36 protein-coding genes, 4 tRNA genes and 1 pseudogene (1 of these 41 running past the window's edge) are annotated in these 57,671 nt (G+C 67.0%); 24 read left to right on the plus strand and 17 right to left on the minus strand.

What is annotated here, in order from left to right; all coding sequences use genetic code 11:
• A partial coding sequence (locus NL2_RS14420; RefSeq protein WP_157083181.1) for an ABC transporter permease occupies positions 1-495 on the plus strand: 495 nt, incomplete at its 5' end.
• 34 nt (positions 496-529) lie between these two features.
• Here the strand turns inward: NL2_RS14420 and hspQ are convergent.
• Positions 530-910: a heat shock protein HspQ gene (hspQ, locus tag NL2_RS14425; RefSeq protein ID WP_068076403.1), complete on the minus strand. Its 381-nt coding sequence runs from the start codon at positions 908-910 to the stop codon at positions 530-532.
• Between the two features lie 147 nt (positions 911-1,057).
• Here hspQ and NL2_RS14430 point away from each other — a divergent pair.
• A tRNA-Ser gene (locus NL2_RS14430) sits at positions 1,058-1,147 on the plus strand.
• Between the two features lie 33 nt (positions 1,148-1,180).
• Here NL2_RS14430 and NL2_RS14435 read toward each other — a convergent pair.
• Entirely contained in the window at positions 1,181-1,531 is a 351-nt protein-coding gene (locus tag NL2_RS14435) for a DUF3147 family protein (RefSeq protein WP_068076404.1), read from the minus strand.
• A gap of 31 nt (positions 1,532-1,562) precedes the next feature.
• The gene (locus NL2_RS14440; protein ID WP_068076405.1) at positions 1,563-2,042 is read right to left on the minus strand and encodes a peroxiredoxin; all 480 of its coding nucleotides are present in this window, start codon (positions 2,040-2,042) and stop codon (positions 1,563-1,565) included.
• 210 nt (positions 2,043-2,252) lie between these two features.
• On the opposite strand from NL2_RS14440, the gene NL2_RS14445 reads away from it, so the two are divergent.
• The 9 genes and pseudogenes from NL2_RS14445 (at position 2,253) to trxA (ending at position 15,772) form a co-directional block, all read left to right on the plus strand.
• On the plus strand, positions 2,253-2,735 hold the full coding sequence (locus NL2_RS14445; protein WP_157083182.1) for a hypothetical protein: 483 nt from the start codon (positions 2,253-2,255) through the stop codon (positions 2,733-2,735).
• 136 nt (positions 2,736-2,871) lie between these two features.
• Positions 2,872-4,290, plus strand: a complete 1,419-nt coding sequence (gene ahcY, locus NL2_RS14450) for an adenosylhomocysteinase (RefSeq protein WP_068076407.1) — start codon at positions 2,872-2,874, stop codon at positions 4,288-4,290.
• 113 nt (positions 4,291-4,403) lie between these two features.
• A pseudogene (locus NL2_RS14455) lies at positions 4,404-6,646 on the plus strand (sensor histidine kinase).
• Positions 6,647-6,676: 30 nt separating this feature from the next.
• Positions 6,677-7,126: a tRNA (adenosine(37)-N6)-threonylcarbamoyltransferase complex ATPase subunit type 1 TsaE gene (gene tsaE, locus NL2_RS14460; RefSeq protein ID WP_068076408.1), complete on the plus strand. Its 450-nt coding sequence runs from the start codon at positions 6,677-6,679 to the stop codon at positions 7,124-7,126.
• Positions 7,117-8,109, plus strand: a complete 993-nt coding sequence (locus NL2_RS14465) for an aminoglycoside phosphotransferase family protein (protein WP_068076409.1) — start codon at positions 7,117-7,119, stop codon at positions 8,107-8,109. Before tsaE ends, NL2_RS14465 begins: the two co-directional genes overlap by 10 nt.
• Entirely contained in the window at positions 8,106-8,831 is a 726-nt protein-coding gene (locus NL2_RS14470) for a nucleotidyltransferase family protein (protein ID WP_068076410.1), read from the plus strand. The genes NL2_RS14465 and NL2_RS14470 overlap by 4 nt, the downstream gene beginning before the upstream one ends.
• A gap of 3 nt (positions 8,832-8,834) precedes the next feature.
• Positions 8,835-11,870, plus strand: coding sequence for a double-strand break repair protein AddB (gene addB, locus NL2_RS14475; RefSeq protein WP_068076411.1), 3,036 nt, complete (start codon positions 8,835-8,837; stop codon positions 11,868-11,870).
• Entirely contained in the window at positions 11,819-15,388 is a 3,570-nt protein-coding gene (gene addA, locus NL2_RS14480; protein ID WP_084356104.1) for a double-strand break repair helicase AddA, read from the plus strand. The genes addB and addA overlap by 52 nt, the downstream gene beginning before the upstream one ends.
• 63 nt (positions 15,389-15,451) lie before the next feature.
• On the plus strand, positions 15,452-15,772 hold the full coding sequence (trxA, locus tag NL2_RS14485; RefSeq protein ID WP_068076412.1) for a thioredoxin: 321 nt from the start codon (positions 15,452-15,454) through the stop codon (positions 15,770-15,772).
• Between the two features lie 143 nt (positions 15,773-15,915).
• Here trxA and NL2_RS14490 read toward each other — a convergent pair whose 3' ends face one another.
• Both NL2_RS14490 and argJ read right to left on the minus strand, forming a co-directional pair.
• Entirely contained in the window at positions 15,916-16,719 is an 804-nt protein-coding gene (locus NL2_RS14490) for an inositol monophosphatase family protein (RefSeq protein WP_439646902.1), read from the minus strand.
• Positions 16,716-17,942, minus strand: coding sequence for a bifunctional glutamate N-acetyltransferase/amino-acid acetyltransferase ArgJ (argJ, locus tag NL2_RS14495; RefSeq protein ID WP_068076413.1), 1,227 nt, complete (start codon positions 17,940-17,942; stop codon positions 16,716-16,718). The genes NL2_RS14490 and argJ overlap by 4 nt, the downstream gene beginning before the upstream one ends.
• 143 nt (positions 17,943-18,085) lie before the next feature.
• On the opposite strand from argJ, the gene NL2_RS14500 reads away from it, so the two are divergent.
• From NL2_RS14500 to NL2_RS14520, 5 genes are all read left to right on the plus strand, one after another.
• On the plus strand, positions 18,086-18,352 hold the full coding sequence (locus tag NL2_RS14500; RefSeq protein WP_068076414.1) for a hypothetical protein: 267 nt from the start codon (positions 18,086-18,088) through the stop codon (positions 18,350-18,352).
• A 110-nt stretch (positions 18,353-18,462) separates the two neighbouring features.
• Positions 18,463-21,207: a preprotein translocase subunit SecA gene (secA, locus tag NL2_RS14505; protein WP_068076415.1), complete on the plus strand. Its 2,745-nt coding sequence runs from the start codon at positions 18,463-18,465 to the stop codon at positions 21,205-21,207.
• A 175-nt stretch (positions 21,208-21,382) separates the two neighbouring features.
• Positions 21,383-23,128 carry a ShlB/FhaC/HecB family hemolysin secretion/activation protein gene (locus NL2_RS14510; RefSeq protein ID WP_068076416.1) on the plus strand — a complete coding sequence of 582 codons (1,746 nt, stop codon included), beginning with the start codon at positions 21,383-21,385 and terminating at the stop codon, positions 23,126-23,128.
• A complete protein-coding gene (locus NL2_RS14515; RefSeq protein WP_068076417.1) occupies positions 23,128-35,088 on the plus strand; it encodes a hypothetical protein in 11,961 nt (3,986 codons plus the stop codon). The genes NL2_RS14510 and NL2_RS14515 overlap by 1 nt, the downstream gene beginning before the upstream one ends.
• The gene (locus NL2_RS14520; RefSeq protein ID WP_245647699.1) at positions 35,085-38,204 is read left to right on the plus strand and encodes a CHAT domain-containing protein; all 3,120 of its coding nucleotides are present in this window, start codon (positions 35,085-35,087) and stop codon (positions 38,202-38,204) included. Before NL2_RS14515 ends, NL2_RS14520 begins: the two co-directional genes overlap by 4 nt.
• 45 nt (positions 38,205-38,249) lie before the next feature.
• On the opposite strand, the gene NL2_RS14525 is transcribed toward NL2_RS14520, so the two are convergent.
• From NL2_RS14525 to NL2_RS14535, 3 genes are all read right to left on the minus strand, one after another.
• The gene (locus NL2_RS14525; RefSeq protein ID WP_245647700.1) at positions 38,250-38,579 is read right to left on the minus strand and encodes a PilZ domain-containing protein; all 330 of its coding nucleotides are present in this window, start codon (positions 38,577-38,579) and stop codon (positions 38,250-38,252) included.
• A 154-nt stretch (positions 38,580-38,733) separates the two neighbouring features.
• Positions 38,734-38,808 (minus strand) — tRNA-Asn (locus NL2_RS14530).
• A gap of 95 nt (positions 38,809-38,903) precedes the next feature.
• Positions 38,904-39,698 (minus strand): NAD kinase, encoded by a 795-nt coding sequence (locus tag NL2_RS14535; protein WP_174522620.1) that lies wholly within the window; start codon positions 39,696-39,698, stop codon positions 38,904-38,906.
• A gap of 197 nt (positions 39,699-39,895) precedes the next feature.
• Between NL2_RS14535 and NL2_RS14540 the strand changes: the two genes are divergently transcribed.
• Positions 39,896-41,260: a bifunctional diguanylate cyclase/phosphodiesterase gene (locus NL2_RS14540; RefSeq protein ID WP_068076419.1), complete on the plus strand. Its 1,365-nt coding sequence runs from the start codon at positions 39,896-39,898 to the stop codon at positions 41,258-41,260.
• Positions 41,261-41,351: 91 nt separating this feature from the next.
• On the opposite strand, the gene mfd is transcribed toward NL2_RS14540, so the two are convergent.
• The gene (gene mfd, locus NL2_RS14545; protein ID WP_068076420.1) at positions 41,352-44,852 is read right to left on the minus strand and encodes a transcription-repair coupling factor; all 3,501 of its coding nucleotides are present in this window, start codon (positions 44,850-44,852) and stop codon (positions 41,352-41,354) included.
• A 258-nt stretch (positions 44,853-45,110) separates the two neighbouring features.
• On the minus strand, positions 45,111-45,404 hold the full coding sequence (locus NL2_RS14550; protein ID WP_068076421.1) for an FAD assembly factor SdhE: 294 nt from the start codon (positions 45,402-45,404) through the stop codon (positions 45,111-45,113).
• Between the two features lie 96 nt (positions 45,405-45,500).
• On the opposite strand from NL2_RS14550, the gene recG reads away from it, so the two are divergent.
• The gene (gene recG / locus NL2_RS14555; RefSeq protein WP_068076483.1) at positions 45,501-47,558 is read left to right on the plus strand and encodes an ATP-dependent DNA helicase RecG; all 2,058 of its coding nucleotides are present in this window, start codon (positions 45,501-45,503) and stop codon (positions 47,556-47,558) included.
• A 57-nt stretch (positions 47,559-47,615) separates the two neighbouring features.
• Here recG and NL2_RS14560 read toward each other — a convergent pair.
• From NL2_RS14560 to NL2_RS14570, 3 genes are all read right to left on the minus strand, one after another.
• Positions 47,616-47,692: transfer RNA gene (locus NL2_RS14560), tRNA-Pro, on the minus strand.
• Between the two features lie 119 nt (positions 47,693-47,811).
• Positions 47,812-49,359 carry a methyl-accepting chemotaxis protein gene (locus NL2_RS14565; RefSeq protein ID WP_068076422.1) on the minus strand — a complete coding sequence of 516 codons (1,548 nt, stop codon included), beginning with the start codon at positions 49,357-49,359 and terminating at the stop codon, positions 47,812-47,814.
• 72 nt (positions 49,360-49,431) lie between these two features.
• Entirely contained in the window at positions 49,432-49,761 is a 330-nt protein-coding gene (locus NL2_RS14570) for a hypothetical protein (protein WP_157083183.1), read from the minus strand.
• Positions 49,762-49,942: 181 nt separating this feature from the next.
• On the opposite strand from NL2_RS14570, the gene thyA reads away from it, so the two are divergent.
• The 5 genes from thyA (at position 49,943) to NL2_RS14595 (ending at position 55,419) form a co-directional block, all read left to right on the plus strand.
• Positions 49,943-50,917: a thymidylate synthase gene (gene thyA / locus NL2_RS14575; protein WP_068076424.1), complete on the plus strand. Its 975-nt coding sequence runs from the start codon at positions 49,943-49,945 to the stop codon at positions 50,915-50,917.
• 174 nt (positions 50,918-51,091) lie between these two features.
• Positions 51,092-52,390, plus strand: a complete 1,299-nt coding sequence (locus NL2_RS14580) for a 3-methyl-2-oxobutanoate dehydrogenase (2-methylpropanoyl-transferring) subunit alpha (RefSeq protein WP_068076425.1) — start codon at positions 51,092-51,094, stop codon at positions 52,388-52,390.
• A gap of 2 nt (positions 52,391-52,392) precedes the next feature.
• Positions 52,393-53,445, plus strand: a complete 1,053-nt coding sequence (locus NL2_RS14585; protein WP_068076484.1) for an alpha-ketoacid dehydrogenase subunit beta — start codon at positions 52,393-52,395, stop codon at positions 53,443-53,445.
• Positions 53,446-53,449: 4 nt separating this feature from the next.
• Entirely contained in the window at positions 53,450-54,814 is a 1,365-nt protein-coding gene (locus tag NL2_RS14590; RefSeq protein WP_068076426.1) for a dihydrolipoamide acetyltransferase family protein, read from the plus strand.
• A 17-nt stretch (positions 54,815-54,831) separates the two neighbouring features.
• Positions 54,832-55,419 (plus strand): YdeI/OmpD-associated family protein, encoded by a 588-nt coding sequence (locus NL2_RS14595; RefSeq protein ID WP_068076427.1) that lies wholly within the window; start codon positions 54,832-54,834, stop codon positions 55,417-55,419.
• A 128-nt stretch (positions 55,420-55,547) separates the two neighbouring features.
• Here NL2_RS14595 and NL2_RS14600 read toward each other — a convergent pair whose 3' ends face one another.
• Positions 55,548-56,027: a hypothetical protein gene (locus tag NL2_RS14600; RefSeq protein WP_068076428.1), complete on the minus strand. Its 480-nt coding sequence runs from the start codon at positions 56,025-56,027 to the stop codon at positions 55,548-55,550.
• Positions 56,028-56,228: 201 nt separating this feature from the next.
• Between NL2_RS14600 and NL2_RS14605 the strand changes: the two genes are divergently transcribed.
• A tRNA-Asp gene (locus NL2_RS14605) sits at positions 56,229-56,305 on the plus strand.
• Positions 56,306-56,366: 61 nt separating this feature from the next.
• On the opposite strand, the gene NL2_RS14610 is transcribed toward NL2_RS14605, so the two are convergent.
• From NL2_RS14610 to NL2_RS14620, 3 genes are all read right to left on the minus strand, one after another.
• On the minus strand, positions 56,367-56,585 hold the full coding sequence (locus NL2_RS14610) for a DUF2842 domain-containing protein (RefSeq protein WP_068076429.1): 219 nt from the start codon (positions 56,583-56,585) through the stop codon (positions 56,367-56,369).
• Positions 56,582-57,181 carry a 5-formyltetrahydrofolate cyclo-ligase gene (locus NL2_RS14615; protein WP_068076430.1) on the minus strand — a complete coding sequence of 200 codons (600 nt, stop codon included), beginning with the start codon at positions 57,179-57,181 and terminating at the stop codon, positions 56,582-56,584. The genes NL2_RS14610 and NL2_RS14615 overlap by 4 nt, the downstream gene beginning before the upstream one ends.
• 227 nt (positions 57,182-57,408) lie before the next feature.
• Positions 57,409-57,671, minus strand: partial view of a cell division protein ZapA gene (locus tag NL2_RS14620; protein ID WP_068076431.1) — the 3' portion only. 100 nt of this gene lie beyond the right edge of the window; only the last 263 of its 363 coding nucleotides appear in the window; its start codon lies off the right edge, out of view; it ends in the stop codon at positions 57,409-57,411.

Raw genomic sequence — 57,671 nt, forward strand, 5'->3', positions numbered from 1 at the left:
ATCAGCGAGGGCGAACTGCTGCTGGCGCTGACCGCCGCCGCCGTGACCCGCGCGGTGCTGGTCGGCCTGGCCGTGGCGGGCGCGATGGCGCTGTGGCCCGGCGTGGAACTGCGCGCGGTGCATCCGTGGGCGATCGTGTGGTTCGGGCTGATGGGATCGGTGCTGCTGGCGCTGATCGGTTTCCTCACCTCGCTGTGGGCGGAAAAGTTCGATCACAACGCCGCCGTCACCAATTTCGTGATCACGCCGCTGTCGATGCTGTCGGGCACTTTCTACGTCATCAGCAACCTGGCGCCGACGTTCCAGGCGATTAGCCGCGCCAACCCGATCTTCTACGTGATCTCGGGCTTCCGCTTCGGGTTCCTGGGGCAGAGCGACATCGGCGACAGCAACATGGCGGTGCTGCACGGCGCGATCGGGCTGGGCGTGCTCAACGCGGTGCTGGCAGCGGGCATCTACATGCTGCTGCGTTCGGGCTGGAAGCTGAAAAGCTGAAGGGCTGGTACAGAACCGGCGTTAGCCGGAAAAGTCAGTGCCGCAGGCTGCGCCGCAGCAGATACCGTCCGTCAAGGAAACTGTCGAACAGCTCGTCGACCGATGGATGGTCGATCGGCCCGGCCTCCGCATCGCGGGTCAGGTTCTGCTGGCTGACATAGGCAACGTAGCTGCTCTCGCCGTTTTCCGCGAACAAGTGATAGAACGGCTGTTCGCGGTTGGGGCGCGCGCTTTCGGGGATGGAATCGTACCATTCCTCGCTGTTGGCAAAGACCGGATCGACATCGAACACCACGCCGCGAAAATCGAACAGGCGATGGCGCACGACATCGCCGATCGTAAACCGGGCCTCGGCCACCGGCGGTGCCGAAATCTGGCGGCCCGCCTGAGGGGAAAAGAAGCGCGCGCGGTCCATCTCCCGCCATATAGGATCGCCCGCCGGGCATAACAAGCGACGGGTTCCGCCGGCAGGCAAGGTTTGCTCTTGGCAGATGCGAATCCATGCGCTAACCGCCCGCTTCCTCGACCGGGGGCGCAGCCGCGCCGCCTTACGACACTTCGCGGAGAGGTGGCAGAGTGGTCGAATGCACCGCACTCGAAATGCGGCGTACCCTCGCGGGTACCCAGGGTTCGAATCCCTGCCTCTCCGCCAATTACTCACCGTAAGACGACGACCGGCGTGACGTCAGACCGGCAGGCCGAACCGGCGCCCGGCCCACATCAGAACAAGGTAGCCGGCCATCGCCACGATGCAGGCGACGGTCAGCGACGGGGCGAAGCCGACGCCCTTTTTCAGCATGGCCGCCATCACCCCGAACGCGGGCAGCGCGGCGATGACGTACAGCGCGGTGCCCGCCATGAAATCGGCGGCGCGCGCCGGGTCATGCGTATCGCGCCAAAGCCAGACCACCGCCAGCAGGCTGGTCAATGGCAGCGACGCGATCAGCCCGCCCCAACCGGGGTTGCGGCGGGCTGCTTCGGAGGCAGCGGCGATGAGCACGCCCGAGACGAGCGCCTTGATCGCCAGCTGCCACATCAACGTGTGCCCCGGTGCGGGACCGGCGGAATTACAGCTGCTCCAGCATGTATTCGGCCGAGCTCACCTTGAAGTCGCCAGGCGCTTCGACGTTGAGCTGCTCGACGGTGCCGTCGTTGACGATCATCGAGAAGCGCTGGCCGCGCTTGCCCAGGCCAAAGCCCGAACCGTCCATGGTCAGGCCCAGTGCTTCGGCGAAATCGGCATTGCCATCGGCCAGCATGGTGATGTCGGACGAACCGCCCGACTTGTTCCACGCGCCCATCACGAACGCATCGTTGACCGCGGTGCCGACGATCTCGTCGATGCCCTTGGCCTTCAGGTCGGCGGCCTTGTCGACATAGCCGGGCAGGTGCTTGGCCGAGCAGGTCGGGGTGAAGGCACCCGGGACCGAGAACAGCGCCACGCGCTTGCCCTTGAAGTACTCCGACGACTGGACCGCCTCGGGCCCGCTGTCGGTGGCCTTGACCAGCTTCACGTCGGGCAGCTTGTCTCCAACCGCAATCGTCATGGGAATTCCTTTCAGGATAGGGGGTCACGGACCTGGGGTGTGCCAGGGTCCGGAAGCGAGGTCATCGCGTCCGCCGGATATAGGTCGACGGCCATCGGGCGCAACCGCTGCCGATGGTTAAAACCGATTTACCGCGCCTCTTGAACAAAGGGTAAAACCGGCAAGGCAGGATGCATCGGGGGACGAAGGGGTCCGCCGGAGACAGGGACAATGAGGAAATCCACTTTTGCGGCGCTTGGCGCTGCGTGTTCGTTGATGCTGACGCCAGCCGCCCATGCGCAGACGTGCTGGGCGGGCGAGACGCTGGCGGCGGTGAAACTGCGCCAGCTCGACGTGATGCTGATGGTCAGCGCGCTGCGTTGCCGCACCGGCGCCGACAACTTCCAGGCCGATTACGAACGCTTTCTCAACGCCAACCGCACCGCGTTGAGCGGCGCCAACAACGTGATTCTCGCCGATCTGTCGGTCAAGCTGGGCCGTGCGGGCGCGTTCAACGAACTCGACAAGATGAGCGTGTCGATCGCCAACCATTATGGGCAGGCGGGCGACATGAGCTGCCACGATTTGCGCCAGATAGCCTCCGATCTGGCCGACACCCGGCTTCCCGGGGCGTTGATCGATGCGGCGGACGCGATGGTCAGCGACGATGTGGTCGAGACGGCGTGCTCGGTGCGCGTGGCATCGCGGCGCTGAGCCCGATCGAGTTCAAACAAGGCATATAAAGTTTTCTTTATATTTGCTTCGCGGTGGATGAGACGGTAAGGGCAGCGCATCCGCGGGCAGGCCGGAAGGCCCGCGCGCTGTGCCCTTTCATCCAGGAGACTGCCTCGTGGCCACCGTCCTCGACGCCAAGAATGACTATGTGATCGCCGATATCGCGCTGGCCGAATTCGGTCGCGCCGAGATCAAGATCGCCGAAACCGAGATGCCCGGCCTGATGGCCCTGCGCGAGGAATTCGGCGCGTCGCAGCCGCTCAAGGGCGCGCGGATCACCGGTTCGCTGCACATGACGATCCAGACCGCCGTGCTCATCGAGACGCTGACCGCGCTGGGCGCCGACGTGCGTTGGGCCACCTGCAACATCTTCTCGACTCAGGACCATGCCGCCGCTGCCATCGCCGCCGCGGGTATCCCGGTGTTCGCGATCAAGGGTGAGAGCCTCGCCGATTACTGGGATTACGTCGGTCGCATCTTCGACTGGGACGCCGATGGCTCGGGCACCACGGCTAACATGATCCTCGACGATGGCGGCGACGCGACGATGTTCGCGCTGTGGGGCGCCCGGCTCGAAGCCGGCGACACCATGGGCGAGCCGACCAATGCCGAGGAAATCGAATTCCAGCGCGCGCTGAAGGCCTTCATCAAGGCCAAGCCGGGCTACCTCACGATGTCGGTCGCGCACATCAAGGGCGTGTCGGAAGAAACCACCACGGGTGTCCACCGGCTGTACCAGATCGCCAAGGACGGCAAGCTGCCGTTCCCCGCGATCAACGTGAACGATTCGGTCACCAAGTCGAAGTTCGACAACCTGTACGGCTGCAAGGAATCGCTGGTCGACGCGATCCGTCGCGCTACCGACGTGATGCTGGCCGGCAAGGTCGCCTGCGTCGCCGGGTTCGGCGATGTCGGCAAGGGTTCGGCTGCCTCGCTGCGCCAGGGCGGCGCGCGCGTCATGGTCACCGAAGTCGATCCGATCTGCGCGCTGCAGGCGGCGATGGAAGGCTATGAAGTCGTCACCATGGAAGAAGCGGTCACGCGCTGCGACATCTTCGTGACCGCGACCGGCAACGAGGACGTGATCACCGCCGAGCACATGAAGGCGATGAAGCCGATGGCGATCGTGTCCAACATCGGACACTTCGACAGCGAGATTCAGGTCGCCGCGCTCGACAACTACAAGTGGACCGAGGTCAAGCCGGGCACCGACCTGGTCGAGTTCCCCGATGGCAAGCAGATCATCATGCTGGCCAAGGGCCGCCTGGTGAACCTGGGTTGCGGCACGGGGCACCCCAGCTTCGTGATGTCGGCCAGCTTCACCAACCAGACGCTCGCGCAGATCGAGCTGTTCACCAAGAACGACCAGTACAAGAACGACGTCTACGTGCTGCCCAAGCATCTCGACGAAAAGGTGGCCGCGCTCCACCTCGAAAAGCTGGGCGTGAAGCTGACCACGATGTCGAAGAAGCAGGCCGATTACATCGGCGTGCCGCAGACCGGTCCGTTCAAGCCCGATCACTACCGTTACTGATACCAAGGAATCGTGCGCCTGTCCCATGGGGCAGGCGCACGGCCTTTGCCGCGGATGCCCCTTTCTTGCGGGCGGCATTGTAATCCGCCGCGCCCGCGCATAGCGAAGGCGCAATGATCCTTCCCCAGACGGCCCTGGTCCTGATCGGCTTGCTCGTTGCGGCGTGGACGCTCGCGGCGGGCTGGATCATGCTGTCCGCGCGCGGCCGGGTGCGCAAGGCCGAGGCGAGCCAGCGGCTTGCCCGCCGCCTGTCGCGGATGGTCGACGAATCGCCGTCGCTGCCGCTGCTGGTCCGCGCCGACGGGCGGATCGAGGGGCCGTCGCGGCTGGCCGGTTGGTTCGGGCTCGATGCCATGCCGGGCTATCTCAGCGAACTCGATGCGGGCCAGCGCGGTCTGGGCGAATCCGAGCTGCTCCAGTTGAACACCGCCGTGCGCCGCACGCAGAAAACCGGCGAGCCGTTCCGCCTGGCAATCACCCCGCGCGGCGGGCAGCGCAGCCTGGCCTTGCGCGGTCATCTGGCCGACCCGCAAGTTTCGCCGGGCTCGCCGGGCTGATCGAGGCCGCGCCGATGCCGATGTGGTTTCGCGGTCCCGACTTGGCGTTGCGGCTGGTCAACAGCGCTTATGTCGAGGCGGTCGGGGCTTCGACCGCCGATGCGGTGATTGCCGAGCAGATCGAACTGATCGAGCCGGTCGATGGATTGAACCCGGCGCAAGTCGCCGGGCAGGCGCGCAGCCGCAAGCTGCCGATCGAACGGCTGGTCACGTCCACCGTCGCCGGCCAGCGTCGCGCGCTGCGGGTGAGCGACCTTCCGCTCGGCGATGAGGGCGTGGCAGGCTATGCCGCCGATATCGAGGACGTGGAGGAGCAGGGTCGCCAGCTGCGGCGGTTCCGCGATGCGCAGCGCCAGATGCTCGACACGCTGTCCGCCGGGATCGCGCAGTTCGACGGCAAGCGCAACCTCGCCTTCGCCAACCAGCCATTCCTGCGCATGTTCGCGATTCCGCCCGGCTGGCTGCTTGATTCGCCGCCGTTCGACCGGGTGATCGACCGGATGCGCGATGGCGCGCGGCTGCCCGAAGTGCGCGATTTTCCCGACTGGCGGCGCGAGCGGCAGGGCTGGTTCCTGGCGAGCGAGCCCAAGGAGGAAGCCTGGCATCTGGGCGACGGCACGCATTTGCGCGTGGTCGGTCAGCCGATGCCCGACGGCGGGCTGCTGATGATCTTCGAGGATCGCACCGAACAGCTCCAGCTGTCCGCCACGCGCGACACGCTACTGCGCACCCGCACCGCGACGTTCGACAACCTGTTCGAATCGCTGGCGGTGTTTGCGCCCGACGGCCGGCTGCAGCTGTGGAACCGCAGGTTTGCCGCCGACTGGGGCCTGGACGATGCCTTTCTCGACGGCCATCCGCGTGCCGACATCCTGCTCGGGCGGCTGGCGCAGAAGCTCAAGCGCCCGGCGCAAGTCGGTACGATCGGGCAGGTCATCCAGGCCGCCACGCTGGAGCGCAAGCAGAAGAGCGGCCGACTCGCGCTCGCCGACGGCCGCCACCTCGAATTTGCGGGCGTGCCGCTGCCCGATGGCAACGGCATGCTGACCGTGCTCGACATCACCGATTCGCAGAAAGCCGAGGCCGCGCTGCGCGAACGCAATGCCGCGCTGGTCGAAGCGGACGAGGTCAAGACGCGCTTCATCGCCAACATGAGCTACGAATTCCGCACGCCGCTGACCTCGATCGGCGGTTTTGCCGAACTGCTGGCGAGCGGCATCGCGGGCGAGATTTCGGAACAGGGCAAGGAATACGTCGCCGCGATCCTGTCCTCGGTCGAACGGCTCGGCGAGCAGATCGAGAACGTGCTCGACCTGTCGCAAAGCGAGGCGGGAACGCTGCCGCTGGCGCGCGAACCGATCGAGCTGTTTCCCCTGCTGGCGGACGTCGCCAAGGAGCGCGCGGAGCGGCTGGCGCAGGCGGGGCTCAAGCTCGACTTGCGCGGTGACAAGTCCGTCGGGACGGTCACCGGCGATGCGCGACGGCTGCGCCGGGCGTTCGGGCACCTGCTCGACAACGCCATCGTTGCCACGCCCGAGGGTGGCCGCATTCTGGTCGAAGCGTCGCGGCGCAAGGCCGGCGCGCGCGTGGTCATCTCGGATTCGGGGCGCGGGATGGAACCGGCGGTGCTCGCGCGCGCGCTGGATGGCCTGCGCGTCAGCCCCGATGGCCGCACGGTCGAGCGCCGCCAGGGGCTGGGCCTGCCGCTGGCGCGCCAGCTGATCGATGCCCACGGCGGCTCGCTCGAGATGATGTCCGAACCGGGCGAGGGCACCAGCGCGATCGTCACGCTGCCGTGATCGATCCCCGGTCGTGATCGTTCCGTCCGCATGATGATTCCGCTGGTCGATCACGACGCCAGCGCCGCGCTGGGGCGCAGGATCGCCGATCGGCTGCGGCCCGGCGATGTCGTGGCGCTGTCCGGCGGGCTCGGCGCGGGCAAGACGACGCTGGCGCGCGCGATCATCGCCGCGCTGGGCTATGCCGATGAAGTTCCGTCGCCCAGTTTCGCGATCATCGAATGCTACGATCCGCCAGCGCTGCGGCTGCCGCTGGTCCACGCCGACTTCTACCGGCTGGAAAGTCCCGCCGAAGTCGACGAGCTTGGTCTGGACGATTATCGCGAGGGCGCCGCGCTGCTGGCGGAATGGCCCGAACACGCAGGCGGCTTCGCGCACGAACCCGGCTGCCTGTCGATCCGGCTCGAAGTTGCGGGAAACGGGCGAACGGCCATTGTGGTCCCCGGTGATGATTGGCTAGAGCGCGCTCCATGGACCTGAATATTCCTGAAGGCGTCAACGTTTTCCTGGCCGATTGCGGCTGGGGCGGCGCGGCGATCGAACCGCTGCCCGGCGATGCCTCGTTCCGGCGCTATTTCCGCATCCGCCACACGCGGGGCAGCGCGATGCTGATGCACGCGCCGCCGCCCAACGAGGATCCGCAACCGTTCCTGCGCGCGGCCCGCTGGCTCGATAGCAATGGCCTGCGCGCGCCGATCGTCATATCCGACGATCTCGATCGCGGCCTGGTGCTGCTCGAGGATTTCGGCGACGTCCGCATGCGCGAATATCTCGATGCCTGGCCGCAGGACGCCGACGAGATCTACGAAGTGGCGATCGATGCGCTGCTGGCGCTGACCAAGCTGCCGCCGGGTCCGTTCCTGAGCTACACGCTGGCGGAATACACCCGCGAAGCGCGGCTGTTCGTCGACTGGTATTGCCCGGCGCAGGGTCTCTACGTCGATGGCCGCACCTGGACCAGCGCCTGGGAGGAAGTGCTCGCGCCGCTGCTGGGGCGGCAGCGCCCGGGGGTGACCGTGCTGCGCGACTACCATGCCGAAAACATCATGCTGACCGGCGGGATCGACAAGCAGGGGCTGCTCGATTTCCAGGACGCGCTGGTCGGCCATCCGGCGTACGATCTCGTCTCGCTGCTGCAGGATGCCCGGCGCGACGTGGACCCCGAACTGGAAGCGCGGATGTTCGACTATTACGTCGCCAGCGCCAAGCCCGGCCCCGAATTCATGGGCGACTATGCGCGGCTGGGTGCGCAACGCAACGCCAAGATCATCGGCATCTTCGTCCGCCTGTGGAAGCGCGACGGCAAGCCGCGCTATCTCGATTACATCCCGCGCGTGTGGGCGCTGCTGGAACGCGACCTTGCCCACCCCGCGCTGGCCCCGGTGGCGCGGTGGTTCGATGCCAATATTCCCGCCCACCTGCGCGATCCCGCGATCGGGCTCGGCGGCGGTTTCGCGATATGACCGCTGCTGCGCTGGCCAGCGACGTGGCGATGGTGCTGGCCGCCGGGCTGGGCAAGCGGATGCGCCCGCTCACCGCCAGCCGCCCCAAGCCGCTGGTCAAAGTGGCCGGGCGCGCGCTGATCGATCACTGCCTCGACAAGCTGGACGATGCCGGGATCGCGCGCGCAGTGGTCAATGTCCACTATCTGCCCGATCCGCTGGTGGCGCATCTGGCCGCGCGCACATCGCCGACCGTGATCATTTCCGACGAACGGGACGAGCTGCTCGAGACCGGCGGCGGTCTGGTCCACGCGCAGCCGCTGATCGCCGCCGACCCGTTCTTCTGCCTCAACAGCGACAACATCTGGCTCGACGGCCCCAACAACGTGTTCCACCAGTTGAGCGTGGCGTGGGATCCCGATGCGATGGACGCGCTGCTGCTGCTCGTGCCGCACGCGCGCGCGTTCAACTATCGCGGCAAGGGCGATTTCCACATGGACGGGCTGGGGCGCATTTCGCGGCGCCGGACGGGTCGCGTGGCGCCGTTCATCTTCAGCGGGATCCAGCTGGTGTCGCAGCGGTTCATGCGAGACGCGCCGGAAGGTCCGTTCTCCACCGGCGTGTTGTGGAGCCGCGCGATCGACGCGGGACGGCTGTACGGCATCGCGCATTCGGGTCTGTGGTACGAAGTGGGCGCGCCGGAAATGATCGCACCGACCGAGGCCGCGCTGACCCGTGACTGACGCGTGAGCGACGACGGGCCTGCTGCCACGCCTGCTCGCGGACGTTCGACCCGCGTCTATTCCATCGCCGCGCATCGCGGATTTGCCGATGCGCTCGTCGCCGGGCTGATCCCGCGCTATCGCCAGCCCGGTTTCGGACTGGCGCGCCTGACCCTGCTGCTGCCCAGCCAGCGCGCGGTGCGCACCGTGACAGAAGCGTTCGTGCGCGCCAGTTCGGGGGAACGGCACGGCGGGCTGATGCTGCCGCGCATGGCGGTCGTCGGGGATCTCGATCTCGACGAGACGCTGGGGTCGCTGCTCGATCCACTCGGGGCAGGGACGGCCGTTCCGCCCGCGGCCGATCCGGTTTACCGGTTGCAGTGCGTGGCGCAGTTACTGCGCGAGGAACTGGGACGCGACGCGCCGGGCGAGGCGGGTCTGCTGCGCCAGGCGCGCAGCATCGTCCGCAGCATGGATCGGATGGCGGTGGAGGACGTGGCGCCCGACACGCTGCTTTCGGACACCGTCCTAGGGTTGGTCGGCGAGTTGTCGGATCACTGGAAAGATAGCATACGGCAGTTCGCATCGGTGCAAGCCCGCTGGCGTGCAGAACTCGACGCACGCGGTGAAGTCGATGCGCCGGAACGCCGCAACCGCCTGCTCGATCACGCCGCGCAACGCTGGTGCGATGCGCCGCCGCCGCACCCGGTCGTGGCCGCCGGCGTCACCTCGGCCTCGCCGGCGGTGGCGCGTTTGCTGCGCAGCATCGCGGACCTGGCCGATGGCGGCGTGATCCTGCCCGACCTCGATCTTGCGCTGGATGACGCGGTATGGTGTGCGCTCGGCGTCGCGGGTGCGCCCTACATCCGCACCGACCCGCCGTTCGGGCGCGACGATGCGGTGACCCATCCGCAATATCACCTCAAGCTGCTGCTGAACCGCATGGGCATCGCGCGGGGCGAGGTCATGCCGTGGCACCGCGCAGGGCTTTCTCCCGCGCCGCCAGAACGCAGCCGTGCCATCTCCAATCTGTTCCTGCCGCCCGAAGCAAGCACCGCGTGGGTCGGGTTGCCGGCGGCGGAGCGGCGGCTCGGCGGGGTGCGGATCATGGCGACCGCGCACCCCGAGGAAGAAGCGCAGGCGATCGCCATCCTGATCCGCGAGGCGCTGGCCACGCCCGAGCGGCGGGTCGCGCTGGTCTCGCCCGATCGCGGCCTCGCCAGCCGGGTCATCGCGCACCTGGCGCGCTGGAACATCGCTGCCGACGACACCGCCGGGCGGCCTTTGCCGCAGACGGCAGCCGGACGGCTCGTGCTGGCGATTGCCGACGTGATGGCGCAACGCGCCGCGCCGGTGCCCTTGCTGGCATTGCTGGGCCATCCGCTGGTGCGCGCAGGTGTCGATCGCCCGGCGTGGCTCGAATGCGTCAGGTTGCTCGACCGGGCGTTGCGCGGGCCGCGACCGGGGCCGGGGCTCGATGCGGTGCGGACGGCGATTTTGCGCAACGAGCGCGACCACCCCGGCCTTGCCGCATGGTGGAGCGACGTCGCCGCTGTGCTCGATCCGCTGTTCGGTGGCGACGAGCGCATGCCGCTGGCGGACGCGATCGATCTGCTGGCGACCATGGCCGAAACGCTGGGCGGCGAGGCGGTGTGGGGGCAGGCCGATGGCCGTTCGCTGGCCGCGTTCATCGAAAGCTGGCGCGAGGCGGCGCTGGCCTCGGGGCTGTCGGTCGACATTGCCGAACTGCCCGCGCTGCTGCGCGATGCGCTGGACGACGTGGCGGTGCGTCCGCCTTATGGCGGCCATCCGCGCCTGGCCATCTACGGCCTGCTCGAAGCGCGGATGAGCCGGGCCGATCTGGTGATCTGCGGCGGGATGACCGAGGGCAGCTGGCCCGCCGCACCCGCGCCCGACCCGTTGCTCGCGCCGCCGATCCAGCGCGCGCTGGGCATTCCCGGCGCGGATTTCCGCATCGGTCTGTCGGCGCACGATCTCGCCGCCGCGCTGGGCGCGCCCGACGTGGTGCTGAGCCACGCCGCGCGCGATGCCGGGGCGCCGGCGATCCCCTCGCGCTTCCTGCTGCGGATGGAGGCGATGCTGGGCACCGACGTGCGGCGCGAGACGGAAGCCGTGCGCCTTGCCCGCGCGATCGACGCTGCCGCGATGGCGGCGGCCTATCCGCGCCCCGCACCGATGCCCGATGCGGCGCAGCGGCAGGTCGCGATCGCGGTCACCGCGCTCGACCGGCTGCGCGGCGATCCCTACCAGTTCTATGCGCAGGCGATCCTGGGCTTGCGCAGCCTTGACCCCCTCGACGCCGATCCGACCCCGGCGTGGAAGGGCACGGCAGTCCACGAAATTCTCGAGGCATGGCACGAACAGGGCGCGATGCCCGGCGCGCTGATCCCGCTGGCCGAAGTCGCGCTGGACGAGATGAGCGCGCATCCGTTCATGCGCGGGCTGTGGCGGCCACGGCTGCTGGCGGGCCTGGCGTGGGTGGAGCGCCACACCGACGACCTGCTCGGCACCGGCCGCGAGGTCATCGCTTATGAACAGCGCGGCGAAATCCGCGTGAAGGGCATCCGCATCCACGGCCGTGCCGACCGCATCGACCGCGACGCCGAGGGCAACCTGGCGGTGCTCGACTACAAGACCGGCGCGCCGCCCACCGGCGCGATGGTGGAGAAGGGCTTCGCGCTTCAGCTCGGTCTGATCGGCCTGATCGCGCAAGGCGGTGGGTTCGAACATGTCAGCGGCACGCCGACGCGGTTCGAATACTGGTCGCTGGCGCGCGGCAAGGATGGCGAGTTCGGTTACGCGCAGGAGCCGGTGCTGGAAGGCCAGAAGCGCCACGGCCTGCCGCGCGACGAATTCCTCGACATCACCCAGGGCTATCTGATCGACGCGATCGACCGCTGGATCCTGGGCAGCGATCCCTTCACCGCGCGGCTCAATCCCGATCTCGCGGGCTATGCCGATTACGACCAGCTGATGCGGCTGGACGAATGGCAGGGGCGCAGCCGTGGCAACGGCGCGGCGGCGGGCGACGTGCCATAAGCAAGGTGTTCCCCCTGCAGGGCAACCAGCAGCCGGCGGTCGATCCCGAGCGCACGGTGTGGCTCAGCGCCTCGGCGGGCACGGGCAAGACGCAAGTGCTGTCGGCCCGCGTGTTGCGGCTGCTGTTGCAGCCTGGCGTCAGGCCCGAGCAGATCCTGTGCCTGACGTTCACCAAGGCCGGCGCGGCGGAAATGGCCACGCGCGTCAACGATGTGCTGGCGAAATGGGTGCGCCTGCCCGACACCGAACTGGCAAGCGATCTGATGGCGATCGGCGCGGCGCATGGGCCGGAAACGCTGGCACGCGCGCGCAGTCGCTTTGCCGCGGTGCTCGATTGCCCGGGCGGCGGCTTGCGCATCGGCACGATCCACGCGTTCTCGCAGTGGCTGCTGTCGGCGTTCCCGGTCGAGGCGGGGCTCACGCCCGGCACCCGCGCGATGGAGGATCGCGACCGCGACCTGCTGCTGCGCCGCGTGCTGGCCGACATGCTGGTCGAGGCCGAGGCGCATGGCGACGCCACGCTGCTCGATACGCTGGCGACGATGAGCCTGCGCATGGCGCAGGACCAGGTCGTAGGTTTTCTCAGCCGATGTGCTGCCGCGCAGGAACTGTGGACCGGCCCCGGTGCGTGGACGCCGCCACTGCGCGCCCGGATCAACGGCGTGCTGGGGATTGGTCCCGACGAGGACGAGGCGGCGCTGGCAGCGCTGTGCGCGGACGATGCGTTTGACAGCGCGTCACTTCGGCGGTGCCATGCCACGTTGGCGGCTTGGGACACTAAGACTGGCCGTGAAGGGGCCGAGGCGATTTCCGCGTGGCTGCCACTCGATTCTGCTGCGCGCTTTGCATGCCTCGACGTCCTTCAATCAGGCTTGTTTACCAAAGGCGAAGGTCTCCCAAAACAACTCACTAATGTCCTCAAGCGCGATCCAGATTATGGCGAATACATATCTCGCATCGCTGCGTCGCTAGACAAAATCCGCGAACGGCGGGCCTTGCTGGCGCTGGCGGATATTCTCGATGGCGCGCTGACGCTAGGCCGCCGGTTTGCACTGGCGTGGGATGCGGCCAAGCAGCGCGAGGGGTTCATCGACTTCGACGACCAGATCCGCTGCGCCGCCAACCTGCTCAGCCGTTCCGACCTTGGCGAATGGGTGCGCTACAAGCTCGACCGGCGGTTCGACCACATTCTGGTCGACGAGGCGCAGGACACCAACGAGGCGCAGTGGCGCATCATCCTCGAAGGGCTCGCCGCCGATTTCTTCGCGGGCGAGGGCCAGCACGGCGATGCGCTGCGCACGCTGTTCGTGGTGGGCGACTACAAGCAGGCGATCTTCCGCTTCCAGGGGACGAGTCCCGAAAATTTCGAGGCGGCGCGCAAACGGGTCGAGGCGCAACTGGGTGCTCTGGCACAAGTGCTGGGCGATCCTTCGCGCGATCTGCTGGGGCTGGGTCTGGGCCAGTCTTACCGCACCGCCAGCCCCATACTCGGCTTTGTCGACAAGGCGATCGAGCACATCGGCGCCGATCGGTTCGGGCTTCCGCTGCCGCCGGAAGCGCATGTCGGCGAGGATCGACCCGGCACGGTCGCGCTGTGGAAGGCGGTCGGGCTGGCGGCCGACGAGGCGGACGACGATGACGAAGCCGGCCCGCCGGGCGAGGAAGACGATGGCGCCGAAAGCTGGCTCTCACGCCCCGATCGCATCCTTGCCGACAAGATCGCGCGGCAGGTGCGCGGCTGGATCGACGTCGGGTTTCCGCTGGCCAAGGGCGGCGCGCGGCTGGCGACTGCCGGTGACGTCATGGTGCTGGTGCGCAAGCGCAAGGAGCTGGCCGGGCTGATCGTGGCGCGGCTGCATGCGGCGGGCGTGGCGGTGGCGGGCGTGGACCGGCTGCGGCTGGGCGCGCCGCTGGCGGTGAAGGATCTGGTCGCGGGCTTGCGCTTTGCCGCGCAACCGCTCGATGACCTCAACCTGGCCGGGCTGCTGGTGTCGCCGCTGATCGGCTGGAGCCAAGACCAACTGCTGGAACACGGCTATCGGGACGGCAAGGTCCGGCTGTGGGAGCACCTGCGCGCGGCGGAAGGTCCGCAAACCCGCGAGGCGATGGACGCCCTGCGCTCGATCCTGCGCCGCGCCGATTACGATCCGCCGCAAGTGCTGCTGCACTGGTTGCTGGTCGGGCCGCTGCAGGGGCGGCGCAAGCTGGTCGCGCGGCTGGGCCACGAGGCCAACGATCCGATCGACGAACTGCTCAACGCCGCGCTCGCCTATGCCGCCACGGCAACGCCCAGCCTCGTCGGGTTCCTCCAGTGGTTCGACGCGGGCGAGGGCGAACTGAAGCGCGAACCGGGCGCGGGCGCGGGCATGGTGCGGGTGATGACCGTCCATGGGGCCAAGGGCCTGCAGGCGCCGATCGTCATCCTGGCCGATGCCGCCGACGATCCCGACGCCTCGCCCACGCGCGGCTTGACCGTCACCGAAAACATTCTGGGTGAGCGCCGCACCGTGCCGCTGCCGCCGCTGAAAAAGGCCGAGCGCGTCGGCCCGGTGCGCGATGCCGAGGCGCTGGCGGCCAAGGAAGACCGCGCCGAGCACTGGCGCCTGCTCTACGTCGCCATGACCCGCGCCGAGGAAGCGCTGTTCATCGCGGGCGCGCTGGGCAAGCGGCGCAAGGACCTGCCGCCCGAAAGCTGGTACGCGATGCTCGAACCGCTGTTCGACGACGACGGCTGGCAGCCCGATGCGCTGTGGGATGGGCGCAAGCAGATCGGTGGACCCGCACCGCGCCCCGACGTGAATCCGGTCGCGACCCCGCCCGAAACCATCGCGCTGCCGGGGTGGATCGAAACGCCGGTCGGCCCCGAACCACGTCCGCCGCGCCCGCTCGCGCCGTCATCGCTGGGCGAGGAGCAGGCCCCCGATCCGCCGCTGCCGCCCGGCGTGATGCAACTGGCGGCGCGGCGCGGGGTGCTGATCCACCGCCTGCTCGAACGTCTGCCCGAAGTCGATCCGGCGCAGCGGCAGGCTGCGGCGTCCGCGTGGCTGGCGCGCAGTGCCGCCGATCTCGATGCCCCGACGCGCGACGAAATCGCGGCGGCCGCGCTGGGCGTGCTCGGCACCGAGGCGTGGCGCGACCTGTTCTCGCCCGATGCGCTGGCCGAAGTCTCGATCGCCGCGCTGGTCGAAGGGCGCATGGTGACCGGCACGATCGACCGCCTGCTGATCGGCGCCGACACCATCCGCATCGTCGATTTCAAGACCGCGCGCCGCCCGCCGATGTCGCTCGAGGCGATCCCGGCCTCGTCGTTGCGGCAGATGGCGGCCTATGCCGCCGCATTGCGCGTGATTCACCCGGACAAGCGGATCGAGGCGGCGCTGCTTTACACGCAACTGCCGCAGCTGTTCGTACTGCCCGATGCGCTGCTGGACGCGCAAACGATCAACTGGATCGGCGGGTCGGGGGGCGAAACAGCGTCGGCACAAGATGCGGTGCCAGCGGGTACAGCAAAGCTTTAGCGGCCCGACCGTTGCCAGCGCGCCATTGCAGCCTACATTGGGGCAAACACCAAGGAGTTCATCATGTCCACCAAAGCCGTAACCGACGCCAGCTTCGAGGCCGATGTCCTGCAATCCGACAAGCCCGTGCTGGTCGATTTCTGGGCGGAATGGTGCGGCCCGTGCAAGATGATCGGCCCCGCGCTCGAGGAAATTTCCGAAGAGCTGAAGGATCGCGTGACCATCGCCAAGATGGACATCATGGAAAACACCGCCGTGCCCGGCCAGATCGGCGTGCAGTCGATCCCGCTGATGGTGCTGTTCAAGGACGGCAAGCAAGTGGCGCAGAAACTGGGCGCCGCGCCTAAGGGCCAGCTCAAGAGCTGGCTGGAAAGCGTGCTTTAAAACGCTGACCCAATGTGCGTCTCCGCGAAGGCGGGGACCTCGGGCCTGCACAGTCCGGTGGTCAGGCCCGTAAAGCCTGACGATGCTCGGCCGGCACGAGGCCCCCGCCTTCGCGGGGGAGCACTTTTATCACGGGTGTCGATTCACCCGATCTCGGCCAACCGCCGCGCCATGTCGTCCCACAGGGCGGGTGCGGCGGCGCCGATCATGCCTTTGCGATCGTCATCGACGCGATAAGGCGTGCCATCGGCGCGGGCGCACTTGCCGCCCGCTTCGTTAAGGAACAGCGCCCCGGCAGCATGGTCCCACGCCAGCGTGCGCTCGAAGATCGTGATGTCGTTCACGCCGGTGACCAGCCGCGGATACTGTTCCGCCGCGCAGCGCGGGATATCGACCAGCGTGTAGTGCGGCGCGATGTGGTCCTTCATCGCGGTGCGCTTGCCCTGATCCATGAACAGGACCGAGATCGCGGCGATCGGCTTGTCAGCCCCGCTGCCGCGCGCCTGCACGCGTTCGCCGTCGATGAACGCGCCGGTGCCGCGACCTGCCCGGCAGAATCGCCCGCTCAGCGGATCGAGGATCCACCCGGCGATGCATTCGCCGCGCTCGGCGAGCGCGACCAGCACACCGAACGGCGGCTTGCCCTCGGCGAAGTTGTTGGTGCCGTCGACCGGGTCAATGATCCAGCACAGCGCATCGCCCAGCCGTTCGAGCACCGTCGGATCGGCATGCGCGGCCTCTTCGCCGACGATCGCCGCTTCGGGCAGGATCGCGGCCAGACCTTCGGCCAGGATCAGCTCGCTTTCCTTGTCGGCGATGGTGACAAGGTCATCCACCGCCTTGTCGATGATGTCGCTGGCGGCCAGGTGCTGGTAGCGCGGCATGATCGCGCGCGCGGCGGCATCGCGCATCAGCGCCTCGACCTGCTGGTCCAGTGCTGCGCTCACGAGCGATAATCCGCGTTGATAGAGATGTAGCCGTGGGTCAGGTCGCAGGTCCACACCGTGGCCCGTCCTTCGCCCAGGCCGAGATCGACTTCGATAGTCACGTCCTGCCCCTTGAGGTGCGCGGCGACCGGGGCCTCGTCGTAATCGGCCAGCGGCTGCCCTTCGCGCGCGGCCCAGATGCCGCCGAAGCCGATCGACAGCTTGTCGCGGTCGGCGGGTTCGCCGGCCTTGCCCACCGCCATGACCACGCGGCCCCAGTTGGCGTCCTCGCCCGCGATGGCGGTCTTGACCAGCGGCGAGTTGGCGATCGACAGGCCGACCCGCCGCGCGCTGTCGTCGCTGACCGCGCCGCTGACCGCCACAGCGATGAATTTCTGGGCCCCCTCGCCATCGCGCACGACCAGATGCGCCAGCTGGCGGCAGACATCGTGCAGCGCGGCGGCGAACGCATCGGCCCCGGGATCATCGAACCCGGCGAAGGGCGCGTTGCCTGCCTGGCCCGTGGCGAAGGCCAGCACGGTGTCGCTGGTCGAGGTGTCGCTGTCCACGGTGATGCAGCTGAACGTGGCGCGGTTGGCGGCGGACAGGCATTGCTGCAGGAACGCAGGCGCCACCGCCGCATCGGTGAACACATAGCCGAGCATCGTCGCCATGTCGGGCGCGATCATGCCCGAACCCTTGATGATCGCGGCCAGTGTCACGGTGGTCTCGCCGATCACCGCCGTGGCCATCGCGCCTTTGGTGAACGTATCGGTGGTGCCGATGGTGCGCGCGGCATCTTCCCACGAACACGGCTGCGCGATCAGCGCCGCCTCGATCCCGTCGCGTGCCTTGTCTTTGGGCAGCGGCACGCCGATCACGCCGGTCGAGGAGACGAACACCTCATCCGCCGGGCAGCCGAGCCGGTCCGCGACTTGCGCCATGATCGCCTCAACCGCCTCGCGCCCGCGATAGCCGGTAAAGGCGTTGGAGTTGCCGGCATTGACGACCAGTGCCCGCGCGCGCCCGGCCTTGACCTGTTCGCGCCCCAGATCGACCTCGGACGAACAGCACACGTTGCGCGTGAACACGCCCGCGACGGCGGTTCCTTCGGCCAGTTCGACATAGGTGAGGTCGCAGCGGCCCCAGTCCTTGTACCCGGCGCGCGCGATGCGTGGCGTGGCCCCGGCGATCGCAGGCAACGCGGGGAAGGGACGGGCGAGCGGGGAGACGGCGTCGGACATGGGAGCGCGAGTAGCGCCTTGCTCCAACCGCGACAAGGTTGCCCCGCGGCGCCTGCTCTCGTGACATCCGACACTGACAAGGATCGAGATGAAACGTGTTTGCCAGTGGACGATCGCAGCAAACATTCCTATCTAGGCCGACAATGACGCGCATCCTGCTCGCCTTACTCGCCCTCATCACGGGGCTGACCATGCCCGAGATCGCGTTTGCGACCTCGCGTACGGAAGTGGCTGACAGCATCGCGACTCCGACGGCTGCGCCGACGTCGGCCCGCCAGCAGAACTGTGTCGGTCGCGGCGGCGTCGTTCCGCGCCGGCCCGTCACGGTGCAACGCAAGACGGTGTGGCTGCCCGTTCCGGCGCTGATCCAGACCTGCGGCTTCCTGTTCGGCGATCGCGCGCGCGAATAGCGCCGCGTTGACTTCGCCGGGCTCGCACCACGCGGCCCCGCACACTTTATCCTGCCGTTGGCCCCCGCGCCTTGGCGACGTCTACCTCCTTACATCACAGGAAATTTGTCATGCTCGGCGCCATTGCCAAGACACTCTTCGGTTCGTCCAACGACCGTTACGTCAAGTCGCTCGACAAGATCGTGCGCCAGATCGCCGCCTTCGAGACCGATCTCGAAAGCCTGAGTGACGCGGAACTCGCCGCGCAGACCGCCAAGTTCCGCGAGATGCTGGCCGGCGGCCAGACGCTCGACGATATCCTGCCCGAAGCGTTCGCCACGGTGCGCGAGGCGGGCAAGCGCGTGCTCGGCATGCGGCACTTCGACGTCCAGATGATCGGCGGCATCGTGCTCCACCGCGGCGAAATCGCCGAAATGCGCACGGGCGAAGGCAAGACGCTGGTCGCCACGCTGGCGTCGTATCTCAACGCGATCGAGGGCAAGGGCGTTCACGTCGTGACGGTGAACGATTACCTGGCCCGGCGCGATGCCGAGTGGATGGGCCAGATCTATCGCTTCCTCGGGCTGACGGTGGGCGTGATCGTGCCCAACCTCAACGAGATGGAACGCCGCGAAGCCTACGACGCCGACATCACGTACGCCACCAACAACGAGCTGGGCTTCGACTACTTGCGCGACAACATGAAGCACGAGCGCAGCCAGATGGTGCAGCGCCCGTTCAACTACGGCATCGTCGATGAAGTGGACTCGATCCTGATCGATGAGGCGCGCACGCCGCTGATCATTTCGGGCCCCACCGACGACAAGTCCGACCTCTACCTGTCGGTCGATGCGATCGTGAAGCAGATCGTGCCCGAGGATTACGAGGCCGACGAGAAGACCAAGAACATCACGCTGACCGAGGACGGGGTCGAGCGGGTCGAGCGGATGCTCGAGGATGCCGGACTGCTGGTCGGTTCCAACCTTTACGACGTCGAAAACACCCAAGTCGTCCATCACCTCGACCAGAGCCTCAAGGCCAACGTGATGTTCAAGCGCGACATCGACTACATCGAGAAGGACGGCAAGATCGTCATCATCGACGAGTTCACCGGGCGCATGATGGACGGGCGGCGTTGGTCGAACGGGCTGCACCAGGCAGTCGAGGCCAAGGAAGGCGTGCGGATCGAACCCGAGAACCAGACGATGGCCTCGATCACGTTCCAGAACTATTTCCGCATGTATCCCAAGCTTTCGGGCATGACCGGCACTGCCGCGACCGAGGCGCCCGAATTCTACGACATCTACAAGATGAACGTCGTCACCATCCCCACCAACGTCGCCGTGCTGCGCGTGGACGAGGACGACGAGTTCTACAAGAACACCCAGGACAAGTTCCAGGCAATCGCCAAGCTGATCCGCGAGAAAAGCGAGATCGGCCAGCCGGTGCTGGTCGGCACCGTGTCGATCGAGAAGTCGGAACTGCTGTCCGAATATCTCAATGCCGAAGGCGTGAAGCACGCGGTGCTCAACGCCCGCTTCCACGAGATGGAGGCGCATATCGTGGCGCAGGCGGGCCGGATGGGCGCGGTCACCATCGCCACCAACATGGCCGGGCGCGGTACCGACATCCAGCTGGGCGGCAACGTCGAGTTCCGCATCGAGGATGAGCTGGCCGAAACGCCCGAAGGCCCCGAGCGCGACGCCGAGATCGCCCGGTTCAAGGCCGAAGCGGCGGAGGAAAAGGCGCGCGTGCTCGCCGCAGGCGGGTTGTGCGTGATCGGCACCGAACGCCACGAAAGCCGCCGCATCGACAACCAGTTGCGCGGGCGCTCGGGCCGCCAGGGCGATCCCGGCCTGTCGAAGTTCTACTTGTGCCTCGAGGATGATCTGCTGCGCATCTTCGGGCCCGACACGCTGTTTGCGCGGATGATGAATTCCAACCTCGCCGATGGCGAGGCGATCGGCTCCAAGTGGCTGTCCAAGGCGATCGAGACCGCCCAGAAAAAGGTCGAGGCGCGCAACTACGACATCCGCAAGCAGGTGGTCGAATACGACGACGTGATGAACGACCAGCGCAAGGTGATCTACGAGCAGCGCGCCGACATCATGGATTCGGACGCGGTCGACGACGTGGTGATCGACATGCGCCACGATACCGTGAACTCGATGGTCGGCGATGCCTGCCCGCCGGGATCCTATCCCGAGCAGTGGGACCTTGCCGCGTTGCACGAGCGGATCGGCGACACGCTGGGGCTCGATGCGCCGCTGAACGACTGGATGCAGGAAGACGCGGTCGAGCCCGAGCTGATCGAGGAACGCCTGCGCGAGATGGCCGATGCCAAAATGGCTACCAAAGTCAGCGATGTGGAGGCTGATTCATGGAAAATGCTTGAGAAGAGCATCCTGCTGGAACGACTCGATCATCACTGGAAGGAGCATCTCGCCACGCTCGACGCACTGCGCCAGGTGGTGTTCCTGCGCGCCTATGCCCAGAAGACGCCGATCAACGAGTACAAGCAGGAAGCCTTCGGCCTGTTCGAGAAGATGCTGGAGACGATCCGCGAGGACGTGACGCGCATTCTCATGACCAACGAGTTCACCATGCGCGCGCCCGAGGATTTCGCGCTGCCCGAACTCCCTGATTTCCTCACCAGCCACATCGATCCGTTCACCGGCGAGGACGATTCCAGCCAGGTTCCCGGCGCGGCGGCGATGATGGGCGCGCTCGGCGGATCGTCGGCCGGGCAGATGGCGGCGGGCGATACCGCGCTGCTGGGTGACGATCCTTATGCCGGCACTGGCGTCAGCCGCAACGCGCCGTGCCCCTGCGGTTCGGGCCAGAAGTACAAGCATTGTCATGGTGCTGCGGCCTGATCGAGGCGACCGTTACCGCGCGGAGAGCCGTTATCGAATGTTAATCGCTGATTCACGTTCGTGCCGTTTGACATTGATCGAATACGGTTGTTAATCCGCAATCAGTTCAAAAAAATAACAAACGGGCCGCGTCGACGGGGAAGCGACGGGGGCAATTTAAATGTTGGAATCAGGCATGGGACGCAGCCGGCTCGCTTTGGCGGGGGCCGTGGCTGCGGCATCCTTTGCGCCATTGGTGGTGCCCGCCCCGGCGTTCGGGCAGGGCGTGCCGTCGTCGTTGGGCGTGCCCGGTCGCGACGAGCTCAAGGCCGTCACGCAGGCGCCTGTCGAACAGGCGCCGCAACTGTCGATCAAGGGCGGGATCGAACGCTCGCCCTGTCCGCTGGGCGATCCGCAGTACGCCGACATCAAGGTCACGATAAGCTCGGTCGATTTCAACGGCCTGAAGGGTGCATCTGCAGCCGACATGGAACCGGCGTGGAAGCCGTTTGCCGACAAGCCGCAGCCGATCTCGACCATCTGCGAAATCCGCGACGCGGCCGCCACGATCCTGCGCAACAAAGGCTATCTGGCGGCGGTTCAGGTGCCGACGCAGCGCATCGAGAACGGCAACGTCAAGCTGGAAGTACTCTATGCGCGGGTCAAGGCGATTCGTGCGCGCGGCGAAACCAAGGGCGCCGAACGCAAGCTTGAGGATTACCTCAACAAGATCACCGAAGGCGAAATCTTCGATCGGTTCAAAGCCGAACGCTACCTGCTGCTGGCCCGCGACCTGCCGGGCTACAACGTCCAGCTGACCCTGCGGCCTTCGGGCGACGCCCCGGGCGACCTGATCGGCGAAGTCACCGTCCTGCGCCAGCCCTATACGCTCGATCTCACGGTGCAGAACCTGGCGGCGCCGGCGACCGGTCGCTGGGGCGGCCAGCTCCGCGCGCAAGTGTTCGGCATCACCGGGCTGGGCGATGCGACCACGCTTTCCTACTACGCGACGGCCGATTTCAAGGAACAGCACATCCTGCAGGCCAGCCACGAATTCCGGCCCGGCTCGCAAGGCCTGGTGCTGGGCGGGCAGTTCACATACGCCTGGACCAAGCCGTCGCTGGGCAACACCGGTCCCGCGCTGAAGGCGCGCACGCTGTTCGCCAGCCTTTATGGCCGCTATCCGCTGCTGCGCACGCAGGCCCGCAACGTGTGGCTGGCCAGCGGCTTCGACTTCATCAACCAGGACGTCGATGTGATCGGCCCGCTGACCCGCGACAAGCTGCGCGTGGGCTGGGCACGCCTCGATTTCGACGGGATCGACACCGCCAACCGCCGCCCGCAATACCGCTATGCGGGTTCGTTCGAACTGCGCCAGGGCCTCGACGTGCTGGACGCAACCCGCACGTGCATCGGCGCCGGTTGCGCCTTGCTGGCGGTTCCGACCAGCCGCAACGACGGCTCGCCCGGCGCGACCGTGCTGCGCGCGCAAGGTGAGCTCGAAGTGGCGGCGGGCCGGTTCTCGATCGCGGTCGCGCCACGCGCGCAAGTGGCGTTCAAGCCGGTGCTGAGCTTCGAGGAGTTTTCCGCCGGCAACTACACCATCGGGCGCGGCTATGATCCGGGCACGATCGCAGCCGACAGCGGCGTGGGCTACTCGGTCGAACTGCGCGGTCCGCACATTCCCGTCCGGCAGGCCGGGGACATCACCGTGCAGCCGTTCGTGTTCACCGACGCGGCGTGGGTGTTCAACAAGGGCCAGCCCGGATCGCAGCACCTCAGCTCGGTCGGCGTGGGCGCGCGCGCGGAACTGGGTGCGCGCTTCCGCCTCGACACCTCACTGGCCGTTCCCACCGAACGGGCCGGCCTGCAGACGACACGCGGCAATGTCCGCTTCCTGGTGACCCTGACTGCCCGACTGCTTCCCTGGAGGACCAACTGATGCGCGCGACCCGGAACCGGAGCCATCGGGAACTGGCGATCACGTCGACTCTGGCGATCGCTGCGGCGCTCGTCGCTGGAGTGGGCACCGCGCAGGCGCAGTCATTTCAGGGAACAGGGTCGATCGTGGCCGGAAACGCCTCGATCGTTGCGGGAGGTTCTACAACCACGATCACGCTGCAGTCCCCCACTGCGGTGATCAACTGGTCGACCAACGACAGCGCGATCGCCAACGGCGTTCCCATCGCCTTCCAGGCAGCCAACACCACGGCAACGTTCAGGAACGCCGTGGGCGCGGTGAGCGATTTTGCGGTGCTCAATCGTATCCTGCCCACCGATCCGACCCGGCCGATCCAGTTCGACGGCCATGTCGTGTCGCAACTGCAGGCGGCAGCCGGCGGGCCGGTCACATCGGGCGGCACGGTGCTCTTCTACAGCCCTGCGGGTATCCTGATCGGCGCCAATGCGGTGTTCGACGTCGGCAATCTGGGCCTGACCGCGTCCGACGTGGTGTTCGATCCCACCTCGGGCGATTTCCTGCCCGGCGGCACGGCGACATTCTTGCCCGCCAACGCCGGCTCGGTCGTGCAGATCGCAGGCGCAGCGCATATCAACGCCACCAATGCCGGCTCGTATGTCGCGGTGGTCGCCCCCTCGATCACGCAATCGGGCAGCATCAACGTCAACGGGTCGGCGGCGCTGGTTGCCGCCGATGCAGCCACGATCACATTCTCTCCCGATGGCCTGTTCAACATCCAGGCCACCTCGGGCACCAGCGCCGCAAACCAGGTGCTGACCAGCAACGGCTCGATCACCGGGGCTGCGGGCAATTCCGGCACTGGCGCCAACCATCGCATCTACATGGTCGCGGTTCCCAAGAACCAGGCGATCACCATGCTGATCGCCAACGGCAGCACGCTGGGCTTCGACGTGGCCGCGGCGGCCGATGTCGTGGGCAATGCCATCGTCCTGTCGGGCGGGCTCGATATCGCGGGTGGCGATGCGGTGACCACCGGCCCCTCGATCGGCGCGGGCACCGGGCAGGCCGGGATATTCATCCAGGGTGTCACCGCGACCTCGGCCCTCACGGCCTCGGCCACCGGCTTCGATCTGCTCGGCGTGAGCGGCGGGACGATCGCGAATTTCTCCTCCAATCTCACGCTGCAGGGTGCGACCAGCCCGGGCAACGGCGCCACCGCCTACATCAGCCTCAACGGTACGGGCAGTGGCGTCAACATCAACGGCAACCTGACGCTGACCACGCTCGACCAGAACGTGGTGGCGCCGCTGTCGGTCATCCAGGCGCCGACGCTGTCCACCATCGACGTCGCCAACGCGGCCGTGCTCAATGTCGCGGGCGCCACGACGGTGGCCTACAACGTGTCGAACCTGGTCCAGGGCGCCGCAGCCACCGGCGGCAGCGCGCGGATTTTTGTCTCAAGCGGCGCCACGGCGCAATTCGGCGGTGCGGTGTCGGTATTCGCCAACACATTCACCGCCAGCGCAGCCGCCGGCACGTCGGGCGACGCGACGGGTGGGATCGCGGCGATCGCGACCTCGGACGCGGCCATCACCATCGGCGGCGCGACCACGGTCACGGCGGATGCCTTTTCGGGCAACAGCCAGTTCAGCGGCGACGCCGGCTCGGGCAACGCCACGGGCGGGACGGTCAACCTCACCACGTTCGGCAACAGTTCGTCCATCCAGTTCAACGGCACGGTGAACACGTCCGCCTCCGGCACGGCCGGGCAGGCGAGCGGCGCGGGCACGGTCGGCACGGCGACCGGTGGCGACGCCGTCGTCACGGCCAATGGCGGCACCAACAGCGGTATTTCGTTCAGCTCCACGCTCCAGGCACTGGCGCAGGGTACGGGCGGCGCGGGTACTTCCGGCATCAGCGGAACCGCCACAGGCGGCAACGCCACGCTCAACGCATTCGGCACCTCGACCGTATCGGTGACCGGGGGAACGACGCTCGATTCCAGCGCGATGGGCGCAGCGGCGTTCGGCTCCAGCGGGTCGGCCGGCGCGGCAGTCGCGGGCCATACCAACGTCAACGCCAACAGTGGCGGGGTGATTCAGCTATCCGGCACGACGCAACTGACCAGCAACGCGTTCGGCGGCGCGATCGACGCCACGAACACCGCTGGTGGCAGTGCGACCGCCGGCGTCGTTGCCGTCACGAGTTCGGGCAGTACCTCGAACATCGTCATCAACAACGGGATCAACGCGTCAGCCAACGCGGTTGGTGGTGGCGGATCGGGCTGCCTTGCCTGCACGAGCGACGGCGGCGCGGCCTTGGGTGGCACCGTAACACTGTTCAGCACCGGCTCGGGCGGTGCGATCTCGGTGGCCGGCGCAACAGCGCTGGCAGCTTCGGCCGTGGGCGGGAACGCCTCATCGACCAACGGCGCGATCGCCACCGGCGGTTCGGTCCAGGGCATCGCGGATACAGACAGCGCGCTGACGTTCGGCGGACAGGTCACTGTCGTCGCAACGGGCGAGGGCGGGGACCAGACCGGCAATCTCGCCGGCGGCCTGGGCACGGGCGGTTTCGTCCAGTTTGTGTCACACCTTGGCGGATCGCTGCAGGTGAACGCGGGGATCACCGCATCGAGCCAGGGCCTGGGCGGAACAGGCTTCGGCACAGGCGCCAGCGGCGGTGGCGGCACCGGCGGCACGGCCCGGCTGTTCAGCGATGGCGGAACGATCGGCACCACCAGCGACGTCTCGCTCAACGCCAATGGCTTGGGCGGCGTCGGCGACCTTGCCAGCGGAGCCGGCAACGGCGGCGCCGGGATCGGCGGCACGGCGGAACTGCGAGTCAACTCCCCGACGCTGAACGGCAACAACGGCCTGATTGCGATCGGCGGAACCACCACGCTGCTGTCCGATGCCACCGGCGGGGCCGGTGCGATTGCCGGTTCGGGCACGGGCGGACAGTCCATCTTGTTCACGCGCTTCGGCAGGATCCAGTCCGCGCAGGCATTGTTGTCGAGCAAGGGTGTGGGCGGTCAGGGCGTTTCCGGCAGCGACGGTGGCACCGGAACGGGCGGAACGGTCGACATCTTTTCGCTTAATTCGCTGGCGGGCGCCGGCAGCATCACCATCGGCAATACTTCGGCGGTCGCCGAAGGTGTCGGCGGCATTGGTGGCGACGGTGCCACGCCCGGACAGAACGGTGGCAACGGCGGCCTGGGCACCGGCGGGATCATCGCTGTGGCGGCCAGTGCGGGCAACGGCACGCTGTCGATCACCAACCTGTCCGCAGACGCGCGCGGGATTGGCCAACGCGGCGGCAACGGCGGGGCATCGTCCACCGGACAGGCGGGCAAGGGTGGCATCGGCGGCGCAGCCGCAGGTGGCAATATCCAGATCGGGACGATCAGCGATATCGATACCGGCGCGGTCAATACCGGCTCGGGTTCCTACACCACAATCTTTGCCTTCAGCGACGCCACGGGTGGCGCGGGCGGTGCTGGTGGATCGGGCGCAGGCGGCGGGATCGACGGCAACGGCGGCGATGGCGGCCTTGCCACAGCCGGTGCCGCAACCCTGCTGGTGCGTGGCGCCCCGGTTACCCTAACCGGCGCTTCGACGTTCAGCGGCAGTGCTCAAGGTGGCAGCGGCGGGTCGGGCGGCACCAGCGGCGTGGCCGGTGTTGGCGGCAATGCCATCGCCGATGGCAACAGCGGCGCGGGCCTGCTCGCAACGAACCGCTTCAACGTTCCCTCCCAGCGCGGATCGCTGAGCGCGTCGAACCTGACGTTCACGTCGTCGATCGTCGGCGGAGCCGGATCGACTGCCGGGGTCGGCACGCTTACCGCCCAGCAGCTGTTCCTGACGCTGACCAACGCCGATGTGTCGGCCACCAGCATCGGATTTGCAGGTTCGGCCAACGTGATCGGCGCAACCGCGCTGGCCAGCCCGATTGCCGTGACCGGGGGTAATCTGAACCTGACCGGGAACCTGTCATTTGTTACCCCCGGTGACGTCAGCCTGACGCTCGATTCGGGCAATATCAACCTCGACACTGCCGTGATCAACGGCCGCAACTTTGTGCTCGGCTCGGCGCCGGTCACGACCGGCACGCTGCATGCCGCGTCGAGTCTGCAGCTGTTCACCAACTCCGACATCGTGGCCTATGCCAACATCGATACACCGTTCAGCCAAGGGTTTACGGTGCCAGGGCGCCTCCAGCTCGGCAACGTCACAAGTGGTGGCAGTGTCACCGCGCAGGCGATCGGCGGCGACATTACGCTGGGAGCGATCAACGCCACCGGCGTGAACCTGACTGCGGGCAACTTCATCGCGGTTGGGCCGATCGCAGCCCCGACAGACGTCGTGATGGCCGCCAATGCCGGCATCACGACTGGCCCGATCCTGGCAGGCGGCAAGATCGACCTGACCGCCGGCACGCTGTTGACCGCAAATGGTTCGCTGGACGCAGGCGACAAGGTTTCGCTCAAATCTCTGGGCGGCGCCGTGACCATCGGCAACGCCTCGGCGGGGATCGTCAACCCCAGCTCCGATCCGGCGGCCAAGTACAATATCTCGATCCAGTCGGCCGGGTCGATCACGGCGGGCACGCTCAACGCACTGCACGACATCGGGCTGGTCACGCCGGGCAATGTCGATGTGTTCTCGCTCACCGGTCGCGATATCGGTGTGCTGGCCACGGGATCGAGCACGGTCGGTTCGCTCAACCCGAACGGCCGGGTGCTGTTCGCCGATTCCTCGATGGCGGCGCTGGGCTTCACGTCTTCGGGATTCGATCCCAACCCGATCTTCGCGGCCGCGCCGGTGCGCGGCACCGGGGCGATTTTCATCAACAACCCGGTCAGCGGCGGCACGTCGTTTGCGGCCGCCACGTCGGGCGCGTTCACCGTGGCGCTGGCGGGCATCAGCGTGGGCGACATCACCGGCACCGGACCGATTTCGATCGATGCCGGTTCGGTGACGGCAGGCAACCTTTCCGGAACGTCGGTGACCGTCCACGGCGATACCGCTTTGTCGGTGGGCAATGTAAACTCGAACGGTGCCGCGTCGCTATCGTCCGGTGGTGCGCTGTTGTCAGGCTACATCCTCGCCAATGGCCAGGTCGACGTTTCCGCCGCCGCAACGCTGACAGCAACCGCCGTCGTCTCGCTGGGTGGTCCGATCACTGTTGCATCGGGCAGCGACATGAACCTGTCGGGCCTCAGCGCACCGCAGGCCATCACCGCCACATCGGGCGGTACGCTTACCGTGACCGGTGGTCTCGATCCGGTGTTCGGCAATCTCCAGGTCGGGGCAAACGGCGCGATCACGCTTACCGCGACCGGCAATATCCTGCTGCCCAACGTGCAGGCCGATCCGACACAATTCGGTCTTCCACCCTCCTTCAACCCGATCACGATCACATCGAGCCAAGGTTCTGTCACGGCTGGCCTAATACAGACGTTGGGCGACGTGGTGCTCGCCGCCAAGACCACGCTGACGGCAGCCAGCATGACTGGCCGCGATCTGCTGGGGCTGGGCAGCGGCGCGATCAGCTTTGGCGCGATCAACAATACCGGGCGCGTGCTGCTGGCCGATTACGGCATGCTGGCGTCGGGCCAGGCGGCCGGCGTATTTGATCCCAACGCGGTGTTCGCGGCGACGCCAGTGCGCACGACCGGCCCGATCGCGATTGCTGGTGCCATCAACGCCAGCCAGTTTTCCGCCGCCTCTGGCGGAACTTTCATGTCGCAGGCGATCACTTCGTCCGGGACGCTCGCCATCGACAGCGGCGCGGCGGTCAACACCGGCGCGCTGAGCGGTGCCACCGGCGTGAACGTCACCGCCACGGGCGATGTGTTGACGCTCGGCATCTCCAGCGGAGAAGTTCTCAAGGTCACATCGGCGGGCGCGATCACCACCGGCGCCCTGCAGGCAGGCGACACCGTCGAAATCTCGGGAACGGGCGCGGTAAATGTCGCGAACGTCAGCGCGGGCATCGTCAATCCGAGCGTCACGCCCGGTGCGCAGTACAGCATCGGCCTTCGCTCGCTGGCCTCGGTCACCGCCGGGTCTCTCACCGCAAGGGCGGGCGCCGGTGTATCCACCCCCGGCGCGATTGCGGTCGGCGCCGTGCAAGCCGGCAACCTGTTCATCGCGCTGGGTGGTGGCAACATCACCACGGGCGCGATCAGGACCGGGCCGATCACCGCTCCATCGGGGCAGGTCTACATCGCCGACTTCTCGATGGAGGCGCTGGGCGGGCAGCTGACCCAGAACTTCAACCCGGCGCCGATCCTGGCGGCGGTGCCGGTTCGTACCGGCGGTTCGCTCACCATCAATGGCCCGGTTTCGACCGGCTTTTTCCAGGCGGCTACGCTCGGCACGATCACCACTACATCGATCGCCGGCCGTATCATGATGAACAGCGGCGGCTCGATCAGCGGAACCGTTTACACCGGCGTCTCTGTCAACCTGGTGTCCGACAATCTGATCAACCTGGGCCAGGCTTCGGGCAACGCGGCGGTGGTCCTGACCAGCAAGTTCGGCGTCACCACCGGCAATCTGACGTCAAGCAATGGCGTGATGTTCGTGACCGCAGGCCAGGGAGCCGTTTCCACCGGCAATCTGTTCGCGCGAAACCTCATGGTTATGGGCGCCAACACGAGCCTGTCGACCGGGACGATCACCAGTGGCGATCTCATCGTCGGTGATCACGGCAATGCCGCGCTTGGCAATATCTCCAGCACCTCACGCGTGCTCATCGCCGACCAATCCATGATCGGGCTGGGCGTGATCAGTCCTACCCAGTTTGACCCCAATCTGGTGTTCGCGGCCACGCCGATCGAATCGGCGGGCACGATCTCCACGGGCAGCATCACCGCCGCGCAGGACGTGCAGGTCGCGGGTGGACTGGGCGTGACTCTCAACGGGCTGGTGCAGGCGGGCGATGATGTGACCATCCGCTCGTCGGGCAACATCCAGGCTGGCGACATCACCTCGGGCATTCTCAACCCCACCACGGGGACGGGTGCAAGCCATACGATCGCACTGTTGGGCAGCGGCGGCACGATCGCCACGGGCAATCTTCAGGCGCTCGACAACATCGGGCTGGTCGGCCCGCAGACGATCACCACCGGCACGCTTTCGGGCCGCGACATGCTGATCCTGGGCGGCGGCAACGTGGCGCTCGGCGCGGTCAACGCCACAGCGCGCGTGCTGGTGGCCGATTATTCGATGGCGCCGCTCGGCGGCGCGTTCAACAGCAACTACGATCCCAACCTGGTGTTCGCGGCCACGCCGGTGCGTTCCGGCGGTTCGCTGACGGTCAACGGCCCGGTGGTGGTCGGCAACAATTTCGATGTGGCGACGGCGGGCAACATCACCACCGGCGCCGTCACCTCGAATGGGGTCATCAGATTCGACACCGGCGGCGCGGTACTTGGCACCAACTATTCTGGCGTGGCGGTACTGGTTTCGTCCGACGGGTCGATATCGCTCGGCACGGTAAACGGTCCGGGCGCGGTCGTGCTGTCCGGTGCGCAGGGATTGACGGTCGGCAACGTCAGCTCGGCGGCAGGCTTCATGTTCCTGGTCTCTTCGCAAAGCTCGGTCACCACGGGCAACGTGTTTGCCAAAATGTTCGTCGCGACGGCCGCAGCGCAGTCGCTGACCACCGGGACGATCTCGGGCGGCGATCTGCTGATCACCGCGCATGGCAACAGCGCGGTCGGCGATCTCAGCAGCACCGGCCGCATATTGCTGTCCGACGCCTCGGCACTGGCCGCTGGATCGGTCCCGGGCGGCGGAACCAACGGCATCGGCTTCGACCCCAACCTGGTGTTCCAGGCCACGCCGATCGAATCGGCGGGCACGATCACGGCGGGCAACATCACGTCCGCCGGTGACGTGCAGATCGCCGGTGGCGCGGGCGTTACGATCAACGGGCTGGTGCAGGCGGGCGACGATGTGAATGTCCGCTCGTCGGGCAACATCCGGACCGCCGACATCACCTCGGGCATTCTCAACCCCACCACCGGGGTCAACGCGAGCCACACCATCGCGCTGCTCGATAGCGGCGGCACGATCACCGCCGGGAACCTGAAGGCACTCGACGATATCGGGCTGGTCGGTCCGCAGACGATCACCACCGGCACGCTGGCGGGCCGCGACATGCTGATTCTGGGCGGCGGCGACATGGCATTCGGCGCGATCAACGCCACGTCGCGCGTGTTGATTGCCGATTACTCGATGGCGCCGTTGGGCGGCTCGTTCAACGGCAACTACGATCCCAACCTGGTGTTCGCGGCCACGCCGGTCCGTTCGGCCGGTTCGCTGACCCTCAACGGGCCGGTTGTCACGGGCGACTTCTTCAAGGCGGCGACGACCGGCAACATCACCACCGGCACCATCACCGCCAACAGCCTGCTGTCGCTGGACACCGGCGGTTCGGTGCTGGGCACGAACTATTCCGGCTTCGTGGTCGACGTTCGTTCCGATCAATCGACCGCACTGGGCAACGTCAACAGCCCGGTGGCGATTGTTCTGCTCGGTACGCAAGGGCTGACGACCGGCGATATCACCGCGTCGCAAGGGTTCGCATTCCTGGTTTCGGGCCAGGGTTCGGTTTCCGCAGGCAATGTATTCGCGAAAACGTTCCTCGTAACCGGCGCTGGCCAGTCGCTCTCGACCGGAACGATTTCGGGCGGCGACCTGCTGATCACCGCGCACGGCAACAGCAAAGTCGGCGATATCACCAGCACCGGGCGCGTGCTGCTGGCCGATACCTCGATGCTCAGTCTTGGTGCGGTCCCTGCCAACGGAACAACAGGCGCCAACTTCGATCCCAATCTGGTGCTGCAGGCCAACCCGGTCGAATCCGCAGGCACGATCACGGCCGGAAAGATCACGGCGCCGGGTAACGTGCAGATCGCGGGCGGCGCGGGCGTCACCCTCACCGGATTGTTGCAGGCGGGCGATAATGTGAATGTCCGCTCGTCGGGCAACATCAAGACCACCGACATCACGGCCGGCATCGTCAACCCCACGACCGGGGCCAATGCCAAGCACAGCATCGTGCTGCTCGACAGCGGTGGCACGATCGCGACAGGCAACCTCCAGGCGCTCGACGATATCGGACTGGTCGGGCCGCAGACGATCACCACCGGCACGCTGGCGGGCCGCGACATGCTGATCCTGGGCGGCGGCAACATCGCGCTGGGCGCAATCACCGCCACCGCGCGCGTGCTGCTGGCGGACTATTCGATGGCGCCGCTGGGTGGTTCGTTCAACGGCAACTACGATCCCAACCTGGTGTTCGCGGCAACGCCGGTCCGCACGGCGGGCGCGATCGGCCTGAGCGGGCCGGTCAATGTGCAGAGCTTCTCCGCCGCCACCGCGCAGTCGTTCACCTCGGGCGCGATCACTTCGGCCTCGCTGCTGTCGATCGACAGCGGCGGCGCGCTGGCCACCGGCAACCTTTCGGCGGCGACGCTGTCGCTCAACGGCGGGCTGACCATCGCGGTCGGGCAGGTATCGAGCAGCGTGTCGGGAATGATGCGTGCAACCGGGGCGATCACCACCGCCGGTATCCTGGGCACCGGCGATTTCCTCGTCGCGACCGGCACCGACCTGCTGCTGGGCGACATCACCCAGCAGGGCGCGCTGACACTGTCGGGCGCCAAAGTGACCACGGGCACGCTGTCCACCGGCGGCAACCTTTCGGTCAGCGCCACCGGCGATCTGTCCAGCACGGGTGCGACGTCGCAAGGTACGCTGGCGCTGACGGCGACCGGGGCGCTGAGCACCGGCGCGGTCCAGGCCGCCAGCAACATCACGCTCCGCAGTGGCAACGGCGCCACGCTCACCGCAGGCGCGATTTCGTCCGGCAACGGCACGATTGCGGTCAGTGGTGGCGGCGCGGTCAACCTGCAGAAGCTCACGGCGAATGGCAACATCACCGCGTCCAGCGGCACGTCGCTGACCGTGGGATCGGTCGGCAACGTTGCGGGCAGCATTGTCCTGTCCACGTCTGGCGACCTCACCACCGCCAACGTGTCGAGCGTTCAGGGGCCCATAAACTTGCAGGCGGGCGGCGCGATCAGTGCCGCTGCCATCAACGGCGGCGGACCGGTCTCGATCTTCTCGAGCAGTTCGATCACCGCGGGCAACGTCACCTCGGGCCAGTATGTGCTGGGAGAGGCTCGCAACAACGCCGTCTTCGGCAACATTTCCGCCAATGGCACCAACGGCTCGGTCCAGTTCAGTGCCGACACGGGTTCGCTGGTGACGGGCAATGTGAACGCAGTGGCCAATGTGGCGCTGTTCGGCGGCACCTCGGTCTCGCTCGGCAACGTGCGCGGGCGTGACCTGCTGTTGCTCGGCGGCACCAACGTGAACACCGGCAACCTCTTGGCCGGGATCGTGATTGATCCGGCCACCAACCAGGTCACCAATGCCACCGGCAGGATACTCATCGGCAATTCCTCGTCGGGCCCGTTGGGCGGCAAGTTCCTGACCTACAACTACAATGCCGTGTTCGGCGCGCCGGTCCGCGTCGCGGGCAGCGTGACCACCGGGCCGGTGGTTCTGGCCGGCCGGTTCACGTCGTATTCGCAAGGCGCGATGACCGGCAACCGCATCAGCGCTTTCGGCTCGGTCGAGGTCGAATCGGGCGCGTTGGTGACCGTGGCGCAGCAATGGAGCGCGCCGGCGATCACCATTCGGTCGAACGACATCGATATCCGGCCGGCAGGCGTCAGCCAGACTGGTCTAGCGACCCTCGCCGGGCTCAACGCCGGCAAGATGGGTACGATCGCGCTGATCTCGCTCAATCCCACGCAGGCGCTGATCGGCGATGGGCTGACCGGCACGGGCTATGCGCTCAGCCAGGCCGAATGGAGCCTGATCAACAGCGGTTCGCTGACCATCGGCGCGATCGACAACCCCGAACAGGCGATCGACCTCCAGATCGGCACGCTGGCGATCACCGGGCCGCAATCGGGCAGCACGATCGACAATCCCAACGGATCGGTAGTGTTCGCCACGGGTAACCCATCGACGCTGCAGGCTGGCGGGGGCATCCGCATTGTCGGCAATGTCAGCGCCAAGGGCTTCCTGCCGACCAACACGCTGGAATTCGACACCGGCACGTTCGAACTCGACGCTTCGACCGGCTCGCTGTCGATCACCGATACCAGCGGCGCGCTGGCGGGCCTGATCAGCATCAGCGCCAGCCATATCCACGTGGCGTCGGGCACGATCCTCGACAAGCTTGCCACCGATCCGTTCTATGTCGGGCATGCCGCCGATCTCAATGCGCCGGCGGCGGTGCAGCGGCCAGACGGCGTACTCAACGCATTGGGGATAGAGCTGAACCCCGACTCCACGCTGTATATCCAGAACACCGGTACCGCAGCGATCCCGGCGGGCTTCCTGACCACGCTCGACGCCAGCGACATCAGCACCCCGGCCACGAACAACCCGACGCAAGGCGGGCAGACGCAACCCGCATTGTCGGTCATCATCAACGGTCAGATCGTCACGCCCACCGGGACGGTGACCGGAACCAGCGTGTTCGATCTGGTCAAGGCCGATCCCACGATCGACCTGACGGGCGTGACTTCGGACAGCACGCTCAACGGCTGCTCGTTCAACACAGGCTGCATGTCGGCCGCATCGGTGGTGCCCGATCTGGCGAGCCAGGTCACGACGCTGTCGACCAACTCGCTGGCCGATGCGCCGGTGTTCGTGGATACGCCAAGCCAGACCGACGATCCGGCCGCGTCCGATGACAAGACCGAAGAAGAGAAGAAGGCGGCCAGTGCCGCCGCCGCCGAAGAAGGGCCGATCGCTCCGCCCGCACCGCTGATCGACACCCGGCCGCTCAATCCGCCGGTCAAGGTCGAGGAACCGGTCGCAGGCAGCGGCAACCCGGCGCTGATCGGCGCCTTCGAACCCGCAACGCAGGGAGAGCTGCAGTGATCCGCCGGCTTCACAAGACCAACTCGCGTTTCGGCGCCACCCTGTCGGCGCTGTCGCTGGCCGCCGCGATGGCGACGATCCCGGCGCCCGCGATGGCGCAGGGTCTGCCGCTGTCAGTGCGCAACAGTTTCAGGGTGGGCACCTCGGGGGTGACCTGCACCGCGCAGAACGCGCCGGGCGATGTGCGCCTCAAGGGCATGTTCGATCGCGCCTATCGCCTCAGCTGTCGTGACGCGGCGGGCGCTGTGGGAACACTCGTCGCGGTGCGCCACGATCTGGCCATCGGTGACGAAACATCCGCCATTCCCGGTGCCGTGCTGAAGTGCGGCGAAGCCGCCTCGACCGACATCGAAGGCTTGGGCAGCGTCGGCAGCGTCACCTGCCACGATGGCAAAGGCGGGGTCGATTATCGCCGCTATGCCACGCGCCGGGGCAGCGTGAGCTACCTCGTGGAAGGGCTGGCGGGCTACGATCCAGCGCTGCGCATCGCGCTGGCCAGCATCGTCAACGACCGGCCGATGCCGGGCGAAGTCAAGGTCGCCAGCACCGAAGTGAGCGATCCTGCGGCGTTCGCGCGCGTGCAGGCCGGCCAGCTTGACCGCATCGATGCGCGTGACGAGGGCTATATTCGCAACAACGGCGGGCGGTTTGCAGAATCGTCCGAATTCTTCGAATCGCTGGCCTCGCGCGATCGCGACACCGGACAGGGCCTGGCCGAAGCACTGGCCAACCAGGGGTTGCAGCAGTCCAATCTCGGCAACTTCGGCGCGGCCGACCGCCTGTTCGCCAGCAGCAACGCCGCGCTGGCGCGCAGCGACGGTGTTACCCAGCGGCTGCTGCGCAACTACCGCGCGATCAACGAGTTGAACCAGCAGAAACCCGGCGCGGCGCTGACCGTGCTGGCCGCCAAAGTCGTTTCGGTCGACGAGGAGTTCGACCAGGCGAAGCTGCGCGAAGGCTACATCAACATGCCGCTCGCCGAACAGATCAACCGCGAGAACATGTCGATCCAGCGACTGGGCGGCATCGATCCCGGGCTGACCGCGTCAGAACGCGCCGACGTGCTCGATGCGCAGGCCGAAGCGCTCTCGGCCACGGCCAAGCGCCTTCAGGGCCATTTTGCCGAGGCCACCGCGCAGTTCCACAGCGCCGCCAAGAACCTTGACGCCGTGCGCGGCGGGCGGGTGGCGTCGGCGGGATGGCTCCGTGCCGAAATCGAGATGGAGCTGGCGCTGCTGGCCGAAGCGCAGGGCCAGCACGGCGATGCCGGCGGCTCGTTCGATCGTGCGATCACCCTGATCTCGCTGTCGTACCCGCAATCGCCCGCGCTGCTTTCGGCACAGGCGCGCAAGGCCGCGTTCATGGGGCGCCGCGGCGACGCAGCGGGCGCGAAGGCGCTGTTCGCCAAAGTGGTGGAAGACAGCGTCACCGTGCCCGACAGCGGCACCACGTTGCGCGAATTGATGGAACCCTATTTCGCGCTGCTTTCGACCAATGGCACCGAAGACAATGCCAAGGCGATGTTCGCCGCATCGCAAGTGCTGCAGCGCCCGGGCGTGGCGCAGACGCAAGCTGTGCTGGCGCGCGAGCTGTCGGGCGGCAATGACGAGGCTGCGGCGCTGTTCCGCCTGTCGGTCGGTCGCAGCCGCGAAATCGTGCGCGGGGAGGGCGAGATCACCCGCCTTTCCGCCATCGCGGCACCCACCCCGCAGGAAATCGAAAACCTGCGCCTTGCGCGCGACAACCTGGCTACGTTGCAGCGCGAGCAGACCGAACTGGTCAGCAAGCTGGCGGCGTTCCCGCGCTACAACGTGCTCTCGCCGCAGCGCGTCGGTCTGGACGAATTGCAGGGCGCGCTGCGCGACGGCGAGGCTTATTACAAGCTGATGAACGTCGGCGGGCAGTTCTATGCGATGTTCGCCACTGCCAAGGACGCGAAAGTGTTCAAGGTCGGGCTCACCCAGGCGCAACTGACCGAACAGGTACAGGTCATCCGCGACAGCGTGGTGAAAGTCGAAAACGGCCGCGAGGTGAACTATCCATTCGATCTCGACAAGTCGCGCGCGCTGTATCTTGAACTGTTCGGCCCGGTCGATCAGCAGATCGCGGGCGTCCACCACCTGATCTTCGAACCCGATGGCGGCATGCTCCAGCTTCCGCCGGCGGTGCTGGTGACGTCGGACAAGGGCATCATCGCTTACAAAAAGCGCACGGTCGCGCTCGATTCGGACGCGTTCGACTTTACCGGGGTCGACTGGCTCGGGCGCGGACGCGAAATCTCGATCGCGGTGAGCCCGCGCGGGTTCCTCGACATCCGCAAGCTGGCACCGTCGCACGCACCGCGCAATTACCTGGGACTGGGGCACAACGCCGTGCCGCGCTTTCGTCCGATCACCGCCGTGGCCGATGAATGCGACTGGCCGCTGACGACATGGCAGAACCCGATTTCGGCCGACGAGCTGATCTTCGCGCGCGACAAGCTTTCGGCAGGCGGCAGCGCGGTGAAAACCGATGCGGCGTTTTCCGATTCGGCGCTGCTGGGCAATACCGAACTCGACCAGTACCGCGTGATCCACTTCGCCACGCACGGCCTCGTCACCGCGCCGCGCCCCGATTGCCCGGCGCGCCCGGCGCTGGTCACCAGCTTTGGCGACAGCGGTTCGGACGGACTGCTCAGCTTCCGCGAAATCTTCGACCTCAAGCTCGATGCCGACCTCGTCATCCTGTCGGCTTGCGACACCGCCGGCATGGCGACCGTCGGCGCCAGCCGCGAGGCGGGCGTGACCAGCGGCGGCAACTATGCCCTCGACGGGCTGGTGCGCGCATTTGTGGGGGCAGGCGCGCGCTCGGTGATCGCCAGCCACTGGCCGGTGCCCGATGACTTCAACGCCACCAAGCGGCTGATCGGCGGACTGATCGACGCCAAGCCGGGCGAACCGCTGGCGCAGGCGCTGGCCGATGCGCAAGTCTCGCTGATGGACGACCCCAACACCTCGCATCCGTTCTACTGGGCGGCGTTCATCATCCTGGGCGACGGCGCCAAGCCGCTGGTCCCGGCGGCGCATGCGGAGACTGCTCCGGCAACGGGGTTGGCCACCGGCGCGGTCCGGCGTTAACGGAAGGCCATACCGACCTCGTCTTGCCGTAGCGGGCAGGCGAGGTCAGTACCGGTCCGACAGCGATGCGATGTGTTCGAACACCGCGATATGCAGCGGTTCGTCGAATTCGCAACCGGCGGCGTTGTTGTCTTTCCAGCGCACGACCGCGCGCAGCGATTGCAGCCCGGCCACCCTGATCTTGAGCGACATGCCGACGCGGCAGGTGGGGAACCACGCGATCCGGAACCCCTTCTGGGAGATGTTCTCGACGCGCAGCTTGATCGCCGGATTGGTTCCGGGCCGGATCTCGCAAATGAGGTGGATCCCCGCGCGCGGCTGGCGATCCGGGCCTATGCCGGAAATCTCGGGAAAGCGCTCGTGCCTCATGGTCATGAAATATGACCAAAATGGATTTATAATTCGTTTTGTTTTTCTAGGAAAAACGCGCGTTTGGCGATCGACACGGCGTGCGGACGGTCGATCTCCCTGTGCGTCCGTACCATTTGACGGACGATCGGGCCTGACAGGAAATGACCCGTCAGAAAGTTGGCTCCCCGAGTAGGATTCGAACCTACGACCAAGTGATTAACAGTCACCTACTCTACCGCTGAGCTATCGGGGAGCAGCCCGACAGGCAGGGGCGGCCTATAACAGCGCCTTGCGGTTTGGCAAGCGCATCGTGCGCCAAGCCGCGCGATTCCGCCCTGGTCTGCGCGATCAGACCTGGAACTGTTCGGTGACGATCCGCTCGTCGAGGCTGTGGCCGGGATCGAACAGCAGCGTCAGGCGCTGTTCGGTCGATACGCGGACCGATACCGCGCTGACGTCGCGCACTTCCTTCTGGTCGGCGACCACGGCGACCGGGCGCTTGACCGCTTCGAGCACACGGATCGTGATTTCGGAACTTTCGGGCAGGATCGCCCCGCGCCAGCGCCGGGGACGGAACGGGCTGATCGGGGTGAGCGCCAGCATGGCCGATCCCAGCGGCAGGATCGGGCCGTTCGCCGACAGGTTGTAGGCGGTCGATCCGGCGGGCGTCGCCACCAGCACGCCGTCGCACGAAAGCTCTGCGATCCGGACCTTGCCGTTGACGGTCACCTCCAGCTTGGCGGTCTGGCGCGTTTCGCGCAGCAGCGACACTTCGTTGATCGCGCAGAATTTGAATGTTTCGCCGCTGTTGGTGGTGGCCTGCATCTTGAGCGGGGCGACCGCGATCGTCCGCGCCCGTGCCAGCCGTTCGGCAATCGAGCGGGTATGCTTGGCCTTGTCGCTACGCGACTTGTTCATCAGAAACCCGACCGTGCCCAGATTGATGCCATAGGCGGGGATCACCCGCTCCGCATCGAGCATCTGGTGCAGCGTCTGGAGCATGAACCCGTCGCCGCCGAGCACCACGACCGCGTCAGCCTCTTCCAGCGGGACCCAGTCGCGTTCGGCGCGCAGCGCGGCCTCGGCATCCTGTGCCCGATCGGTGATCGACGCGAGCAGCGCCAGCCGATCAAATCCGGGCATGGTACAGTCCCCCAAAAGCAATCTGTCCGGCGTGGCCGAGTGGCCCCGAACCGACGGAACGCCCTGATATGGAGCGGTTGTGCGCTTGGCAACGCGAAACCGGCACGGTCACGCCGTGCTGCGACCCGCATCGGGACAGACGTTGCCTCGGCGGGTGGGGAACGCTTTGGCAAGGTTGTTCGGGCATAGCCGAAACCATGGCCGAACAGCCGCCGAAACCGCCACCCGCTCCGCTGCCCGCGGAACACGATCTGCTGACCGGTCTGGCGACCGCGGCGGCGGCGCGTGCGTGGTTCGACCGCGTGGCGATCGGGTTGCCCGGCGGGTCGCTTGAGGTCGAGCCCTCGCTGCCGATCCAGGCCATGCTGATCGGGCTGCACCGCTTCCAGGCGGTCAATCTCGCGTATGGCGCGACGGCGGGCGATGGCGTGCTGGCCGAGATCGCACACCGCATCCGCCGCTTTGCCGCAGAGGAACTGCCCGGCGATTGCCTGGCAGCGCGGCTTGGCGGCGGTGAATTCCTGCTCGCCTCGCGCCATCCGTGCAGCCGAGAGCGGTGGCAGTGGCTGGCAGAGGCACTGTCGACCGCCATTGCGCGGCCGATGGGGCTGGGTGGCGAGACCGTGCGCCTGGTGCCGCGCATCGCGCTGCTGCGGGGCCGTGCCGAGGACCACGGTGCGGCGATGCTCGACCGGCTCGACCAGGCGCTGGTCGCGCTGCAGGGGCACGGCGCGCGGCGCATCCTGTGGGCCGACGGCAGCCACCGCGCACGCGGCCTCAGCGCCGCCCGGCTCGAGGCTGACCTGCTCGGCGCGATCGACCGTGCCGAGATCGGCATCGTGTTCCAGCCACAGTTCACCGTCGAGGGCGACAGATTGTGCGGCGCCGAGGCGCTGGCGCGATGGGACCACCCCTCGCTCGGCCGCGTCGGTGCGGGCACGCTGTTCGCCATGGCCGAGCGCGCCGACCACGTCGTGCAGCTGTCGCGCCATATCGCCGAGCGTGCGCTGGCGCTGGCGGCGGCATGGCCCGAAACGGAACGGCCGTTGCGCCTGTCGCTCAACGTTACCGCGCAGGATCTCGCCTCGCCCGATGTCGCCGCGCGGATGCGCCGGGCGATCACAGCATCGGGCTTCGCCCCGGCACGGCTCACGCTGGAGATCACCGAACAGACGCTGATCGCCGACTTCGCCACCTCGGCCCGATCGCTGCGCGAACTGGTCGATGACGGGGTGTCCATCGCGCTCGACGATTTCGGCACCGGCTTTTCCAACTTCCGCGCGCTGAAGGCGCTGCCGCTCGATGCGCTGAAGCTCGACCAGTCGCTGGTCCGCGATATCGCCACCGACCCGCGCGACCGCGCGATCGTGCGCGCGATCATCGCGATGGCGCGCGCGCTGGACCTGAAACTGGTCGCCGAAGGGATCGAGCTGGAAGACCAGTTGGCGGTGCTGCGCGCCGAGGGCTGCGACAGCTATCAGGGGTTTCTGCGCTCGCAGCCCGTGGAGGCCGATGCGTTTGTCGAGATGGTGCTGGAAAGCCGATCGTCGTCCCGGACCTGATCCGGGACCGTGGGCCTGTAGGCGCTTGACCGCCACCGGTTCCGGATCAAGTCCGGGACGACGTGAAATCCAGACGACGTGAAGCCTTGGGCTAAGCCGCTTTCTTCATCGCCCGCCGTGCGATGGTCGACAATCCCTTGGTCAGCTGGATCAGGCCGTTGAGCCGCGCGTCGGCGTTGCCCCACACGCGCGAGATCACCAGCTTGTTGTCGGGGCGCAGTTTGGCGGTGCCCTGCAGGCGCTCGACATAGGCGATCAGCCCCGTCGGATCGGGGAAATCGTCGTTGTGGAAGCTGACCAGCGCGCCCTTCAACCCGACGTCGATCTTGGCGATCTGCGCTTCGATCGCCTGGCGCTTGATCTCGATCAGCTTGAGCAGGTTCTGCGTCGGCACCGGCAGCGGGCCGAACCGGTCGATCATTTCCGCAGCCAGCGCTTCCACCGCGTCGGCGCCTTCGGCATCGTTCATGCGGCGGTACAGCGCCATCCGCACGGCCAGATCGGGCACATAGTCCTCGGGGATCATGATCGGCGCATCGACCGTGATCTGCGGGCTGAGCGCCTCGCGTTCGCGCGCCAGCCCGATGTCGCCCGCCTTGGCCGCCAGGATCGCATCCTCGAGCATCGACTGGTACAGCTCGAAGCCAACCTCGCGGATGTGGCCCGACTGTTCGTCGCCCAACAGGTTGCCCGCGCCGCGAATGTCGAGATCGTGGCTGGCGAGCTGGAACCCGGCGCCGAGCGAATCAAGATCGCCCAGTACCTTCAGCCGCTTTTCCGCGACTTCGGACAGCGCCTGCGTCTCGGGGTAGGTGAGGTAGGCGTAGGCGCGCAGCTTGCCGCGCCCGACGCGCCCGCGCAGCTGGTACAGCTGGGCCAGGCCGAAGCGATCCGCGCGGTGGATGACGATGGTGTTGGCGGACGGAATATCCAGCCCGCTCTCGACGATCGTGGTTGACAGCAGCACGTCGTACTTGCGCTCATAGAACGCGCCCATGCGGTCCTCGACCTCGGTCGGGCTCATCTGGCCGTGCGCCGATACCGACGTGACCTCGGGCACCGTGGTGCGCAGCCATTCCTCCAGATCGGGCATGTCGGCGATGCGCGGCACCACGATGAAGCTTTGCCCGCCGCGCTGGTGTTCGCGCAACAGTGCCTCGCGCATCACCATGTCGTCCCACGGCATCACGTATGTGCGCACCGCCAGCCGATCGACCGGCGGGGTCTGGATCGTGGACAGTTCGCGCAAGCCCGACATCGCCATCTGCAGCGTGCGCGGAATCGGCGTGGCGGTGAGCGTCAGCACATGGACGTCGGCTTTCAGCTCCTTGAGCTTTTCCTTGTGGGTGACGCCAAAACGCTGCTCCTCGTCGACGATGACGAGGCCGAGTCGCTTGAAATGGATACTTTTCGACAGCAGCGCGTGGGTGCCGATGACGATGTCGATCGTGCCCTTTTCCAGCCCCTCGCGCGTTTCGGCGGCTTCCTTGGCCGGCACCAGCCGCGACAGTCGCCCGATGTTGAGCGGGAAGCCGGCAAAGCGATCGACGAAATTGCTGAAGTGCTGGCGCGCGAGCAGCGTGGTCGGCGCGATCACCGCGACCTGGCTGCCGGCCATCGCCGCCACGAACGCGGCGCGAAGCGCGACCTCGGTCTTGCCGAAGCCGACATCGCCGCACACCAGCCGGTCCATCGGCTTGCCATCGACCAGATCGCCCAGCACATCGTCGATCGCGCGATCCTGATCGTCGGTTTCGTCCCACGGGAAGCGATCGACGAACGGGCCGTAGCTGGCCGGATCGACCGCGAACACCTCGCCCTGGCGCAGCGCTCGCTTGGCGGCGGTGGCCATCAGCTGCCCCGCCATTTCGAGGATGCGTTCGCGCATCTTGGCCTTGCGCCGCTGCCACGCCTCGCCACCCAACCGGTCGAGCCCCACGCCCTCGCTGTCGCTGCCATAGCGGCTGAGCACGTCGAGGTTCTCGACCGGGATGTAGAGCTTGTCATTGCCCGCGTACGTCAGCTGCACGCAATCGTGCGGGCTGGCGCCGACCTTGATCGCCTCGAGACCCTCATACCGCCCGATGCCGTGGTCCATGTGAACCACCAGGTCACCGGGGTTGAGCGCCGAGAGTTCGGCGAGGAACGCGTCGGCGTCCTTGCGCTTTTTCTTGCGGCGCACCAGCCGGTCGCCAAGAATGTCCTGCTCGGTCAGCAGCTCGATCTCGGCGCTGGCGAAGCCCTCTTCCAGCGGCAACACCAGCGTGACCGGCTTGCCCTTGGCCGCCAGCCCGAGCGCCTCCTGCCAGTTTTCAGCCAGCAACGGCGCGGCCTTGCCCGCATCGCCCAGCAGCGCGGCCAGCCGGCTGCGCGATCCGGTGGTGTAGGCGGCGATGATCGCCTTGCGCCCGGTGGCCGCCACCGATGACAGGTATTTCGCCGCCGCTTCGTAAATGTTGGCGCCCTGCGCACGTTCGGGCGTGAAATCGCGTGCGCTGGAAAAGCCGAAGTCGATCACGGCACGCGATTCGGGTTCGGCGAAGATCGTCGTGCGGTGCACCGGCCAGCCCGTCAGCGCGCGCGCCAGCTCGTCTTCCGCCAGATACAGCGCGTGCTCGCCCAGCGGGCGATAGCTGCCGGGCGATTTGCGCGCGCTGTCGATCCGCGCGTCGTGATAGTCGGCGATGTCGGCGATGCGCGTTTCGGCCGCCTTGGCCGCTGCGCCGTCGATCACCACCACATCACCTTCGCCCAGATGATCGAACAGCGTGACCAGCCGGTCCTCGAACAGCGGCAGCCAGTGCTCCATGCCCGCCAGCCGCCGGCCTTCGCTCACCGCCTGGTAGAGCGGGTCCGACGTGGCACTGGCGCCGAACTTCTCGCGATAGCGACCACGGAAGCGCTTGATGCTGTCCTCGTCGAGCAGCGCCTCGCTGGCAGGCAGCAACAGGTGCGTCTCGACCGGCTGCACGCTGCGCTGCGTGGCGGGATCGAACAGGCGCAGCGTTTCCAGCTCGTCGCCGAAGAAATCGAGCCGCAAGCCATGGTCGAGCCCGGTCGGGACAATATCGAAGATCGAACCGCGCACGGCATATTCGCCGGAGTCGACCACGGTATCGGTGCGCGAATAGCCCTGCCGCTGGAGCAGCGAGATCAGGCTGTCGCGCCCGATCTCCATGCCGGGCTTGAGCAGGCGGGTCGATTCGCGGACGCGGAACGGGGTCTGCACGCGTTGCAGCAGCGCGTTGATCGTGGTGACCAGCAGCTGCGGGCCATCGGGTTTGTGCTGCAGGCGCTGCAGCGCCGACAGCCGTCGCGCGCTGACCGACAGCGCGGGCGAGGCGCGATCGAACGGCAGGCAGTCCCACGCGGGAAACTCGATCACTTCGAGATCGGGCGCAAAGAAATGCGCGGTATCGGCCACGCCGCGCATCGCCGCCTCATCGGGCGCGATGAACACCACGCGCCCGCCTGCGGGCTTCATCCGCGCTGCCCGCGCCAGATCGCCGAGCACAAGCGGCTGCGCGCCCCGCGCAATCGAGGCGAGCGTCAGCGGCGTGGTCGCGGAAAGAATCCGGTTGAAGTCAGGCATTATGCTGGAAGCGCCTTAACTACAGAAAACGGTGCTGTCCAAGTCCTCTCCCGGGCGAGACGGGGAATCGCATGGGACGCAATCCATCTTTCATCCGTCATCCTGAACTTGTTTCAGGATTCATCGTGCACCGCAGGCGGAGTTCTCAGGTTTGTCGGCAGACGGGTGGTCGGCCTTGTCAGACAACGCTCCGTTATGGCGGAGAAATGGATCCTGAAACAAGTTCAGGATGACGGAACGGGGCTGGGGCCAAGGCGATCAGCGCGGAATATCGACGTAGTCCAGCTTGCGCATGACGTCCATCTGCGCGCCCGCGAATTCGGCGGGCACGGCTTGCGTGCCCAGCGCCCAGGCCATCACATCGACATCGTCCTCGTCGATCAAGGCTTCGAACCACAAAATCTCGGCCTCGCCCCACCCGGCGTGGAAACGATCGAAGAAGCAGCCGAACATGTAGTCCGCTTCCCGCGTGCCGCGATGCCAGGCGCGGAATTTCAGCGCGCGCAGGCGTTCGTCGCGCGGGGCATCGGGGTTGGCTGGCGTCTGGCTCATCACCGAAGCGTTATGCGCAACAACCGGTCAAGGCAACACGCACGCTTGCGGCCGGGACAGCTTGCCGTTGAGGCCGGGTCGATTATGACGGGCGCCATGCGTCCCGAAATGCTCAACCCGCTGTTTGCCGCGACCGACGGCCTCAAAGGCGTGGGGCCGGGGCTGGCGCGTCCGCTTGAAAAGCTGGGGCTGACCCGCGTTCGCGACCTGGCCTACCACTTGCCCGAACGGTTCGTGCAGCGCCGCGCGATCGCGAGCCTCGACGTGGCCAGCGTGGGCGAACAGGTGGTGGTGGCGCTGACCCCGCGCGAATACCGTTCGGCAGCAGGGCGCGGGCCGTTCCGGATCATGGCCGAGGACGATCTGGGCGATTACGTCTCGCTGACTTATTTCGGGCGCAACGGCGGCTGGGCGAAAAAGCAGCTGCCGCTGGGCGAACGGCGCTGGGTTGCCGGGCGGCTCGACCAGTTCGGGCAGACCTTGCAGATGGTCCACCCCGATCATGTGTCGGAAGAAGGCGGCGCCGCGCTCAGTACGTTGTGCGAGCCGGTCTATGCGCTGTCCGAAGGGCTGACGCAGGGCCGGTTGCAGGCGCTGGTGGCGCAGGCGCTCGAACATCTTGCCGACTTGCCCGAATGGATCGAGCCGGGCCTGCTCGCCAAGATGGGCTGGCCGACATGGCGCGAAGCGATCGCGCTGGCGCACAAGGGCGAACATGCCCTGGCGCGCGATCGGTTGGCCTATGACGAACTGCTCGCCAACAGTCTGGCGCTGATGCTGGTGCGCACCGCCAATCGTGCGCGTATCGGCACGCCGCTGCATGGTGACGGGCACTTGCGCGCGCTGCTCAACCTGCCGTTCGCGCTCACCGGCGCGCAACTGCGCTCGATCCGCGAGATCGAGGACGACATGCAGCAGGGCGCGCCGATGCTGCGGCTGCTTCAGGGCGATGTCGGATCGGGCAAGACTGCCGTGGCGCTCCACGCCATGCTGGCGGCCGTAGAGGCAGGCGCGCAGGCTGCCATGCTCGCCCCGACCGAAATCCTCGCGCGCCAGCACTATGAGACGCTGACGCGCATGGCCAAGGGCACCGGCGTCGAAATCGCGCTGCTGACCGGGCGCGACAAGGGCCGGGCGCGCGAATCGATCCTGATGGGGCTGCTCGACGGCAGCATCCAGATCTGCGTGGGCACGCACGCGATCTTCCAGGACGCGGTCGCCTATCGCAACCTTGCGCTGGTCGTGATCGACGAACAGCACCGCTTCGGCGTGGGCCAGCGCCTGCTGCTGACGCAGAAGGGCCGCCGCACGCCGCACTGCCTGGCGATGACCGCCACCCCGATCCCGCGTACGCTCACGCTGGCGCAATACGGCGAGATGGACGTGTCGCGGCTCGATGAAATGCCACCCGGGCGGCAAGCGATCGACACCCGCGTGGTCGCGCTCGACCGGTTGGCCGATGTCGTCGAAGGCGTGGGGCGGCATCTCGCCAAGGGCGGGCAGGCCTATTGGGTGTGCCCGATGGTGCGCGAACTGGAGAGCGAGGACATCGCCGCTGCCGAGGCGCGGTTCGCGGCGTTGACGGCGCGGTTCGGGGACGATGTCGTGCTCGTCCACGGCCAGCTGCGACCCGAGGCGAAGGACGCGGCGATGGAGCGGTTCGCCAGCGGCATCGCCAAAGTGCTCGTCGCCACCACCGTGATCGAGGTTGGCGTCGACGTGCCCAACGCCACGCTGATGGTGATCGAGCAGGCCGAGCGGTTCGGGCTGGCGCAGCTCCACCAGCTGCGTGGACGCGTCGGGCGGGGGAGCGAGGCATCGACCTGCCTGCTGCTGCGCGGCGATGCGCTGTCGGAGACCGGGCGCGAACGGCTGGCGCTGATGCGCGAGACGCAGGACGGGTTCCTGTTGGCCGAGGAAGACTTGCGCCTGCGCGGTGGCGGGGAACTGCTGGGCACGCGCCAGTCGGGCGAAACCCCGTTCCGCGTCGCCGATTTCGAACAGATCGCCCGGTTGCTGCCGCTGGCGCATGACGACGCCCGCCTGCTGATCGAACGGGACGGCGGGTTGGACAGTCCGCGCGGAGAAGCGGCCCGGCTGCTGCTCTACCTGTTCGAACGCGACTGGGGGGTGCAGTTGCTGCGCGGCGGGTAGCCGGCAAAGCGCCTGAAACGAAAAAGGCAGCCCGAAGGCTGCCTTTTTGCAAAGTAGTGGTCGGGGAAAGAGGATTCGAACCTCCGGCCCCTGCCTCCCGAAGACAGTGCTCTACCAGGCTGAGCTATTCCCCGACCGGATGCCTCACCTTCGGAACAGATCCGGGGTGGGGCAGGGCAGGAGCGCGCCTATAAGTGCACCGTCGCCGGGTGGCAAGCGCGCAATTGAACGCCTGCCCGACCGTTCGGGGCGATCACGCGGCCTGGCGCATCCCCCGGCTCGAGCGGGCTGTGGGCTCCGCGCGGTCGTCGCCGGTGGTTTCGAAGCGCGCGACGAGCGATGCCAGCAGCGTCGCCTCGTGCGAGAGGTTGCGCGTGGCCGCAGAGCTTTGCTCGGCCATCGCGGCGTTTTGCTGGGTAAGCTGGTCGATATCGCCCATCGCACCGTTGACCCGCCGCAATTCCTGCGCCTGATCGTCCGCGCCCGAGGCGATCAGCGCGATCGAATCGCCGATGCCGGTTACCTGTTCGACGATGCCGTTGAGGACCTTGCCGGTCTCGCCCACCAAGGCGACGCCTTCGCTCACCTGCTGGCCCGACGTGGTGATCAGCGTCCGGATCGTCTGCGCCGCATCGGCGGAACGCTGCGCCAGCGCGCGCACTTCGTTGGCGACCACGGCAAAGCCCTTGCCCGCATCGCCGGCGCGGGCCGCTTCGACCCCGGCGTTCAGCGCCAGCAGGTTGGTCTGGAACGAGATCGAATCGATGATCGAGGTGATCTGGCCGATTTCACCGGCCGACTGCTCGATCTGGTTCATCGCTTCGACCGCGCGCGCCACGACCGCGCCACCGGCCAGCGCCTCGCCGTGGGTCACGGCAATCGACTGGTTGACGTTGGTGGCACGCTCGGCTGTGTCGCGGATGCCGGTCGAAACTTTTTCGAGCGCGGTCAGGGTCTTTTCCAGGCTCGCCGCCTGATTTTCGGTGCGGCGCGCCAGATCGTCGGACGCGCTGCGTATTTCGCTCGCGCCGCAGTTCATCTGCTCTGCGCTTGTGATCACGGCGCGGATCGTCTGGTTGAGATCGCCCGTTGCGCTGTTGAAGTGTTCACGCAGCGCTTCATAGCCTGCGGGGAAAGCCTGCTCGATGGTCTGGGACAGGCCGCCGTCGGCCAGCGCCTTGAGCCGGCCGCCCAGCGCCTTGATGACATTGTGCTGCTCGGCATCGCGTCGCGCGCGCTCCTCGATGGCCAGGGCTTCGACGCGGGCGCGCTCGGTCCGCGCGGCCGCCTGTCCCAGTACCAGCCGCTCCAGCCGGACTGTCAACATGACCAGCGCGCCGGTTTCGGTAATGACCACGATGGCGTGGAGCACGACTCGCTCGAAGTTGGCGCCGTCGGGGAATACCAGCGCCGGCGCGACGAAGTTGGTGATGAGGTGATGAACCGCAGTCACTGCTGCCGCGACGACGACCGGTCGCCAGTCCGCCAGCACGGCCAGCGTCGCGATCGTGGCGAAGAAGATCATGTGCAGATCCAGCTCCCAGTCGGATCCGGACCACTGCAACAACAGGATGGCGGGATACAGCGGCATCGACCACCCCATCGCCATGCGCGCGCCGGGACCGGCCCGTTGCGTGAGCGCCAGCAAGGTTGGCGTTGCCGTGACCGCAAGCGCCAGGCCGACGGGCAAAAACCCGCCGGGCGCCCAACCGGCGCCGATACCGATGATGGCGAGGAACAGCCACGCCAGTCCAACCAGCGCGATCATGCCCTTGCGGCGAAGCTGCAGTATGTCTTCCATCAGGCATCTCTTTTTCTGGACGCCGTGGTTCGGGCGCCGAGGGTGTCGAAAGGGCGGGCGGCGAATGGCATTCTAGCGGTTGCCGCAACCGGCAAACGGCATGGCGATGAACAGCTTCCCGTCGGCCAGACCGCGCAGGAACAAGCTGGTTGACGAGAACACGAAGAACGACCGCGGCGTCGGTCCCGGCGCGACGATGCGCACGCCATGGCCGGTCAGCCATGCGACCGATCGCGCAGGTGAGCTGCCGTCGAACGGTACGAACAGGCTGGTCCGCCCGGCCACCGGCCAGATCAGGGTCGCGATCAGCACGGCGAGCGGCACGAAGGCTTGGCCCAGCACTTGGCGAAGCGACAGTCGTTCGGGGGGGCCTGGCAATTCTGGAAAGGACGCGGCGTTCATGAGGCGGCTTATCCCGCAACATGGACAAGTTCGCGCTACCGGCCCCTGCGCGATTTCCCTTACCACATTGGATAGCATGGCGACGTGCGCCAGTGGCGGTGGACCGCGATCACAACCATTGGCCACGGGCCAATCGGCCGCCGGCCTTTCGCGTGCGCACGGCTCGGGCTAAGCTGGCGCGATGGCCAGCATAGCGTCCGTTTCCGATTCTCCCCCCGAACGCCATTACGAATGGCAAGTCCTCGACCTGATGCGCCACATATGGGAGCATGGCGATGAGCGTGTCGATCGCACCGGCGTGGGCACGCGATCGGTGTTCGGCGCGCAGCTGCGGTTCGATCTGTCGGACGGGCAGATGCCGCTGCTCACCACCAAACGGGTCTACTGGAAAACCGCGACGCGCGAATTCCTGTGGTTCCTGACCGGCCAGACCAACATCCGCCCGCTGTGCGAACAGGGCGTGGAAATCTGGACCGACTGGCCGCTCGACCGCTACCGCCGCGAAACCGGCGACGCCATCGCCCGCGCCGACTTTTCCGCGCGGATCGTGGCCGACGCCGCGTTCGCCGCGCAGTGGGGCGATCTGGGCCCGGTCTATGGCAAGCAATGGGTCGACTGGCCGGTGTACGAGCCGTTGGGCGATGGCACGTTCCGCCGCCGCGAACATGGCGTCAACCAGATCGCCGACCTTGTCGCGGGGCTGAAAGCCAACCCCGGCAGCCGCCGCCACATTGTCGAAGGCTGGAACGTGGCCGAGCTCGACGCGATGGCGCTGCCGCCGTGCCACAAGACCTACCAGTTCCACGTCGCCGGCGGAACGCAGGGCAAAGGACGGCTCAACGGTCTGCTCTATCAGCGCAGTTGCGACCTTGGGCTGGGCTTTGCGTTCAATGCCTGGTCGGCCGCGCTGTTCATCCGCATGCTGGCGCAGCAGTGCGATCTGGAACCGGGCGAACTGGTGTGGATGGGCGGGGACGTGCATCTGTATCTCAACCACGCCGATCTGGTCGAGGAGCAGCTGGCGCGGGTGCCGTCGGGCAGCCCCCGAATGGCGATCCTGCGCCGCCCCGCCTCGATCTTCGACTACCGCATCGAAGATTTCGAGGTCACCGGATACAAGCCGGGTGCGGCGATTTCGGCGCCGGTCGCGGTGTGATGAATCGCGATCCGCGCCTGATTGACTCGTGCGTGAGAGAGTAATAAAATAACGCTGCGTTATAATTTTAATTCTTTCGGCACGACATCGATTGCGATGCGTTGGAAGGTTTGACGGAGGGCGGATGATGCAGGTCGCAGTCTCGGAAGCATCTGGCCCCGACAAGGTGGGCCAATGACCGGTCGCACCTCCCTGCCGAGACCTGGCGGAAACCTGCCGCCGCTGTCGCTCCATGTGCCCGAGCCGAAATTCCGCCCGGGCGACAAGGTCGATTACACCCACCTTGATATCCCGCCCGCAGGCGTGCAGCCGCGACCCGACGAGGGCTGCGCGGCGGCGGAGACCAATCCGCTCGCCACCGACCTGATCCGCGTGCTCGACGACGATCACAGCGCGGTGGGACCGTGGGACCCCCGGCTGGATCCCGCAACGCTGCGCCGGATGCTGCGCACGATGGCGCTGACCCGCGCGTTCGACGAACGGATGTATCGCGGCCAGCGGCAGGGCAAGACCAGCTTCTACATGAAGTGCACCGGCGAGGAGGCGACCTCGGTCGCGCCAGCGATGGCGCTGGCCGACGATGACATGGTGTTCCCCAGCTATCGCCAGCAGGGCATCCTGATCTCGCGCGGCTATCCGCTGGTCGAGATGATCAACCAGATTTATTCCAACCGCGCCGACAAGCTGAAGGGCCGCCAGCTGCCGATCATGTATTCGGCGCGCGATCACGCGTTCTTCACGATTTCGGGCAACCTCGCCACGCAGTATCCGCAAGCGGTGGGCTGGGCGATGGCATCCGCGATCAAGGGCGACACGCGCATCGCCGCCAGCTGGATCGGCGAGGGTTCGACAGCCGAGGGCGATTTCCACGCCGCGCTGACCTTCGCCACGGTCTACAACGCGCCGGTGATCTTCAACGTGGTCAACAACCAGTGGGCGATCTCTAGCTTTTCGGGCTTCGCCGGGGCCGAGCGCGCCACGTTCGCCAGCCGCGCTGTTGGCTATGGCGTGGCGGGGCTGCGGGTGGACGGCAACGATGCGCTGGCGGTCTATGCCGCCACGCAATGGGCCGCCAACCGCGCGCGCTCCAACGGTGGGCCGACGCTGATCGAACACTTCACCTACCGCGCCGAGGGGCACTCCACCTCGGACGATCCCAACGCCTACCGCTCGGCGCAGGAGCGCGAGGAGTGGCCGCTGGGCGATCCGATCATGCGGCTCAAGCGCCATCTCGTCGGTCTTGGCGAATGGTCCGACGAACGCCACACCGCGATGGATCTCGAACTGGTCAATGACGTCAAGGCGGCGACCAAGGAGGCCGAAAAGAACGGCATCCTCGGCCACGGCCTGCACCACCCGTTCCACACGATGTTCGAGGACGTCTATGAGGAACTGCCGTGGAACCTTGAGGAACAGGCCGACCAGGCCATCCGCGAGCGGCGGTCCAAGTGGCCGGAATGGAAAGAGTCATGACGATGATCGAGGAAGCCCCGGTGTCGCTGGCGGACGCGCCGACCCGCCGCCTCAACATGATCGAGGCGATCAACGATGCGCTCGACATCATGCTGGAACGCGATCCCAATGTGGTGATCATGGGCGAAGACGTCGGCTATTTCGGCGGCGTGTTCCGCGCCACGGCGGGCCTGCAGAAGAAGTACGGCAAGACCCGCGTGTTCGATACCCCGATCAATGAATGCGGGATCATTGGCGCGGCGGTGGGCATGGGCGCCTATGGCCTGCGCCCGGTGCCCGAGATCCAGTTTGCCGACTACATCTACCCGGGGCTCGACCAACTGGTGTCGGAGGCCGCGCGGCTGCGCTATCGTTCGGCGGGCGAATTCATCGCGCCGCTGACCGTGCGCTCCCCGTTCGGCGGCGGCATCTTCGGCGGGCAGACCCACAGCCAGAGCCCCGAGGCGCTGTTCACCCATGTTGCGGGCCTCAAGACGGTGATCCCGGCCACGCCGCACGATGCCAAGGGCCTGCTGATCGCGGCGATCGAGGACAACGATCCGGTGATCTTCTTCGAGCCGAAACGCATCTACAACGGCCCGTTCAACGGCTATTACGACAAGCCGGTCGAGCCATGGGCGCGCCACGCCGACAGCGTGGTGCCCGAAGGCTATTATTCGATTCCCTTGGGCAAGGCGCGCACCGTGCGCAGCGGCAATGCGCTGACCGTGCTGGTCTACGGCACGATGGTCCACGTGGCCGAGGCGGTGCTGCGCGAGAAAGGCATCGACGCCGAAATCATCGACTTGCGCACGCTGGTCCCGCTCGACATCGAGGCTGTGCAGAAGTCGGTGGAAAAAACCGGCAAATGCCTGATCATCCACGAGGCGACGCGCACCTCCGGGTTCGGCGCGGAACTGTCCGCGCTGGTGCAGGAGCGCTGCTTCTACCATCTCGAGGCGCCGATCGAACGCGTCACCGGGTTCGACACGCCGTATCCGCACAGCCTCGAGTGGGCCTATTTCCCCGGTCCCGTCCGCATCGGCGAGGCGGTCGATCGCCTGATGAAAGCTTGAACTGATGGCGCGCTACACCTTCCGCCTGCCGGACATCGGCGAGGGCATCGCCGAGGCCGAGATCGTCGCCTGGCATGTCAAGATCGGCGACCGGATCGAGGAAGACGACCGGGTTGCGGACATGATGACCGACAAGGCTACGGTCGAGATGGAAAGCCCGGTGTCGGGCACCGTGATCGAGGTCGCCGGCGCCGAGGGCGACGTGATCGCGATCGGCTCGCCGCTGGTGGTGATCGAGATGGATGGGGCAGGGGAGGCGGACGAGCCTGCCGCGCCTGCGCCGACTGCAGCGGTGGTCGAACAGCGGATCGAGGCGGGAACGCCTGATGCGGCGGATGTTGGCAGGGTTGAAGCTGCGGCTGCCGAACCAGCTCCTGATCCGTTCGTGTCGAGCGAAGTCGAGACACCGCGCGCACCCTCCCCCACCAGCGCTCCCACCCAGCAACCCAAGCGTGTCTCGACTTCGCTCGACACGAACGGACGTGGGGCGGGTGACGCCAAAGTCCTCGCCAGCCCCGCGGTGCGCCAGCGCGCGGCCGACCTCGGCATTGATCTGTCCGAAGTCCGCCCGGCAGAGGACGGCCGCATCCGCCACGCCGATCTCGACGCGTTCCTGTCGTACAACGCGATGGGTGGGTACCGCGCCGCCGGTCCCGATCGCGGCGACGAGACGGTTCGGGTCATCGGCCTCAGGCGCCGCATCGCCGAGAACATGGCCGCCTCCAAGCGCCACATCCCGCATTTCTCGTATGTCGAGGAATGCGATGTCACCGCGCTGGAAGTGATGCGCGAGCAACTGAACGCATCGAGAGGCGAAAAGCCCAAGCTCACGCTCCTCCCGCTGCTGATCACCGCGATCTGCCGCACGGTGCCGCAGTTCCCGATGATCAACGCGCGCTATGATGATGAGGCGGGCGTGGTCACGCGGTTCGGCGCGGTGCATCTCGGCATCGCCGCGCAGACGCCCGCCGGGCTGATGGTGCCGGTGATCCGCGATGCGCAAGACCTCAACCTGTGGCAGCTGGCGCGCGAGATCGGGCGGCTCGCCGAAGCCGCGCGCAGCGGCACCGCCAAGTCGGAGGAACTGTCGGGCTCGACGCTGACCGTGACCTCGCTCGGGCCGCTGGGCGGGGTCGCCACGACGCCCGTCATCAACCGCCCTGAAGTGGCGATCATCGGCCCCAACCGGATCATCGAACGCCCGATGTTCGTTGCGGACGGCATGGGCGGCGAACGGATCGAAAAGCGCAAGCTGATGAACATCTCGATCAGCTGCGATCACCGCGTGGTTGACGGATGGGACGCGGCCAGCTTCATTCAGGCGGTGAAAAAGCTGATCGAAACGCCGGTGCTGCTGCTGGCGGGCTGAAGCGAGGAGGCAGGGCCATGACGAAGGATGCGCGGATCGATGCCTATATCGAGCAGGCCCCGCCTTTCGCCCAGCCGATTCTCACGCACTTGCGCGCGCTGGTCCATACCGCGCTGCCCGCTGCCGAAGAGACGATCAAGTGGTCGATGCCGCACTTCACCGTGGGCGGAAAGAACGTGGCGGGCATGGCCGCGTTCAAGGCGCACTGCGCGTTCGTGGTCCACGGCGAAGGCCGCACCGGCGACGCGATGGGCCAGCACGGCAAGATCACCAAGCTGACCGACTTGCCCGACGATGCCGAACTGACCGCCAGCCTGCAGCGCGCGCTCGAGCGCGTCGCGGCCAAGGGCACGGCAGCCCCCAAGGCACCCAAGCCCAAGGCCGCGAAAACCGACATAGCCATGCCCGATGACTTCGCCACAGCGCTGGCCGGGGCGGGCGAGGCGCACGCGCGGTTCGAGGCGTTCGCGCCGTCGCACCGCCGCGAATATCTCGAATGGATCACCGAGGCCAAGCGGCCCGAAACGCGCGCCAAACGCATTGCCGAGGCCACCGGCTGGATCGCCGAGGGCAAGAAGCGCAACTGGAAATACGGAAACTGCTGAGGCGGGTTCGGTATTATCCGACTAACGTCGGTCCGGCACCAGCCCGCTCCCCCGCCCGGCCATCCATAAGATATACTGCCGGGTGGCCGGGCGGGGGAGCGGGCTGGTGCCGACTTAGATAGAAAGGTTCAGCGTACCACGCCGCGGTAGGTGATCTGGCCCGCGCCGATCGCGGCAAGGCGATCGGGCACGCGCCAGCGCAAGTGGGTGACGTCTTCGGGGTTGGCATGGCGCAGTCCGCCGTCGCGATCGGTCACGCGCAAGTCTTCCAGACGACCCCAGCTGCGGCCGCCATCGACCGAGACTTCTTCCGCGCCATCGACGCTGCGCTGGAACGACACCGCACGCGGCAGCGGGTTGGTTACCGTGAACGGGCGGGCGCGGCTGGCTTTCCAGTTGACCACGAACACCAGCTGGTCGCCCGGATGCAGGCCTTGCGGGCGCTCGAGGATGCGGCTGACGCGACCATTGGGGCCGGGCTGGAACCGCTCGACGAACACGTCGCTGGCCAGTTGCACCGGATCGGTCGCCTGGGCCGCCACGGGCGCCAGGATCGGCATGGCAGCCGCAACCACGGCAGCGCCGGACAATATCGCGCGTGAATTCATCAAGGCCCCCTTGCGCCCCCCAAGGCGCTGGAGACCGCTTGTCGCAGGGAAGTCACAAGCTTTGGTTAATGCAGCCGAAAGCACGATTGCGCATGACGACCGAGGCGGCGCGCAACCGGGCGCGAAACCGGGGCAAAACTCGGCGCGCAAGCAGTTGACAGCCCCGGCGCGCTGCCTTAGTGGCGCGGCTCCCACGGGAACGCGGGTGTAGCTCAGTTGGTTAGAGCGCCGGCCTGTCACGCCGGAGGTCGCGGGTTCAAGTCCCGTCACTCGCGCCATTTTCCACATCGACGAACGGAAAATGGCGCTTTGCAGCGCGTTGCCGCGCGCAGGCCAATGTCAGCCGAAGCGGCCGGTTTCCATCCAGATCAGGTAGCGCCGCAGCGGCAGCAGCCAGATCGTGCCCAGCACGACGTAGACCGGAACTTGCGCCAGCACCGGCCAGCTGCCCACCACATCGAGCAGCCGCACCGCCACCACCACATAGATCACCAGCGCGATCAGCAGCGCCAGAATGCCCACCGGCTTGCGCCAGGTCGGTTGCCAGTCGGGCTTCATGCCGCGTCGTCCCACGGACCGTAGAGCCGCGTCGGGGTGATCACAGCGCGCAGGCGGTGGTCGTGCGGCTCGCAGGGTAGGGCGCCCACCAGCTGGCAGTCCCACGCCAGCCCGATCGCCATCGTGCCCGGATGCGCCGCCAGCCAGCGGTCGTAATGCCCGCCACCTTGGCCCAGACGATCCCCCGTGGCGGTAAAGCCGACCAGCGGGACGAAGACGACGTCGGGTACGAACTCCTCGGCGGTCGCAGCAGGTTGCATGATGCCGAACGGACCGGGTTCGAGCGTATCGGGATCCCACGGCGTATCCCAGTCGCGAAACCGCATCGGCGCGCCACGATCCGCGAACCACGGCAGCGCCACGCGATAGCCCGCCTCGCGCAGCCAGCGGGCATAGGATGCAGCCGGCGCCTCGTCCGGGCCGGTGGCATACAGGCCGACCGTCTGTCCGGGAGCGAGCATCGCCGCCACGGGGCCGGGCGGGCGCAGGAACAGCAGCGATTTCACGCGCGGCTCGATCTGCGCGACATGCGCGCGGCGTGCGGCCTTGAGCTTGCGGCGCAGCACCGCCTTGGCGTCCGCCGTCCGGGCTTCCACGTGTGCACTCCGTAACTGGCGAAGGGAGGGAGAAAAAGGAGGGTGACGGGCCCACCATGGGTCGTTGCCGTAAATATCCTCTGACGCGTTCACGTCAGGTGGGGACCATGTGTGTCGAACCCCAATGGAAACAGAGTGGTTCGACCAGGGACAGCCCCCAAGGATTTGCTTATAGCCTCAGGGATGTTTCAAGCGGCTCGTGCCGGGCAGATCCCGTCATGTCCTATCTAGGCGCTTGTCGCCCCCGGCTCAAGGTGCGCGGCCAACTTTTCGACGCGCGCCGCCAGCGCTTCCACCCGGGCTGCAACCTGCAGCGCGTCGGGTGCCGCCGAGAACGACGAAATCGCCGACGAAGCGGCTGGCACATCAGCTTCCCCGGCCCCGTTGCGCGCCTTCAGTTCGTGCAGTTCATCGGCCAGCAGCAGCGTAGCGAACAGCAGCATCCGGCTTTCGCTTTGCTGGCCCGCGCCGCCCATGTCGCGCAGCCGGT

Origin of the sequence: Novosphingobium lentum NBRC 107847 (genome assembly GCF_001590965.1) — a bacterium.
Lineage (GTDB): Bacteria > Pseudomonadota > Alphaproteobacteria > Sphingomonadales > Sphingomonadaceae > Novosphingobium > Novosphingobium lentum.

Excerpts from the sequence above, each read along its gene's own strand:
- hspQ (WP_068076403.1), bottom strand. The coding sequence starts at position 910 with ATGGACCGCGCGCGCTTCTTTTCCCCTCAGGCGGGCCGCCAGATTTCG.
- NL2_RS14435 (WP_068076404.1), bottom strand. The coding sequence starts at position 1,531 with ATGTGGCAGCTGGCGATCAAGGCGCTCGTCTCGGGCGTGCTCATCGCC.
- NL2_RS14440 (WP_068076405.1), bottom strand. The coding sequence starts at position 2,042 with ATGACGATTGCGGTTGGAGACAAGCTGCCCGACGTGAAGCTGGTCAAG.
- NL2_RS14445 (WP_157083182.1), top strand. The coding sequence starts at position 2,253 with ATGAGGAAATCCACTTTTGCGGCGCTTGGCGCTGCGTGTTCGTTGATG.
- tsaE (WP_068076408.1), top strand. The coding sequence starts at position 6,677 with ATGATGATTCCGCTGGTCGATCACGACGCCAGCGCCGCGCTGGGGCGC.
- NL2_RS14465 (WP_068076409.1), top strand. The coding sequence starts at position 7,117 with ATGGACCTGAATATTCCTGAAGGCGTCAACGTTTTCCTGGCCGATTGC.
- NL2_RS14470 (WP_068076410.1), top strand. The coding sequence starts at position 8,106 with ATGACCGCTGCTGCGCTGGCCAGCGACGTGGCGATGGTGCTGGCCGCC.
- addA (WP_084356104.1), top strand. The coding sequence starts at position 11,819 with ATGGCAGGGGCGCAGCCGTGGCAACGGCGCGGCGGCGGGCGACGTGCC.
- trxA (WP_068076412.1), top strand. The coding sequence starts at position 15,452 with ATGTCCACCAAAGCCGTAACCGACGCCAGCTTCGAGGCCGATGTCCTG.
- argJ (WP_068076413.1), bottom strand. The coding sequence starts at position 17,942 with ATGTCCGACGCCGTCTCCCCGCTCGCCCGTCCCTTCCCCGCGTTGCCT.
- NL2_RS14500 (WP_068076414.1), top strand. The coding sequence starts at position 18,086 with ATGACGCGCATCCTGCTCGCCTTACTCGCCCTCATCACGGGGCTGACC.
- secA (WP_068076415.1), top strand. The coding sequence starts at position 18,463 with ATGCTCGGCGCCATTGCCAAGACACTCTTCGGTTCGTCCAACGACCGT.
- NL2_RS14510 (WP_068076416.1), top strand. The coding sequence starts at position 21,383 with ATGGGACGCAGCCGGCTCGCTTTGGCGGGGGCCGTGGCTGCGGCATCC.
- NL2_RS14515 (WP_068076417.1), top strand. The coding sequence starts at position 23,128 with ATGCGCGCGACCCGGAACCGGAGCCATCGGGAACTGGCGATCACGTCG.
- NL2_RS14525 (WP_245647700.1), bottom strand. The coding sequence starts at position 38,579 with ATGACCATGAGGCACGAGCGCTTTCCCGAGATTTCCGGCATAGGCCCG.
- NL2_RS14535 (WP_174522620.1), bottom strand. The coding sequence starts at position 39,698 with ATGCCCGGATTTGATCGGCTGGCGCTGCTCGCGTCGATCACCGATCGG.
- NL2_RS14540 (WP_068076419.1), top strand. The coding sequence starts at position 39,896 with ATGGCCGAACAGCCGCCGAAACCGCCACCCGCTCCGCTGCCCGCGGAA.
- mfd (WP_068076420.1), bottom strand. The coding sequence starts at position 44,852 with ATGCCTGACTTCAACCGGATTCTTTCCGCGACCACGCCGCTGACGCTC.
- NL2_RS14550 (WP_068076421.1), bottom strand. The coding sequence starts at position 45,404 with ATGAGCCAGACGCCAGCCAACCCCGATGCCCCGCGCGACGAACGCCTG.
- recG (WP_068076483.1), top strand. The coding sequence starts at position 45,501 with ATGCGTCCCGAAATGCTCAACCCGCTGTTTGCCGCGACCGACGGCCTC.
- NL2_RS14565 (WP_068076422.1), bottom strand. The coding sequence starts at position 49,359 with ATGGAAGACATACTGCAGCTTCGCCGCAAGGGCATGATCGCGCTGGTT.
- NL2_RS14570 (WP_157083183.1), bottom strand. The coding sequence starts at position 49,761 with ATGAACGCCGCGTCCTTTCCAGAATTGCCAGGCCCCCCCGAACGACTG.
- thyA (WP_068076424.1), top strand. The coding sequence starts at position 49,943 with ATGGCCAGCATAGCGTCCGTTTCCGATTCTCCCCCCGAACGCCATTAC.
- NL2_RS14580 (WP_068076425.1), top strand. The coding sequence starts at position 51,092 with ATGACCGGTCGCACCTCCCTGCCGAGACCTGGCGGAAACCTGCCGCCG.
- NL2_RS14585 (WP_068076484.1), top strand. The coding sequence starts at position 52,393 with ATGATCGAGGAAGCCCCGGTGTCGCTGGCGGACGCGCCGACCCGCCGC.
- NL2_RS14590 (WP_068076426.1), top strand. The coding sequence starts at position 53,450 with ATGGCGCGCTACACCTTCCGCCTGCCGGACATCGGCGAGGGCATCGCC.
- NL2_RS14595 (WP_068076427.1), top strand. The coding sequence starts at position 54,832 with ATGACGAAGGATGCGCGGATCGATGCCTATATCGAGCAGGCCCCGCCT.
- NL2_RS14600 (WP_068076428.1), bottom strand. The coding sequence starts at position 56,027 with ATGAATTCACGCGCGATATTGTCCGGCGCTGCCGTGGTTGCGGCTGCC.
- NL2_RS14610 (WP_068076429.1), bottom strand. The coding sequence starts at position 56,585 with ATGAAGCCCGACTGGCAACCGACCTGGCGCAAGCCGGTGGGCATTCTG.